We start from the raw sequence: 56,764 nt of genomic DNA on the forward strand, positions 1-56,764 counted from the left end.
GGCGCCGAGCGGCACCCGGGCGACGGCGAGTTGCCGGCCCGAGCCGGTGATGGTGGTTCCGCTCTGCGCCAGGTCGGTGCCGAGGACGTCCCAGCGCCCGCCCGCGATGTCGAGCCGGGCCCGGGTGGCCGAGCTGCCGACGTCGCGGAAGGTGCCGGTCAGCGTGGGCGCCGCCCCGTCGAAGCGCAGCCACACCACCGGGCTGCCCTGCGCGAGTGTGACGTCGACCCGGCCGCCACCGGCGATCTCGACCCGCAGGACGACATGGAACGCGCCGTAGCTGACGACACTCACGGCGCCGGTGGCCGCGCCGACGGTGAGGGCGGGCACGAACGGGGTGATCACCGCGTTCGCGGACGCGGTGAGTGACGCGCCGCTGATCTGCACACCGCCGGCGGCGGCCTGCACGGCCAGCGGGTGGGTCCAGATCGGTTGGGTACGGGGCCCGGTCAGTGCGGAACTCCACCACTGGTTGGTCGGCACCGCTTGGCCCGTGAGGTCGCCGGCCTGTGCGGGCGCCTTGGCCGGTGCGGAGCCGGCCGGCAGCTTCTCGGCGATGCTTCCGCTGCCGGTCACCACGGGAACGGTGAGCGGTGACGCGGCGGCGTCCTCCATGACCGTGCCGGAGTTCTGCGCCGGCGCGGCCGGGACCCGGTCCGCCGGCGCGGCGTCCGGCGCGGAGGTGCAGGCCGGCAGCGCGGTGAGCGCCGCGATCACGGTCACGGCCAGTACGCGGCGGTTCATGCGCTGTTCACAGCGGGGGTGCTGCCGGCGGCCGTGGTGGTGTCGACGACCACGGCGAACTGCAGCCCCGGCACCAGCGTCCGCACTGTCGCACGGGCCGCCGGGTCCGGCCGCAGCACGACGGTCAGTTCGTCCTCGGCGCTCGCCTGCTGGCCGGCGTCGACCTTCGGCTCGACCTTCTCCAGCGTCGTGGTTATCCGGCTGGACAGCCCGGGTCCCGTCACGTAGGCGGTCATCCCGAGCCGGAACTTGCGCAGCTCCTCGAGCGGCACGTCGACCGCGAAGGCGACCTTGGCCGGGTCGTACAGGGTGACGATCGGCTCACCGGCGCGGGCGATCTGCCCGGGAGCGACGTGGATCTTGGTGATGATGCCCGCGGCGGGTGCCTGCAGCTTCTGCACCCGGCGCGTGTCCCCGTCCCCCTCCGCGGTCAGGGTGATGGTGGCCAGGACCGCGCCGGCGGTGACGCTCGTCCGCTCGGCGGTCAGCATCTCGGTGACGACGGCGGCATCGGCCGAACCAACAGTGATCGGCTGCGCGGTGAGCACGGCGGTGCCGGCATCCACCATGTTCCGTTCGGCGAGGCGCTGCCGCACGATGTGGGTGCCGCCCGCGACGGCCGCGGCCAGCAGGATCAACACCACCAGGCTGGTACGCGCGACCCGCAGCACACTCCGTCCGCGGCGCTTCGGCGGCGGTTCTGCCGGTGCGGTGCGCTGGATGACCCTGGTCGAGTCGTTGTCGTAGGTTCGAGCATTGTCGATCGTGGCGCTCATGGTCGTACCCTCTCGGCGGTGTTGCCCGGGTCAGGCGGCAAATGGTGGCGGGCGCAAATGGTGCCGGGCGTGGATTGGTGGCGGCGCTGATCGTCGCGGGCGGAGCCCGACTCAAGCGGTGGCCGCGACGTGCTGCGGCAGGGTGGCGGATTGCCCGGCGGGCGGGCGCGGGCCCGCCGGCGACCCGGCCGGCGGCGTCGCGCCCTGCCGGATCCGGCCGCCGGTGACCGATTCGAGGATCATCCGGCCGAGAATCAGAACGATCATGGAGGCCCAGCCGACGGACAGCCAGGTCGGCGCCGGATCGGCCATCACGAGGACACCGACCACGATGGCGGTGACGTTCAGGACCAGCAGCGCGAACAGGGGCATGACAGCCCACAGCGACCGGGTGCCGTCCCCGCCGGCGTTGGTGACCTTCCACTTCGCCGGCCGGCCGAGCAGCACGCCGCCGAGGGCCCGCAGATGTACCGGCGTCGCACCGATGCTGGCCACGATCGCCGACAGCTTGAACCCGCCCGACTGCAGCCAGGTGACCAGCAGCACGGCCGCCTGGAACGGCAGGTAGTGGGTGGCCCAGGCGAAGCCGTCGGCGCGGATCGGGCTCAGTGCGAAGAGGAGGTAGAGCGCCGGGAAGAGCATGAAGGTCAGCATCGCCACGGACAGCAGGTAATGCGTACCGCAGAAGAGGTATTGCAGTCGCTGGTCGATGGTCAGGCCGATGCCCCGCTTGAACAGCCGCCCGCGCAGCAGCACCTCGAAACCGCCGCCCGCCCAGCGCAGCTGCTGCTTCAGATAGGACGGGACATCCTGCGGGGCCAGCCCGCGGGCCAGCACCTGCGGGACGTAGATGGATTTCCAGCCGCGCTTGTGCAACTCGATCGACGTCCAGATGTCCTCGGAGTTGCTGCCCGTCCAGATGCCGCCGATGCTGTCCAGCGCGGCCCGCCGGAACATCACGTTCGTACCGACGCAGAAGGCGGCGTTGAAATGGTTCTTTCCCGGGCAGACCAGCTCGTAGAAGATGCGCTGAGCCTCGCCGGAGCCGGTGGCGACCAGATTGACGTTGTTCGTGTAGAACTGCGGGGACTGGACGAACGCCACGTCCGGGTCGTGGAAGTGCGGCAGGATGCTGAGCAGGAAATTCGGCTCGGGAACATGGTCGGCGTCGAAGATGACCACGAACTCTCCGTCGGTCCGGGCCAGCCCGGCATTGACGTTGCCGGCCTTCGCGTGCGCGCCACCCGGGCGGCGCAGATAGCCGATGCCCACCTCGTCCGCGATCTCGCGCAGCTCGTCGCTGTCGCCGTCGTCGAGCAGGAACGTCCGGTGCGGGAGATCCATGTCGCGGGCGGCGATCATGGTGCGCCGGACCAGCGCCGGTTCCTCGCCGTACGCGGTGATGAAGACGTCGATGGACGACACGTCCGAGCCGGCTCGCAGCCGATTGCGCCAGACCGTGGCGTCCACGGGTTCGGGCCGGTCGTCGTGGGCCAGGATGGTCCACCACGTGCCGATCAGGTGCAGGGCGGTCAGGCCTTCGGCGGCCAGCATGGCGAACCAGAGCCAGCCCGGCCCGCGGTACGCCGGGTTGAGCAGGAACAGCTGATAGAACAGCGTGGCGGCGAGCGCCGCGATGATGGCGACGCGCGTCGAACGCTGCAGCGGCCGCCATGCCAGGCGCGCTGCCCGGACCGGCGGAACTGGCGGTGCCGTCATGGATGCCCCCGAAAGCCGTCGATATCCAGCACCGTGGATCGGGTGCCGTAGACCAGGGAACAGGAACATTCACCGACGCGCGACCCACTCGTCCCGAACGTTTGTATTCGGCGCGGGTTACGGATTCAAAAAATGCACGCCTTCATGATCTTGGCTCGCCGTCCGCACCGTCCTGAGCTGGCGATAAACATTGACCATGTTAATTCTGGGTGACCGGCCGGTCTCTTGGAATGCGCTATGTAAGGGAGGTCAGTGGGTGAGGTCACATGGCCGCGCCGGCGAAGTGACGCGCTTTATCCATGCGACCGAAACGTCGCTGAAACGGCGAACCCCAATTCGATCAACGGCGCCTCTACGGCTCGCTGAATCCGGTCGGCGTCACGGCGTTGCAGTGACGGCGTCGATCGTCGCAGGCGGCTTCGCGGGCACCGGGCGATCTCGTGCCCACGCGGGTCAGCCGCGCATGCCATTGAACAGCCCGCGATGAACAGCGAGACGTTGTCAGGTCCTGATAGTCGTTCTCGCAGCTCTGCGGAGATCGCCCTGCGGCTGATGCCCGGCATGAACCGGGCGGTCGGGATATTGGTAAACGTCGGAGAAAGTCGGATACGAACCCGGGTGGGCTCGTGCCTGTCGGTCTTCAACGAGGTTCGGAGTGCCCGGGGTGAGCAATCCGCTGGTCGCTGAGGTGCACAGCTCCACCACGTGGTCCTCCGGGTTGGGGTTGGTGGAGGACGCCCGGCAGGTCGGTGACGGGATACGGGACAACAGCTGGGTGGATGTCACACTCGGCGGGCTCGGCGGCAGCCTCGACGCCCTTGCGGTGGCGGTCGATCCGCTCGGCTCGCTGTTCGCCTGGGGAGTCGGCTGGCTGATGGAGCATGTCAGTCCGCTGAAGGACGCACTCGATCAGCTTGCGGGCGACCCGGACGAGATCGCTGCGCATGCCGCTACCTGGCGGAACGTCTCTGCCGCTGCCGCCGAGGCCCACCGGCAGTACGGGGCGGCGATCCGCGCGGATACCGCGGACTGGGTCGGGATGTCCGCCGACGCGTACCGTGCCCGGGCCGTCGAGCAACTCGCCGCGGCCGGGGGGATCGCGACGGCCACGAACGCGATCGCGTACGCGGTCGAGGGTGCCGGTCTGCTGGTCGGAATGGTCCGGGAAATCGTTCGCGACCTGATCGCCCAATTCGTGGCGACGCTGGCCGTGCGGTTGCCACAGTGGCTGGCGGCGGAAGGAATCACGCTCGGCCTGGCCACACCGATGGTGGCGGCACAGGTCGCGTCCCTGGTTGCCCGATGGGTCGACCGAATCCGGCACTTCATCCGGGCACTTCTCGACAGCCTGCGTCGCCTTGACGGAAAGCTCACCGAACTCGCCGGAGTCCTCGACCGCCTCACGCGACTGTTCGGACGGCCGAGTCGTACCGGCCCGGTTGCGGGGCCGGCCCCCGGTAGGGTCGAGGCCGGTCTGTTCCGGGAAGGCGACGGTATCGTTCGTAACGGCGCGAAAATCCTGATGAGCAGGGAGAACGTCATGGCGGTCGCGGAGAAGTTCGGGATCGACATGAGGGACGTCCGGTTCTCTTTGGACAAGATCCGGCGCGGGTCCGGCCCCGGCAAGGAGTTCTACGGTGTGACGCTGCCGGACGGCGAGATCAAACTGGCACGGGACGCGTTCCTGGACGAGCAACAGTTGGCTCGGACCCTGGCGCACGAGACGTTCCATCTCCATGAACTGCGCAGCGGAATGACGTATCCGTGGAACGAAGCTGACCGTGCCGCCTACGAGATTCGTGCGTACGCCTACGAGGAGCAGTGGTGGCAGACGAAGAAGCACTTGTTGGACCCGGAGTAGCGATGACGGATTCCAGTCGCAGGTGGGAAGCCTGGTTCGACGCCTTCACGAAGATCCGGGACGCGTGGCCGACTCGGGTGGATGTCCCGTGCCCGGACGGTGATCAGGGGAAGCTGTGCATCACGTACACGGGAAGTCGCGATTCAAGGGTCGGTTTCGCGACGATGTGGTGCGACGTGGGTCGTGACGGCATCTTTCTCCCCCGGGTCGGCATTCCTGAGGGAGCGGAGATGCTGTCCTTCGATGCTACGCCGGAGGAACGGGCTGCCGTCATCCCGGACATCAGCCTCATCCCGACCGACCCTCACGTTCCGGATGGGACTGACTGACGTCGCCGTTGGGCCTTCCGTACGCGATCCAGCGGTGATTCGCATGCGCACCGTTACGGGGCATTCGGTGACCAGCCCCAGCCGGGCTTCGAATCGGGGAATTGGTCCATGTAGCGGATGCAGGCCTCGCGGAACGGCAGGTCGGTGGGGGAGACCCGGGTTCCGGCGATCACCTCGGCGGGATCGGCCAGGTCGTGACGCCACACCGTCAGCTGGGTCTCGAAGAGGCCACCGCCGACGAGGGCGGCGCCCAGCGCAAGGCCGACCGAGAGAACCATGGCGACGCCGGTGCGCACCGGGTCGCAGCCCAAACTCGGATGGAACCAGGGATCGTCGTCGTCGGGGAGGGTGGCCGGGTCGACGGGGGCGGAAAGGTAGCGGTGCAGGATCAGGCGGACCCAGTCGCCGGTTTCGGGCAGGCCGACCTCCCAGGAGTTTTCGTTGTCGCCGTGCCGGTCCAGGCCGCCGAGGAGAGTCGACTCCTGTTCGGGGCGGAGGACCACGCGCCTTGCCGTGTGGACGTCCGTCACCACCTGGAGGTCGGGCATGATGGTGACGCCGAGCAAGGTGCGGATCGTGGTGCCGGCGGAGTCCATGATGGAGGACAATGCCGCTGCTCTGGGCATGTTTCCGGAGGAGTCGACGGACACCGCGCCACGGTACACTTTCCCGTCGGCTGGTCGGCTCCGTCCGGGAGTGCCTGGCGTCCGGTTGCGGCTCACTCGTAGTGGTACCTGCAGGGGGGCCGCCGTGCCGGTGCCGGCGGCCAGGGCGAAGATGAGGCCGATGTCGCTGGACCAGGTGCTGAAGATGTCGTGGTCCGCGGCGGGTACGCCGAGCAGCTCCCCCATCACCGCCAGGGGCAGCCGGTCGGCGAAAGCCGCCACGAAATCGGCCCCGTCGAGATCGTCGGCCAGCGCTTCGATGGTCGTTCGGATGAACGGTCGCAGCAGGTCGACGGTGCGCGGCGTGAACGAGCGGCCGACGAGCCCGCGTAGCCTCCGGTGGTCGGCGCCGTCCCGGTTCACGATCATCGGTACCCACCAGTCGTGGATGGGCCCGGACGTGATGCCGTTGCGGCGCAGGTAGTCGTCGCCGCCGTGGTCGAGGCGACGGTCGCGGAGCAGCTCCTGGGCCTGGGCGTGACGCAGCACGAGTGGGCCGAGCGGGCTGTCGGCGTACCAGTGCTCGTCCTGGGCGGCGGACACCTCCGGCGCGGAGAAGCCGAAGGCCGGATCGATGACGTCGATGAAAGGCATGTGTCCTCCGCCCAATGGAGTGCTGTCACCGAGTGTGCCCTGCCGGCTACCAAGAGCAGAATGCTCGTTCAGCCGCGCCCGCCGGACGGCACTGCCACCGGTGTGAACGCGGGCGCGAAGTCGCGGGCGAATCCGGCGATCCCGCGTGCCGGGCGACCGGTGATCGCCTGGACGTGGCCGGTCGTCCGCTCGAAGCCGCCGGCGCGGATCAGGCCGAAGACGCCGGCCAGGTGAGCGGCGAGCCAGTCCGGCAGATCTGCTGAGCGGCCCGGATCGGCTGGGCGGACCGGGTCGGTCCGAGGTCGTCCATCGGCGTACCGCGGTGTCGATGTATGCCGACAGGTCTTCCGGGCCCCAGTACTCCGCGATCTGAACCTCCCGGAGGATCGCGGTCAACCTCCTGGGCGCGGGTGGGACGGGTTCCGACATCGGTGCTGTGCCGGCGCTCAACGCCTGATCAGTGAAGTGAGGTCAACTTCAATGTCTTTGCCGGCGATCGTGACGACTACGCGAGGGCGGTCGCCGGCAGCAGCGAGATAGTTGGCGAGCGTCGACAGCAGCATGTCCGGACGACTCTCGATGCGGCTGATCTCCGACTGGGCAACACCCATGGCCCGGGCCAGTTCGACCTGTGTCAGATCGGCCGCCTTGCGTACCGCTGCGAGATTCTCGGCGTAGACACGGTCGGTTTCCGCCATTTCGGCGCGGATGGTGTCAACGCGCTCAGTTGCGCCGTGCCGCGCTCGCAGGCGAGCGATGCGCACCTGCGCGGCCTCGGTGCCGACAAAAGTGATGGACTCGGACTCGGACTCGGACTTGGCTGGTCGCCTATTCATCGTCGCCTCCATCGGTGAGTTTGAGGTAGGCCGCGATCACCTGGTCGGCGCGGCTGCCGACGCTGTTGTAGAACACATCGCCCATATGGGCCATGTCGTTGCCGAACAATACGATCAACGGCGGCTCATCGGGTGGGAGCCAGACGATCAGGCGGATGGCGATGCCGTCGCGAAAAGGGTGCGAGATCCGCCAGACCTGGTGTCTGCCGGATTGCCGGACGCGTCTCAGGGTCGGCGTGTCATTCACCGGTGGTTCTTTGAGATCCTGCAGGTACTCCAGCATCGCATTGACGAGGTCGAGTTGGTCGTGTGCTCGGCTGTGTCCTGCGGCTGCTCTGCGTTCGAGCTCGGTCAGCCACGTGTCGAACTCGCTGGACCAGTCGATCAGCACCCCTCGAATATAGCACCAACAGCATAGTTGGCCGTTCAGTCACCTGTGGTGCTCGGGATTCGTGGCTCTCTCAAGGGGCTGATCGCAGCGGTCGGCGCCGATGTCCGGGGTCTTGCCGTCGTCGCCTAGCCTTCACGATCGTGCAGCGCAGCGGAAGTGTCCTCGCGCGAGCGGCGGCCTACCTGTCGGTCTTCCTCGTGGCCGCCGTCGTCAACATCGTGGTCGCCACCACGTCGGTCCGGCCGGATCTGGTCGCTGTGGTCGGCGTGCTCATCTGGGCCGTACCGATCATCGTGCTCTATGTCGCCGCCCCGTGGTCGTACCTCAATGCCCGCGTGGTCTGGCTGCTGGGCGCCTGGTTCGCCAGCGCCTTCCTGATGGGGATGGTGGCCTGGGGATTCTGGGCCCTGGTCCTGCAGCAGCGGGGTGAGCAGGTCACCGCTGTCGTCGCCGAGGTGCACGGTGGCAGTGACAAGGGGACCACCACCTATTCGCTGACCCGTGACGGCGTGCCGATCCCGGGGCGGCTGATGACGTGGCCGGGCAACGACGCGGTGTTCACCGAGGAGGCGTGGGGGTCGCTCGGTGATCGGGTCACGGTGATCCACGACCCGGACGGGCTGGTGGATCCGCGGCTGCCGGGGGAGGTGGCGGAGGCTGTCGACACGGCGCCGCTGATGGTGGGGCTGATGATCGTGGGGGTGGCCGGTCTGTGCGTCAAGGCGGCGCGGGCCCGGGAACGTGAGTACGGCGCGGCAAGGCAGGGGAGATGACATGGGTCTTTTGTGCGATTACTTCCGGGCTCCCGGTGTGGTCGAGGTGCGCAGCCACATGGACGAGGACGACGCCTTCTCGCCGGTTCCCGAGGTGTTCGACGGGATCGAGCTGAAGGGCATCGATCCGACCATCGTCCTGGGCCGGCTGGTCGGTCTGGTGACGGGCCAGGAATGGGCCCCCGATCTGGTCCGGTACCGCCTGGTCTGGCCGGAGGGCGGGGAGCAGGATCTGGAGCACGAGGGGCCATGGGTCACGGTCCTCGACGACCGGGTCCGTGACCTGCTCGCGGGCGTCGCGGCGGAGCGGGTGCCGGACCTGGCCGGGCGGTGGGCCGCCACCGAGGAGTTCGGCCGGCCCGGTGACGCGGAGTTCCTGCGTGACGTGGTGTCCGATCTCGCGGCCCTGGCGGTGCGGGCGCGTCAGCACGGCGAGTCCCTCTACTGCTGGATGAGCCTGTAGCGCGAGTGCCGCACAAGCCACGATTTCGGCTATAGCGGGCTTATGCTGCAACGATGATCGCCAGGGTCTGGGGCGTCTGTCTGGCCGGCCTGCTTGCCGCCGGTGCGCTGGGATGTGGCGGCGGCCAGAGCCCGCCGGCCGACGACGACGGACCTGTCGTCGTGGGGTTCTCGCAGGTGGGGACGGAGAGCGCCTGGCAGGTGGCGAACACGGAATCGATCCGGGAGGCGGCCGCGGCGGCGGGCGTACGCCTGGAGGTGCGCGACGGCATGCAGAAGCAGGAGCAGCAGATCGCCGACATCCGTGCCTTCCTCGGCAGTGGCGTGGACGTCATCGTGCTGTCCCCGGTCGTCGAGTCCGGCTGGGACGCGGTGCTCCAGGACGCCAAGGACGCCGGCACGCCGGTGATCCTGGTGGACCGGACCGTGGACACCACCGACACGTCGCTGTACGTGACGGCCCTGGGCTCCGACTTCGTCGCCGAGGGGCGCACGGCGGGGGAGTGGCTGGTCGAGCAGTACCGCGAGGCCGACGGGCCGGTCCGGATCGTCGAGATCGAGGGCACCACCGGCGCGGCCTCGACCAACGGGCGGCTCAAAGGCTTCGCCGAGGCTGTCGCGGTGGACCCCGACCTGCAGGTGATCGCGTCCCGGGACGGCGGCTTCACCCGGGAGCAGGGTGCGCGGGTGATGGCCGGTTTCCTGAAGAAGTACGACGACATCGACGTGGTGTTCGCGCACAACGACGAGGAGGGTCTCGGTGCGGTCGACGCCATCGAGGCGGTACGCAAGCGGCCCGGCACCGACATAAAGATCATCACCGTCGACGCCACCCGGGCCGGTCTGACCGCTCTTGCCCAGGGGAAGCTCAACTACGTCGTGGAGTGCAACCCGCTCCTCGGTCCCCAGCTGATGGAGCTGGTCGAGCAGGTCGCGGCCGGGCAGACCCCGCCGCGGCGGGTGCTCACGACCGAGACCGCCTTCGACCAGGAGAGCGCCCGGGCCGCCCTGCCGGGCCGTAAGTACTGATCGAGCCCTTGCCGGGCGCACGTACTGAGCGGTCTCAGTCCGTCTCGGGCAGCAGGGTGGCCAGGTCACCGAACGTCCCGCGCTGCGTGCGCAGGACCGACGCGAGCGCCTTCCGGAAAGCCGGGATGTCGGCGTCCCCCGGCACCGCGCCCAGCTTCTTCGCGCGGGCGATGTGGTCGGCCGTGGCGGCGTTCCAGAGTCGCACCTGCTCGACCTGGGTGAGCCGGCCCGCCTCCAGGATCGCCTCCCGGTCCGCCGCCGGCAGGCCGGCCAGCCAGCTCCCGCTGCCGAGCAGCACGTCGACCGCCTGCTGATGCCCGGTCCAGGAGAGGTGCGGAGCGAACGAGACGTGCTGCTCGGTGACGTAGAAGACGACGCTGTTCTCGGCGCCGTCGATCAACTGCTGTTGCAGCGCGGACGTGATGTCGTTCGTCGCCAGCGGCACCGCGTCCGCCCCGAGCGCATTGATCATGTCGATCGACACGATGTTCTGGGGTGCCCGGATCCGCATGCCCTTGAGGTCGGCGGGCGTGTGCACCGGCCGCAGATGGTTGTAGAAGTGGCGGTCGCCCGCGTAGAAGTAGGCGATCACGACCAGGTCGTGCTCCTCCAGGATGGCGGCGCAGCGCCGGCCCAGCTCGCCGTTCAGCGACTCCAGGCACTGCTCGCGCCCGCTGAAGGCGTACGGCAGGTTCGCCACCCCGAGCCGCTTGTCGTAAGCGGTGAGGTTCGCCAGCAGGGTCTTGCAGAAGGCGACCCGGCCGGTGCGGACCATCTCGGTGACCCGGCTGTCGGCGCCCAGGGCACCGCCGGCGTTCACCTCCACCTGGTACCGGCCCATGGTGAGCTCGCCGACCTTGCGGGCGAAGTACTTCTCCGCGGCGACGATCGGGCTGCTCTCGTGCACCGGCTCGCCGAGCTGGACGGCGACCGGTGCCGCCGGTGCCGGCGAGTCTGTCGTCTCCCGGCCGCAGCCGGTGACCAGCCGCAGGCCGAGGACCCCGCCGGCGGCGCACGCCGACCTCATCAGGAATCGACGATCCACGTGATCACGGTAGCCGGGGCCGCGCACTCACATGGCGCTTATCGCCATAGTCGTCACCGGTGAACGATTCAGCCAGTCGGTCAGCTCGGCGGCCGGAAGCGGCCGGCTGATGTGGTAGCCCTGCGCCTCGTGGCAACCGAGCCCGGCGAGCATCCGCAGGGCCTCCTCGGTCTCGACGCCCTCCGCGACGACCCGCAGGTGCAGGTTCAGGGCCAGCTCCACCACCGCGCGCACGATGGTCTCGTCGCGGGCGTTGTCGCACATCTTCATCACGAAACTACGGTCGATCTTGAGTTCGTGCGGTGGCATGTCGCGTAGGTGGGCGATCGAGGAGTATCCGGTGCCGAAGTCGTCGATCGAGAGATGGACGCCGTACGCCCGGAGCTCCCGCAGCACCTCGCCGGCGCGCAGCAGGTCGCCGATCATGGCGCTCTCGGTGATCTCCAGGGTCAGCAGATCGGGGCGTACGCCGTGCCGGGTCAGCGCCTCGCCGACCGCCGCCGGGAACGCGTCGTCGCTGAGCGACCGGGCCGGGATGTTCACCGACACCGGCATCTCGTGACCGGCGCCGGCCCACCGGGCGGCCTGCGCGAGGGCCTGGTCGAGCACCTCGGCGGTGATCAGGTCGATGAGCCCGGTCTCCTCGGCCAGCGGGATGAAGGCATCCGGGCCGAGCAGCCCCCGGACGGGATGCTGCCAGCGGACCAGGGCTTCTACCCCACATGGCGTACGCGTACCCAAGTCGATCTTGGGTTGGTAGAAGACGACGAGTTCGCCGCGTTCGACGCCCTGCCGCAGCTCGCTCTGCAGGCCCAGCCGGCTCGCGTCACCGCCGTCCAGTCCCGGTGCGTAACCGGTGACGCCGCCGTTCCGGCGTTTCGCGGCGTACATGGCGACGTCCGCACGCTGCAACAACTCCGCCGGGTCGCGGCCGTCGGCGGGATAGCAGGAGACGCCGATGCTCGCGTCGATGTCGACCATGTACCCGCTCAGCGTGATCGGCCTGCGCAGCGCCTCCAGGACGCGGCGCCCGTCCGCCAGCGCCGCCGCCCGGTCCGCGGCCGACGGCAGGATGATCGCGAACTCGTCGCCGCCGAGCCGGATCACGGTGTCACCGGGCCCGCACGTGTCGGTCAGCCGCTGAGCCACCTCGCACAGCAACTCGTCGCCGGCGTGATGTCCCAGAGTGTCGTTGACCTCCTTGAACCTGTCGAGGTCGATGAGCAGGACGCCGAAGTGGGCCCCGGGGACAGCATCCCCGCGTACCGCTGCCTTCTCGCCGTCGCGGACCGCGGCGCCGAGCCGGTCGTGGAACATCGTCCGGTTGCCCAGCCCGGTCAGCGGGTCGTGGGTCGCCTCGTGCAGGCGCTGCTCGGCCTGCCGCTCCGCCCGCCGCTGATACCCGACGAGTACCACCGCACACACCGCGAAGAGCAGCAGGACCACCGGGATCATCAGACCCGCGACCGTCCGCAGCAGCACGGCACGCCGGTCCACGCCCTCCAGGTAGTCGGCCAGGGACTGCTGGCTGCGGTAGACGTTGTTGAGCACCTCGTCCCGCAGCGGCGCGAAAGCCAGCGCGGCCAGCTCCGCGTAGCCGTAGACGTTGGCGCCCTTCTCCGTCCCGTCCATGATCTCGACGACGATCCGGCTGTAGTTGGCGTACGCCCCGCGGATCGCGTCCAGCTCCACCTGGCTGACCGCCTGATGCTGCTGCAACCAGTCCAGGTCGGCGCGCGCGGAGTCGAGCGTGGCACTCAGCTGGACGGCCCGGTACTCCGTGCCGCCCGTCGCCAGGTACTCCCGCAGGGCCGCGTCCTGGGCGTTCACCCGCACCGAGATGTCGTTCAGCACCTTCGTGACAGCCTGGGTGCGGCGCACCTCCCGGGTGGCCTCCGCGGTGACCGTGGAAGCGAGCACGGCCGAGGTCGCCAAGGTGGTGATGCCCACGGCGGTGCCGGCGATGGCCGCCCGTGCCGTGGCGCGACTGGCCGTCAACCGGCGCCACCACGTCCGCGACTCCGCCCGGTCCGCTGATCCACGTCCCTTCACGGCGTCTTCTTCGGCGGCCCGGGCCCGGACCTGACACTTCCGGCGCCGGGCATACTTCGTCACCATGGCGCACGACGACCGGCACGGTCACCGTGCGGGAATCCGCCATGCGGCCACGGTGATGCGCTGTTGCTCCCGTGGGTGGCGGCGGCCAGGGCTCAGTAGTGGCCGCGGCTCTGGAAGAAGGACCAGGCGCCGCACGGGGTGTCGTACCGGCCCTTGATGTACCCGAGGCCCCATTTGATCTGGGTTGCCGGGTTGGTCCGCCAGTCCGAGCCCGCCGAGGCCATCTTGCTGCCGGGCAGGGCCTGCGGGATGCCGTAGGCGCCGGAGCTGCGGTTCTCCGCCTTGTAGTTCCAGCCGCTCTCCTTCTTCCACAGCTGGTTCAGGCAGGGGAACTCGGCGATGCCGAAACCGGCGTTGAGCATCAGGGTGCAGCCGATCGAGCGGCTGCCGCTGAACTCCTTGCAGGAACTCGGGATCGGGCCGGTGAACTCGACGGGGCCGGCGTTCGCCGCGGCCTCCGCCTTCTTCTTCGCTATCCGCTTCGTCTCCACGGTCCGCGCCTCGGTGGCGGCGCGTTTGGTCCGGGTGGCGGCCTTCTTGGCGGCGACGCCCTCGGCCTGGTGCCGCATGGCGCGGTCGGCGATGTGCTGGTTCTGCCGGCTCTTCAGCAGTTGCACGTCGCTGACCGCGAGCTGGGTCAGGGCGGCGGGTGCCGGGGTCTGGTGCTGCTGACCCAGGTGGATTCCGCCGACCAGGCCGGCGAGCAGCACTGCTACCGACGCAGTGCGGGTACCGACCGTGATCCAGGCTCGCTTCACCATGCATCCTTTCCGGAGTGTGGCCGGGTTCCGCGGCTGCGGAGAGGCGCCTGAGAGTACGACGCGGCAAAGCCCACCGCGGTGTGGCGATGGGCTGCTCTGTGGGAATGCTCATAGTGGTGGTTCGGCGGCCCCTTCCGCCAGCCCTGTTTGCGCTACCGGACCGCTACAACCGGTGGCGCGGGTTGGCAACGCGGGGCCGGGGTGCGATCGTTCATTTCGTGATCGACCCGTACCCATGGCTTGAAGATGTCGATGCGCCCGAGGCCCTGCGCTGGGTCGCGGAGCGGAACACGGAAACGCTCCAGGAGTGGGGCGACACCGAGTTCGCCCGGCTCAAGGATGCGGTACGGGAGGTCCTGGACAGCAAGGACCGGATCTCCTACCCGGGGTGGCGCGGCGACGGCTTCTACTACGATTTCTGGCGCGACGCCGACCACCCGCGGGGCCTGTGGCGGCGGACCCCTGCCGAACAGTTCCGCCAGGACGCGCCGAAATGGGACGTCCTGGTGGACGTGGACGCGCTGAACGCGGCCGAGGGCGAGAACTGGACGTGGAGTGACGTCACGGTCCTGCGCGACGGGTACGACAGGTGCCTGATCAGCCTTTCCCGGGGCGGCGCGGACGCGGTCGTGGTGCGGGAGTTCAGCCTGCGTGACCGGGCGTTCGTGGCGGACGGGTTCGTGCTGGACGAGGCGAAGACCGATGTCAGCTGGCAGGACGCCGACCACATCTTCGTGGCGACGGACTTCGGGGACGGCTCGCTCACGTCCTCGGGGTACGCCCGCGTGGTGAAACGGTGGCGGCGGGGCACGCCCCTGTCCGAGGCGGAACTGATCTTCGAGGGGGATGCCGACGACGTCCTGGTCAGCGCCCACCACGATCAGACGGCCGGGCACGAGCGGACCTTCGTCACCAGGATGATCGACTTCTATCGCAGCGAGCACTGTCTGCTGCCGCCCGGCCCGTCAGCGCAGACCCCGTCGTCGCCTGCCGGGGCACTCGTCCGGATCGACATCCCGGACGACGCGAACTGCGACGTGCACCGGGACTGGCTGCTGATCCGGCTGCGCTCGCCCTGGCTCGGGCACCCGGCCGGTGCGCTGCTCGCCACCGGGCTCGGCGACTTCCTGGCCGGGCGGCGAGACCTGACCGTGCTGTTCGAGCCCGACGAGCGGACGTCGTTGCAGGCCTGGGCGTGGACGCGGAACCACCTGCTGCTGGTCACGATGACCGACGTGCGGACCCGCGTCGAGATCCTGACCCCGGACACATCCCGGTGGCGCCGCGAACCGGTGCCGGGGACGGCGGACTTCGCCTCCTCGTGGATCGTCGACACGGACCCGGACAACGGTGACTCGTACCTCTTGGCCTCCGAAGGTTTTCTCCAACCGGCGACGCTGAGCCTCGGCACCGTCGGCGGCGGCCTCGATGTCCTCAAACAGGCGCCCGGGTTCTTCGACACCGCCGGGATGACGGTGCGGCAGCACTTCGCCGAGTCCGCCGACGGCACGCGGGTGCCGTACTTCGTGGTCGGCGGAACCCCCGGCGGCCCGGCACTGCTCTACGGGTACGGCGGGTTCGAGATCTCGCTGACACCCAGCTACAACGGGGTCACCGGGCGGGGCTGGCTGGCCCGGGGCGGCGCCTACGTCGTCGCGAACATCCGCGGCGGCGGCGAGTACGGGCCCGCTTGGCATCGGGCCGCCCTGCGGGAGAACCGGGTCAAGGCGTACGAGGACTTCGCGGCCGTGGCCAAGGACCTGGTCGCCCGCGGCATCACCACACCGCAGCGCCTCGGGATCAACGGGGGCAGCAACGGCGGCCTGCTGATGGGCGTGATGCTGACCCGCTATCCGGAACTGTTCGGCGCGGTGGTCGCCTCGGTGCCGCTGCTCGACATGCGGCGGTACACGAAGCTGCTGGCCGGACGGTCCTGGATGGCCGAGTACGGCGACCCGGACGACCCCGCCGACTGGGCGTACCTGCGGGAGTTCTCGCCGTACCAGAACGTCCACCCGGACCGGTCGTACCCGCCCGTCCTGTTGATCACCTCGACCCGCGACGACCGGGTGCATCCGGGGCACGCCCGCAAGATGGCCGCCCTGTTGCGGGCGCAGGGGCACGAGGTGGCGTACTACGAGAACGTCGAGGGCGGGCACGGCGCGGCCGCCGACAACGAGCAGGCGGCAACGATCCGGGCGCTGACCCTCGAGTTCCTGTGGCGGAAGCTCAAAGGAGCTGACACCGGCGGCTGACATCGGCGGTCCGTGCGGTCCCCGGAAAGCGGCATCCGGCGCGATCGGCCGCCGCCCGTCAGCGCGAAGATCATGCTGAGGCGATGCATCCTCAGGAGAACTCATGCCGCGGCTGAACTGGCTCGCCGACGAACTGCGCCGCGCCGGCTTGCGGGTCGTCGAGGTCGACGGCTGGGAACAGCGCGGCAACATCGATTTCCGTCCGGCCGGCGTCACCTGGCACGCCACCGCGGGCTCCCGGGCGGCGACGGCGCAGACCGAGGTCCGCGTCATCCTGCGCGGCTCCACCTCGGCGCCGCCTCCGATCGCCCAGCTGATGATCTTCCGGGACGGCGTGATCTACGTCTGTGCGGCCGGTCGTTGCAACCACAACAAGGTCGGCTGGGCCGGCCCCAACCGGGGACTGGGCAACACCAGGCTGCTCGGCATCGAGATGGCGAACGACAACCGCGGCGAACCGTGGCCCGCCGTCCAGCTGACCGCGGCCCGCCGCGCCACCGCCGCGATCATGCGCAAGCTCCGGGCCGACCCGGCGAAGCGGCTCGCCGGCCATTACGAACACCAGCCCTTCGGCCGCCGGCCATCCGGTGAGACCAGCACCAAGACCGACCCGGTCGGCATCAACATGCGACAGGAACGGGTCCGGGTGGCCGGCCTGATGAGAAAGGCCGGGCCGGCGCGCACCCTGGAGGTCATGAGCTCTCCGGTATGACGGTGTGGGTGATCAGCGGCCGGCCCCGGAGCGCCAGCAGCTCGTTCGCCAGGGACACGATGGACAGCGGGTGCGGCGTGCCACGCACCTCGAGACCTGCCGCCAGCAGGCCATCCGGCACCGCACCCGCATCCAGCAACAGCCGCCACTCCTGCGTGCCGAGCGACAGGAACTCCAGGCCGGGCAGTCCCGTGACCTCCAGCGGGTCCGCGAGGGTGCCCAGGTGGGCGGACAGCGTGCGCAGACGCGGCAGGCCGGCCACCGGGGCGAGGCTGAACGGCCCCGTCTGCGACACCCCGATGTCGAGCACCTCGAGCCGCGGATCGACGGCCGCTTCGACGCTGCGCAACATGCGAGCGTTGACCCGCGCCACCAGCGGCATCTCGTCGACGAACCCGTCGCCGTCGCCGTCGCCGTCGTCCCGCCGGCCCAGCACCAGGTCGGTGAGCGAATCGGCGACGAGCGAGGCGCCCACGTTCTCCTCGTGCGAGATGAAGATGACCTGCCCGACATGGCCTCCCGGCCCCGGGGTCAGGTCGACGGCGAACCAGTCACCGCCACCGCTGTCACCGAACACGATCCAGCCCGGTGATCCGACCAGCCCCTGCACGGCGGCGTCCGGCGGGGTACTCACCGCCTCGTCCGCCGCGAAGTCCCACTCGCAGGGCCGGCTCGCCGCGTCCGCCACGAACACCGCGCGCAACGGGTACAGCTCGCAGCCGATCGCCTCGTCCGGCGCCGTCTCCCCGGCCACCCGGTAGACGGCTCTGAGTTCCTCCGGCAACGGGACACCCAGCCGTACCTCCGCCGCGGCGATCTCGCTCTCACTCGCGCCCGCCGCACCCGGCAGCCGCTCCCGCAGCGTGCGTTCCAGTAGCGCCACATCGGCCGACGCCGCCGGCACCGCATCGGCCACCGGCGTGGGCAGGCGGCGCCACGGCTCCGGCACGGCGCCGTCGACCAGGACAAGCGAGCGAGGGTACGGCCCGCGGCCGCCGTCCACCGCCGCACTGTGCTCGATCAGATGGAACCCGGCCCCGTCCAGCACGAACGCGACGTCATCGCGCCCGTCCGCCACGAGCCCTTCCTGCACCCGCTGGACGGCGTCGAACTCCGCTCGCCAGTCGTCCTCCTGGAACGCCTGCCCCGGTGGCGGATCCGCCCGGGGCACCGGAACACTCCACGACCCACGGCCGACGTGTCCCGCCACATGCCCACCGGCGCCGAGAACACCCGCATTGCCGGCGCGCATCAGGCGCAGCAGCGGCCCCACGTGCTGATCTCACGGATCGAGCCCACCGATTCCCCATCCGTCACACGCCGGGTGAGACCTCGCACCGGTCGACAATGGAGCGAGTATCGCGGAGCCCTACGACATTTTCCTATGGCCGAGGTGCGGGCATGCTCGGAGCGATCATGCGGCCTTTCGCCGCCCGGGCGGACACGCGGCCCCGTATGCCGGAGCTTGCGGTAGTCGCTGCGTGGCGGGTCAGTGAAAGTGTGCGTGCGCTGTCTTCGGTGGTTCGCCGGACCGGGCATGAGCGCGCAGGATCGAAGCCGCCACCTGCGCCAGCAGCCTTCGGTCGACATCGTCGGCGGAGCCTGTCGTCGCACCGCTCACCGCGTCGATGAGCAGGTCGCCCAGCACGTTGCCGCTCGGATCTGCCGGGCGGAAGCGTCGCGTCTCAGGATCGAACGTCACGAATCCGGACGGGCCGTTCCCATGATCGGCCTCCCAGCGGTACAGCACACCGCCGGGCACGGGACGTTCCGCCCAGATGCCGATGGATGCGGCCACTACGCCTCCCGGCGGATCGATCGGGCTCATGGCTTGTACCGATAGCCGAGGCCGTCGGTAGCTGCCGCCTCAGGATCCCACGTGAAGCCGGCATTGAGGGTGGCGGCGTGCGCTCTGCGATAACTCGGGTCGCCGGTGCGAGCCATGTACTCGGCCTCGAAGCGCTCGTGCTTCAACAGGTCGATGTCGGCGGGATGCGGCTCCCCTGCGGCCAATCGGTGCCATGCCTCGGCGATGCGTGGATTGGCGTCGAACCTGCCCATCTCACCGTCCGAGTACGAGTCGAGGAGGTGCTCCTCCCGGAAGAGATGACTCTTGATGCGTACGACGTCATCCGCCGTGAAGCCGTGTCCGGCGGCTGTGCGGGCGATAGCGGGGAGTTCCTCGTCGGCAGCCCGGATTGCGTCGTACGCCTCGTCCGCCCACCGCACCTCGTAGTCCATGTTGTTGCGTGGCGGCCGGACCTCGCCGCCGGTCTGGCGGCTCCGTCCATGCGAGGGAGTGCCGGCGGGCTGGGTGCGGGCGAGGCGCTGAGCGGATCGTTCCAACCGGCGGAAGGTGTCGAACAGCCCGCTGAGCCTGGCTCCCAGCCGGCGCAGACTGTTCAGCAGCGCCCGGACGAAGCCCTGGATCCGATGGGCCCAGTTGAGTACCAGTGCGGTCACCTGGCTGATCACCAGAGGACTCGCCACACCCAGCGTCAGCCCTTCGACGGCCAGCCACTGCGGCAACCGGGCGGCCAGGGTGCCGACGAACTCGGCGAGCAGGTCGCGGACGATCTCGCGCACCGAAGCCACCAGCAGGCCGGCCCCTTCGACGGCGTACGAGACACCGCGGGCCGCCTCCGCGACGCCCGCCAGCATCTCCAGGTGCTGGTCGGCGTGCCGGCGATAGGCATCACCGGACGCACCGTGCCAGCCGGACACGTCGGTGCCGAGGCGGATCGCGTAGTCGTGACCGGTCCGCTCTGTGGTCGCGGCAATCCCGGACCAGGTGGCGGCGTGCGCGGCGACCTCGTCGGCGTTCCCCGTCAGTTGGTCCAGGGCATCCTTCAGTGGCCTGACATGCTCCAGCAGCCACGACACGCCCCAGGCCACCAGTCCACCGAGCGGGTCGATGGCGAGGGACAGCATGTCGAGTGTCGTGCCGGCTCCGGTGAGGGCCGGGTCGACCCAGCTGTTGTCGCGGATGCCGCTGACAATGCCGGCGACCGCCGTGGGCGGCATGTCAGGAGGTTTGGGTGAGTATGTCGTTGGTGATCTTCTGTACCTCGCCGCGGTCCTTCGGTGGTGCTGTCGCGGCCACCCCCACCTGCCACGTCAAGGTGTCCGCCGGGCCGAAGAAGTGGTCCAGTTCCAGTTCGTAGCGGTTGCTCTCGACGCCGTCCCGGACGTTCGTTGTGTTGTCCACTCTGCTGGGCTCGGCGCTGAACCAGTCGGCGGTCATCCGGGTGGTTCGGGCGGTGTCGCAGGGGGCCGGGCAGGAGCGCAGCAGGACGCCTGCGCGTTTGCCGGGGTTGGTCTTGTCGGCGCAGATGTGGGCTTCGGCGTCGGGGATGTCGACGCGGGCGGGGAGGCAACCCCAGCCGGCCGGGGTGCGGAAGGCGAACGGCCATCGGGGGAAGCGCACGGTGGCGGTCTTCTCGGTGGCGGCGAAGCCGCTGCCCAGGACGGTGCGGGCGGGGGCGTCGGCGCGCAGGGCGGGTTCCTCCCCGGTACGGGCCGGCGGGGTGGGGCGGGCCGGCAGGGTGGGCAGAGCCGGCAGGGTGGGCAGGGTGGGTATGGCGCGGCCGGTGGGGGTTGTCCAGTTCGGTAGGGCCGTGCGGGGTTCGGCGGAGGCGGCGACTATCGCGTTGCCGACGGCGCAGAAGGCGAGCAGCAGCAGGACCGCCAGCATGATGACGGTGACGGCCAGGCCGGGGTGTTTCTGCGGTGGGGCGCCGAGGGCGCCGCGCAGGTAGGCGACCAGCGGGGCCCGGTATTCCACGGGCAGGGTCTGGCCGGGCGCCACGGTGACGTCCAGGTCGGCTTTGCCGATCCGGCGGGGGAAGACGTACGGCACGTGGACGTGCACGTGGTGCCGGCCGGGCGCCACCGGCAGCACGACGGGGCGTTTCCAGCCGGCCGGCACGATGTGGCCGTCGACCGCCAGCACCGGGGTGCAGAAGCCGAGGAGGAAAGCGAGCGGCGAATACCGCAGCGTGACCGCGACAGCGGCCGGAGCCGGGACGGTAAAAGCGGAAGCGGCAGCAAAAGCAGGAGGGGGAACGGGAACGCGGGCGGAAGCGAAAACGGAAGTAGGTGCGGGGGGAAAGGCGGACGGCGGTGCTGACGTGGCAGGCGTATACGGCTGCCAATGCTGCTCGTACATTGCGGCCTCTCTCCGGCGAAGGTGGCATCCCTGCCTGGAGAAACCGCACTACCGGCCGCTCAGTTCGACCGTCACCGACATTGAACTTCATCGGCGCCGCGGTGGTATTTCAAGGGCCCGCCGGGTCGTGGCCGACCCGGCGGGAGGATGGTTCAGGCGGCGGAGGCCGCGAGGGGGAGGTTGCGCCGGGTGGCGTCCGCGGTGACGTCGTCCGGCTGTTCCTGGGCGGCCAGTTCGGCGACGACCGCCGCCTCGTACCGGGCGATCTCGCGCTCGGTCTGTTCCGGGGTCCAGCCGAGCGGGCCGGCGATGAGCAGGGCGGCGGTCCGGGCCGCGGCGACGCCGCGGTCGGCGGTTTCGATGGAGATGCGGGTACGGCGGACCAGGACGTCCTCCAGGTGCCGGGCGCCTTCGTGAGTGACCGCGTACACGATCTCCGCGGCCAGGTGGTCGGGTGCGCCGGTGAGCGGTTCGCCGAGTGCCGGGTCCGCCTCGATCATGGTGAGCAGCTCGTCGGCCAGGGTGCCGTAGCGGCGCAGCAGGTGTTCGATGCGGGACACGTGCACGCCGGCGCGGCGGGCCAGTTGGGCACGGCGGTTCCAGGCGGCCCGGTACCCGTCGGCACCGAGCAGCGGGACCTGGTCGGTGCAGGAGGCCGGTACCCGGGTGTCGAGGTCGCGGGCCGCGGCGTCCACCGCGTCCTTGGCCATCACCCGGTACGTCGTGTACTTGCCGCCGGCGACCACGACCAGCCCCGGCACCGGGTTGCCGACGGCGTGCTCCCGGGAGAGTTTCGCGGTGGTCGACGCCTCGGCCGACAGCAGCGGGCGCAGACCGGCGTAGACGCCCTGCACGTCGTCGCGGGTCAGCGGGGTCGCCAGCACCTTGTTGACCTCGGCGAGCACGTAGTCGACGTCGTGACCGGACGCGGCCGGCTCCGCCTTGTCCAGGTCCCACGGTGTGTCGGTGGTTCCGATGATCCAGTGCCGGTCCCACGGGATGACGAACAGGACGCTTGTCGCCGTACGCAGGATCATGCCGGTGCGGGCGGAGATCCGGTCGCGCGGCACCACCAGGTGGATGCCCTTGCTTGCGGCGATCTTGAACTGTCCCCGCTCGCCGGCGAGCATCGCCTGGCTGTCGCCGGTCCACACGCCTGTGGCGTTGATGACCGTGCGGGCGCGGATGTCGAACTCGGCGCCGGACTCGACGTCCCGGGCCCGGACACCGACGACCCGGCGGCCCTCGCGGAGGAAGCCGATCATCTCGGTCCGCGGGGCCACGTGCGCGCCGTGCGCGGCGGCGGTCCGGACCAGGAACATGGTGTGCCGCGCGTCGTCGACCTGAGCGTCGTAGTAGCGGATCGCGCCGATGAGCGATTCCGGGCGCAGCGAGGGGAACGCCTTGAGCGCCTCCATCCGGGACAGGTGCCGGTGCCGGGGGAGGCCGGTGTTGCCGCCGGACAGGGCCAGGGTGTCGTAGAGGGCCACGCCGGCGCCCAGGTAGAGCCGCTCCCAGGCCCGGTGCTGGAGCGGGAGCAGGAACGGCACCGGCCGGACCAGGTGCGGCGCGAGTTTCTGGATCAGCAGGCCGCGTTCTCGCAGGGCCTCACGGACCAGGGAGAAGTCGAGCATCTCCAGGTAGCGCAGGCCGCCGTGGATCAGCTTGCTGGACCGGCTGGAGGTGCCGCTGGCGAAATCCCGGGCCTCGATCAGGCCGACGGAGAGCCCGCGGGTCGCGGCGTCCAGGGCGGCCCCGGCGCCGACCACGCCGGCGCCGACGACCAGCACGTCGATCTCGTCGCCGGTGGACAGGGCGGCCAGCGCCGCGGCACGAGCCTTCGGCGACATCACTCCGGTGTTCATAGCAATTTCCTCTTTCGGCGAGACGATGGCCGTGAGTTCGGCGAGGCGGTCAGCCGGCGCTGACCCAGTCGAGCGTGCGGTCGATGGCCGCCTTCCAGCGGGTGATTCCTTCTTCGCGCCGGTCCGCCGACCACGTCGGCTGCCAGCGCCGGTCCTCGTGCCAGTTGGCGCGCAGGTCGTCCACCGAGTGCCAGAACCCGACGGCGAGCCCGGCCGCGTACGCGGCGCCGAGGGCGGTCGTCTCGGCCACGGCGGGCCGGCTCACCGGCACACCGAGGATGTCGGCCTGCAGTTGCATGCAGAGCGCGTTCCCGGTGACGCCGCCGTCGACCTGGAGGCAGTCGAGCGTGGTGCCGGAGTCCTGCGCCATCGCCTCGACCACGTCGCGGGTCTGGTAGCAGATGGCCTCCAGCGCGGCCCGGGTGATGTGCGCGGCGGTGTGGTAGCGGGACAGGCCGACGATCGCCGCCCGGGCGTCCGGCCGCCAGTAGGGGGCGAACAGCCCGGAGAAGGCCGGTACGAAGCAGACGCCCTCGCTGTCCTCGACCGCGCCCGCCAGCGCCTCGCTCTCCGCCGCCGAGTCGAGCACGCCGAGCTGGTCGCGCAGCCACTGGATGGCGGCGCCGGCCACCGCGATCGAGCCTTCCAGGGCGAAGACCGGCGGGTCGTCGCCGAACCGGTACCCGACCGTGGTGATCAGCCCGTGGCTGGACCGGACCGGGGTGCTGCCGGTGTTCATCAACAGGAAGCCGCCGGTGCCGTAGGTGCACTTGGCCTCGCCCGGTGCGAAACAGGTCTGCCCGAACAGGGCCGCCTGCTGGTCGCCGATGGCGGCGGCGATCGGCACGCCGTCCAGGGCGACCGACGCGGTGCCGTAGACCTCCGCCGAGGACCGGATCTCCGGCAGCATCGCGCGCGGGATGCCGAACATCTCCAGCAGGGCCGGGTCCCAGTCCAGGGTGGACAGGTTCATCAGCATCGTCCGGCTGGCGTTCGTCACGTCGGTGACGTGCAGCCCGCCGGTCAGGTTCCAGATCAGCCAGCTGTCCATGGTCCCGAACAGCACCTCGCCGCGTTCGGCCCGCTCCCGCAGCCCGTCCACGTTCGCCAGCAGCCACTGCACCTTCGTGGCGGAGAAGTAGGTGGCCGGCGGCAGTCCGGTCCGTTCCCTGATCAGGTCGGCGTCCAGCCCCGACAGCAGGGACTCGGTGCGGGTGTCCTGCCAGACGATGACGTGGTGGCACGGTTTGCCGGTCGCCCGGTCCCAGACGAGCACGCTCTCGCGCTGGTTCGTGATGCCGACCGCGGCCAGGTCGCCGGGGCCGAGGCCGGCGTCGGACAGCGCCACGTCGACCGTCTTGAGGGTGTTCTCCCAGATCTCGGTGGCGTCGTGCTCGACCCAGCCGGCCGCCGGCAGGATCTGCCGGTGTTCCAGCTGGTGCCGGGCGATCTCTGTGCCGGCCCGGTCGAAAATCATGAAACGAGTGCTGGTGGTGCCTTGATCGATCGCGCCGACGAAGTGCGCCACAGTACCTCCCGATTGCGCCTGGCGAACCCCGACGCTAGGGAGCGAACAGGACCGCCACAACGCCGGTCGTGCGACAATGTCGCACGTGCCGGGCCTGATCCAATCCATCGAGCGGTCCTCCGCGGTGCTGCGGCTGCTCGCCGCCGACCGGCTGCGCGTCGGCGAGGTCGCCGAGGCGCTCGACCTGCCCAAATCGACCGCGCACAGCATCCTGCGCACGCTCGAGCACGTCGGCTTCGTCGAGCAGGATCCGCGCACCACGCGGTACCGGCTGGGCCGCGGCGTGCTCGACCTCGGCGCGACCGGCCTCGACGTCAACGAGCTGCGCGGCCGGGCGCTCACCTGGGCGGACGCGCTCGCCGCGCGCAGCGGGGAGGAGGTGCGCATCGGGGTGCTGCGGGACGGGCAGGTCCTCGTCGTGCACCACGTGTTCCGGCCCGACGACTCGGCGCAGTCGATGGACACCGGCCTGGTGCTGCCGACATATGCCACGGCCCTCGGCAAGACCCTGCTGGCGTACCACCCGACGATCGCCTCCTCGGTGGGGCGGGCGGGCTTCGACACGTACACCCGCAGGACCGTGACCACCCGCCAGGAGCTGGCCCGGCAGCTGGGTGAGATCCGCAGCCGGGGGTGGGGTCTCGCGGTCGAGGAATGGCAGGCCGGGCGGGCCGCGATCGCGGCGCCGTTGCGCACCAGCGGTGGGCTGGTGGTCGGCGCGATAGGCATTTCCGGACCGGTGGAGACGCTGTGCGACACCCGGCGGCAGGCCCGGCCGGTGCTGGTCGAGCACGTGCGCGCGAGCGCCCGCGCCATCTCGCGGGATCTGGCGGGGACATGAGCGAGAAGTACGTCCTCGCGATCGATCAGGGCACCACGTCGACGCGATGCATCCTGTTCGACAGGCGCGCGACGGTGGTGTCGGTGGTGCGCGGCGAGCACCCGCAGTCCTATCCCCGGCCCGGCTGGGTGGAGCACGACGCGGCCCGGATCTGGCGGGACGTGCAGCGGCTGATCACCCAGGCGCTGCGGGAGGCGGGGATCGGGCCGGAGCAGGTGGCCGCGCTCGGCATCGCCAACCAGCGGGAGACCGTGGTGCTGTGGGACCGCGTCACCGGTGCGCCGGTGGCGCCGGCGATCTCCTGGCAGGACACCCGCACCGAGTCCCTGCTGACCGGGCTGGACAGCGACCTGATCAGGGAGCGGACCGGGCTGACGCCGGCCACCTACTTCTCCGCTACCAAAATCCAGTGGCTGCTGGCGGACCGTGGCCTGCGGGAGCGGGCCGAACGCGGCGAGGTGCTGTTCGGGACCATGGACAGCTGGCTGATCTGGAACCTGACCGGCGGGCGGCATCTGACGGACGTGACAAACGCCAGCCGGACGATGCTGATGAACCTGTCCACGCTGGACTGGGACCCGGCGCTGCTGGAGATGTTCGGCATCCCGCGCGCGATGCTGCCGGAGATCCGGCCGTCCGCCGCGATCCACGGGACCGCCGGCGCGGTGCTGCCCGGCGTGCCGATCGCCGCCGCCATCGGTGACCAGCAGGCGGCCCTGTTCGGGCAGACCTGTTTCGCACCCGGCGAGGCGAAGTGCACCTATGGCACCGGTGGTTTCCTGTTGATGAACACCGGCAGCACCCCGGTCCGGTCCAGCCACGGGCTGATCACCACGGTCGGGTACCGGATCGGATCAGAACCGGTCACGTACGCCCTCGAAGGCTCGATTGCCACCGCCGGCTCGCTGGTGCAGTGGATGCGTGACGGGCTCGGCCTGATCAGCACCGCCTCGGAGATCGAGACCCTGGCCGGCACGGTCCGGGACAACGGCGGCTGCTACATCGTGCCGGCGTTCTCCGGACTGTTCGCGCCGCACTGGCGCAGCGAGGCCCGGGGCGTCATCGTGGGCCTGACCTCGTACATCACCAAGGGGCACCTGGCCCGTGCGGTGCTCGAGGCGACCGCCTGGCAGACCCGCGACGTGGTCGACGCGATGAACGCCGACTCCGGTCTGGCGCTGACCGCGCTCAGCGTCGACGGCGGCATGACGGCGGACAACCTGCTGATGCAGTACGTGGCCGACGTGCTCGGCGTCCCGGTGGACCGGCCGATGGTCGCCGAGACGGTGTCGCTGGGTGCGGCGTACGCGGCCGGCCTGGCCGTCGGCTACTGGTCCGACCTGCGGGACCTGCGCGGCAACCGGCACCGGGCCGGGCGCTGGGTGCCGGCCATGGACGAGCAACGGCGCGCCGCCGAGTCGGTGAACTGGCGGCGCGCCGTCGAGTGCGCGGTCTTCTTCAGCCGGCCGGGGTCACGGCCAGGTGTATGAGCTCTTCGGCTGCTTCGGTTCGCGCGGCTGCCGTACCGGATGGGCCCGGAACTGCTCGGTGTGCAGCCCGAACGACCGGTCCAGCTTCGGCATCCAGTAGGCGTCGTCGTGCCGACCGGCACCGAGCTGGTAGTCGTGCCGGACACCCTTGGCGGCCAGGGCCGTGCTCATCTGCTGCGCGGCCGCGCCGAACCGGTACTCGTCGGAGTCGCCGCCGTCGAAGTAGAACCGGTGCCGGTTGAGGTCGGCCGCGGACATCCCGGCGACAAGGGTCAGCGGCCGCAGCCCGGCGTTCGCCGCCCGCTCCTCGGTCGTCCCGACCAGCGGCGCGAAGCTCAGCGCACCCATGTGGCTGGCGATCGAGCTGAACAGGTCGGGGTTGGTCAGGCCGAGCGTGAACGCGCCCTGCCCGCCCATCGACACCCCGCTGATCCCGCGGTGCTCCCGGTCGGCGACGGTCCGGTAGTTCCGGTCCACCATCGGGACGATCTCCTTGAGGATCATCGAGCGGAAGTTGCCGGCGGAGGTGTCGACATACCAGCCGCTGTCCCCGTCCGGGAACACGACGATGGTCTCCTCCAGGTTCTTCTCCACGATGAGCTTGTCGAGGACGGCGTCGATGTCCCGCGCCTCCCACTCGATGTTGCTGCCGTTGAAGCCGTTCAGCATGTAGACCACCGGGTACCGCTTCGCGCTGGTCCGGGTGTAGCTCTTCGGCAGGTAGACGTTGAACTGCGCGCGCCGGTTCATCGCCGCGGAGTCGTAGTCGTCCCGGAAGAACCGGGCGTGGTCGCCGAGTTCCACCGGCTTGCGCGGGTCGATGTAGAGCAGTTCGCGCGCCGGCGGCAAACCGGTCCAGCTGCGGATCGTGTCGACCACGAGCCGGCCCTGCCGATCGACGAACACCTCGGCCTGCGCGTCGGTGAGCGTCACGCGGCCCTTCTTGAGCAGCGCGCGGAGCTCCGCGACCCGGCGATCCGCGGTGTCACCCTGGTGGAAGAACCCGGGCGCCAGCGTCGCGGCATAGCCGCGGACATCACCGGAGGCCACCGCGCGATGCTGCCGGCTGAGCACGGCACAGGCCTGAGCCAATTGCGTACGGGTGGCCGCGGTCCCGGTCACCCCGGCGAGAGTACGCAGCCGCGCCTTCGAGTAGAGCCCCACCGGGCCCTGGTAGAAGCCGCCGCCGCCGGTGCCGTCGTAGACCCGCACCGCCAGGACGTTGGTGCCGCCCCAGCGCAGCAGCCCGTCGGCCGGGTAGTACTCCCGCGGGACCTCCCAGGTGGAGTCGAACGTGGGCGGGAACCCGCCGGTGCGCCCGATCTCCTGTCCGTTGAGGAACGCCTGGTCGGCGTCGTCGATCTTGCCGAGCGCCGCGATGATCGTCGAGTCGGTGACGCCGGCCGGGCGTGCCGGCAGCGTGAACGTCTTGCGGTACCAGGCGAAGCCGTCGTACGACGACAGGTCGCTGTGGTTGCCCCAGTTGTCCGGGACCGACCAGTCGCGCCAGCCGGTGTCGGTGAAGGCCGGGTCCGACCAGGACGGGTCGTCGCCGGTGGTGAACTTCCAGCCGTCGCCGGCCAGGTCCACGCCGAAGTCGACGGAGCCGGTGGTGGCGCACGAGGTGTCGCCGGGTTTCGGGTTGTGGCTCGGCTTGGAGCCCGCCGAGGCGGATGTGGGAACGTTCACACACGCCAGCGAAAGGACGAGAGTGCCCAGCAGGGCGCCCGCCGAACGGAAACGATGAGCGGTCAGTGACATCGAGCCTCTCCTAGAGGACGTGTTCACAAATTCACACACGAAACGTGGTGTTCGCACACTCGCAACATTCACGGTGGATGTCAATGGGTAACTCTCCGTGCTGGTCAGGGCCGGACGGCCACGCCAGGGCGGGTGTCGGAACGTGTGCCCGACTTCCCCTCCCGGACGGCTCTCGGGAGGGGAGTCCATTGACGCGGGACTTAGTCCTTATCGTTCGGGATCGCGGTCGGCCGCCGGTTTCGGAACGGCCCGGGCGATCACTTCCTCGGTCGTCAGCGGGCTGCGTGGATGGTGGGTGAGGGAGAGGGGCGTACGAATCTTCCGGGGTGCCCCGCCCTCGGCCGCGAAATAGAACTCGCCGGCGGTGAGCCGGGAGATGTCCGGTACGTCGCCGCCCTTGGCCTTGGCCATCTCGCGGGCCGCCTCGATCTGGATCGGACTGTTCATCAGGCCGTAGAACTGCGTCGCCGCGTTGCCCGGGATCCGGTTGTGCAGGCCCTTCGGCGCCTGCGTCGCGAAGATCAGCCCCAGCCCGTACTTCCGGGCCTGCGCGGCCAGCGCCAGCGTGCTCTGGGTGCACGCGGTCATCGTCCCGGACGGCGCGAACGTCTGCGCCTCATCCATGATCAATAGACCGAGCAGCGGCCGGTCGCCGGCCGGGTTCTTTTTGATCCAGGCGAAAAGCGCCATCTGCAATTGGTTGACAAAACTCTGCCGGACATCGTCCGAGGGCAATCCGATCAGACTGATCACCGAAACCCGGGCGCGCTTTCCCGGCGCCGGGGTGAGCAGCAGCCCGGGATCCATCGGCGTGCCATCCCCGCCGAACAGCGGATCGTTCACCATCGCCGCGGTGAGCGTCTGCGCCAGCCCGAGACCGATCTTGTCGGCGTCGTCCAGGTCGATGATGCCGTCCGGCAGGTCCGCCAGCGTGTCGATGAGTCCCTGCAGACGGGACCCGCCGCGCCGGCCGTAGTGCTCGATCGTCTTGCGCAGCACCGCCAGACCGAGGTGGGCCTTGTTGGCCCGGCCGGTGACCATCGCCCGGGGCGCCAGCGAGGCGACCGCCGCTTCCACCGCCTCGGCGAACTCGTCCGGGTCGTCGCGCACGCTCCGGAAATCCGGCAGCGGCTGAAAACTGAGCGGCCGGCCGGCGGCCCGGCGGGGCGTCCAGATCACGACGTCGGTGTGCGCCAGGTAGTCGGCGGCCTTCGCGGCGTCACCGGCCCGCCAGGCCGGCGGCGGCTCCGGCCAGCCCTCACCGAGGCGGGCCAGGTCGTTGTTCGGGTCCAGCACGATCGCGGAGACACCCTGCAGGGCGCACTCCTCCACGATCCGCCGGATCAGGACGGTCTTGCCCGAACCCGACCCGGCGAAGATGGTGGCGTGCTTGCGCAGGGCCTCGACCGGCAGCCGGACCGGTGCGCCGTTGCCGTGATCGTGACCGACGGTGAAGCCCGGCTCGCCCGCATCGGCCCCCGGCGCGTCAATGGTGGCCGCTGCGGTGACACCGGCGGGCTGCGACCCCGCCGCCGCGACATCGGCGGGCTGCGGCTTCACTGTGGTGACACCGGCGGGCTGCGGCTCCGCTGTGGTGACACCTGCGGGCTGCGGCACCGCTGTGGTGAGGCCGGCAGGCTGCGGCTTCGCCCCGGCACCCGGCGGCGCGGCAGCGGCTTGCGGCTCGGATGCTGCGGCTTGCGGCTTCGGCACCGCGGCTTGCGGGTGTGGCCCGATGGCCGGCGGATGCGGCGTGGTGGCCGGCGGGTGTGGCGCGGTGGCCGGCGGGTTCGGCGTGACGGCTCGCGGCTGAGGCTCGGGACCGGCCTGCTCGGCCGGTTGCGCGGGTGCGGTCCAGGTGGCGGCGTCGGCCAAGGCCCGCTGGAGGAAGGCGATGCCCGCCGTCGGGCGGCGCTCGGCCAGCCAGCCCTGCAGGTCGACCGAGCCCTCGTCGAGCATGATCTGCAGGGCGGACAGGGCGCGCAGATCGTCCTCGGTCAGGGCGAGGGTCCGTCCGCCCGCCTGTTCGAAAGCGGTCACCGCGGCCCGGGTCTTGGCCCCGCCCGACCAGGGCGTGTTGCGGAGCAGGAACAGTTTGCGCTTCGGCACACCCGGGTCCAGGGCGGCCGCGACGCAGGCCTTGCGCAGCCGGGCGAGCGCCGCGACGGCGTGGTGGTCGTCGCTGACCGCGCGGAAGCACCAGTGGACCTGGTCCTCGATGCGCTCGTCCAGGGTGAGCCGGATCCGGGCGTGCAGCGGCGGGTCGGTGCTCGGCGGCGGGTCGACGGTGAACGACGTGCCCTGGCCGCCGCGCTCCAGGATCCAGGCGGTGAGCCCGGCCGCGAGCAGGGGCGGGACCCGGGAATCCTCCGTGGTCCGGTTCAGCACGGCACTGACCCCGGCGTTCTTCGTGAGTTCGGCGAACCGGGCATCCAGCGCGTCCAGCCCGGAGGAGGACGGCGAGGGTACGGGGGTGGTGGTGCGCCCCGGCGGCGGCTCGACCGGCTCGCCGAGACGGTCGAGCTCACGGATCTCGCCGGCGGTGACACACGCCCGGACGTGGCGGTCGATCTCGATGAGCAGCTGCCGGGGCGTGTAGTCACCCGCCTGGGCGAACGCTTCCGGCCGCACCGGCCACGACGGGTAGGGCGGCTGGAAACCGACCTCCGCGTACCGCAGGGTGAACCGTTTCTCGATGATCGCTCGGCCCAGATCGTCGTCATGGATCGGCGTGAGCTGCGGCGCCAGCCGGAACCGGTCACCGACCGTGTCGGCCGCGGCGTTCCGGATGATCGTCCACGAGGTCGGCAGGCAGGCGACGACGGTGAGGGTGCGCCGGGTGAACTGCCGCAGCGACATCAGGCCCTCGGCGAGCTGGGCGAGCATCAGCGCCTGCACCGGATCGGTGGCCATGGCGGGTGCGAGCGCGGGGTCGGCCTGCGCCGCGGACTGTGCGATGAGCGTGTCGATCTGGTCGATGGCGATCACCGAGGGGCCGGTCAGCGCCAGCAGCCAGGACAGGTCCTGGACGATCAGCTGCGGATGACGCGGCGCCCGCCGCATGCCCCAGACGTTCCGCTCACCGGGGACGCTCTCCTCCCCGGAGACGAAGTAGTTCTCCGCCAGGTCACGGTGGGCGACGTCGTCCGAGGCGCTCAGCGCCAGCGCGCGGGCCGTCTCCTGGCTGGCCCGGGCGACGTGCCTGTCGAACGCGCCGAGCCCTTCGATGAAGGCGTCCAGGGCGGCGCGGGTCAGCTCGGTCTCGCCCATCACCGCGCGCCGGGCGGTCCGCGGCGCGCCGACCATCGCGGAAAGCCGTTTGAGCAGCAGACGCAGCTGGGTCTCGCCGCCGCCGGGCACCGGCCGGGAGAGGCCGTCCAGGATCGCGGTCAGCACGCTGTCCCAGAAGCCGGCCGCGTCCAGGAGGCTGACCAGGAAGAAGTACCCCTCCTGATCCTGCACCTGCTGCCGGGTCCAGCCGAGCAGGTGCGTCTTGCCCGACCCCCGCTGCCCCTGGACGACAAGCCCGATCGGACTGGCGCCGCTGCTCGCCCGCGCGTCCGCGACGCCGTCCAGCACGTCACGGACCGCGGCGGCGTGCAGACCGTCCACATGGAACGGCAGCGGCCGCCACACGTCGTCCGGGACGGGTGCCCAGTTGAATCGCAGCGCCGCCAGCGCGGCGCGTTCCTCCTCGGTCATCACACGCCGATCGCCAGCAGGTGCTTGTCCTGTCCGCCGATGTGCAGGGCCGCCCGGGCGTCCGCGTCGGTGAGCGTCTTCTGGTTCGACTCCGGCACGATGTTGACCCCCGGCTCGCGGCTCAGCCGGCGCAGCGCCTCGTCCACGGTGTCCCGGGGCAGGTCGGCGAGGAACGGCCGGAGCCGGGCCAGCCCGACCCAGGCACCCGGCTCGGCGGCGAGCGCGTCGTAGGTGCTCACCAGCCGGTCCCGCAACTCCCGGTCCGGGTCCTCCGGCGCGGCGGCGGTGCCGCGGACGTCGGTGCGGGCGAACAGCTCGGCCAGCGAGGCGCAGCCGCTCCGGGCCATCACCCGGTCGCGGAGGGCGGTCTGCAGCGCGGTCAGCGCCGCACCCAGGGCGGCGGCGCCCCGCGCGTGGAATTCCAGGTCCTTCTGCACCCGGACCCAGCCCTGGTCCTCCAACTGCAGGGCGAAGGTGCGCCCGCTCTTGCGGCTGGACAGGTACCGCAGACGGGCGAGCTTGTCCCGGGTGGGTTTGCGGACGTCCAGGCCGTACCGGTCGCGCAGCTCGGTGTTGAGGACCTCCCGGGCTTCCGCCATCAGCACCACGAGGAGCGCGCTTTCCGAGGCGAGGAGGTTATCGTCGGCCATGGGATCTTCCTTCCGCTGCTTCACGCCGGCGTCCCCGGAGGAAGGCGCCGATCTGGTGGACCACCGCGCCGACGTCGTGGCTGACGCGCGCATTGGTGAAACGCAGGACGGCGTAACCGTCGAGTTGTAGCTGTACGTCGCGCTGCCGGTCCTCCTCGAACCGGCGCGGGTGGCAGTGCTCCGGGCCGTCGAGCTCGACGACGCAGCGCTCCGCGGGCCAGACCAGGTCGAGCCGGATCGGCGCGGTGAGGGCATGCGACTGGTACGTCTGGTTCCACGCCCGGCCGGCGGCCCAGCACTCGGCGGACAGGGCGGCCTCCAGGGCCCGTTCCACCGTGCTGGCCGGATGCGGCAGGCCGACGACGCCCGCCACCGACCCGGCCGACGCCACGGTCGAGCCGGCCGCGGTCGAGCCGGCCGCGTCCGGGCCGGCGGTGGGGAGCGGGGGAGTGGCGGGTGGCAGCCGGCGCATCGGGAGGTGGTCGAGCCGCTCCGCGCCGGGCCCGACGATCCAGACCGCCGGCCCGCCGTTGCGCACCAGCCACTCCGCGCCGGCGGCAAGGATCTCCTGGTCACCGGCGGATTCCAGCAGCAGCACCAGGCGACGCCGGCCGAACGCCTCCGCGACGATCCGGGCCAGCGCCGCCGTCCGGGTGCGCAGCGGGACGACCGCGCCGGCCGGGCGCAGGCCGGTGAGGGCGAGGACGGCCAGCTCGGTCAGGAACGCGACCGGGTACCTGTCGCGGCGGGCCAGCTCGGCCGCGGCCGACCGGACCGCCGCCAGCCCGAGACGTCCGGGCGGTCGACGGCCGCGGCGTCCGGCAGCCAGGCCGGCAGCAGCTCGACGGCGACCCGTTCCAGTTCGGCCACGGCACTGCCGACCACGTCGCGGGGCGCGGCCGGCGCGGTGGCCGGGCGGCTCACCACCACGGCGAGGTCGGGGTGGTCGCCGGCGATCAGGAGAGCGAGCGCGCCGGCCTCGGCGCCGGGCAGCGCGACGACACGGTCCGTCGGCACCGGCCAGCTGCTGGGCGGCGCTCATCGTGGATCGGGGGCCGGCAGGGCGGCGGTGGTCAGCGTCATCAACCCTTCCGCAGCCGGCGCCGGACTTCCGCGGACAGCCTACGAACCTGTTCCGGTGATCGCCATAGCGTCGTCGTGCACCGTGCTCGCGCCGTTCGGCGGAGTGTCGCACGCCTGTCACACCCGGAAACGGCCGGGCGCTGGTCAGCCCGGGGCTGTGCCAAAAGCCGCTGACGTCCGTGCATGATCACAAAAGCTGTCATATCGTTCGTAGACGATGCTTCGACGCTGGCACATCTTCGTCCTGGTGATCCTCGCCGTCGTCGCCCTCGCCTGTGACGGCGCGGGCGAGGCCTCTCCCGAGCCGTCCGGCCCGAAACCCAGCAGCCGCCCGGCAACGGCCCTGCCGTCCTCGATGGCCGCCCTCGGTGATTCGATCACCGCCGGGTTCGGCAGTTGCCTGGCATTCGTGGCGTGCAGCCGGAATTCCTGGTCGACCGGCACCGGCCGTGCGGTGGAGAGTCACTACCGGCGGATCCTCGACGGCAACCCGAAGATCAAGGGCCGGGCGGACAACTTCGCCGAGCCGGGCGCCGAGGCGGACGCGCTGGCCGGGCAGGCGGACCGGGCCGTCGATGCGAAAGCGCAGTACGTGACGATCCTGATCGGTGCGAACGACGCCTGCGCCGGCCGGGTGGCGGACATGACGGCGGTGCGCACCTTCCGCCAGGAGGTCGATCGGGGCCTGAGCCGGCTGAAGAAGGGCCTGCCGAAGACGCGGGTGCTGATGGTGAGCATCCCCGACCTCTACCGGTTGTGGCAGGTCGGGCGCGCGGACGAGCGGGCGGTGCGGGTCTGGGCCGAGGGCCGGATCTGCCCGTCGATGCTCGCCGATCCGACCTCGACGGCGCGGGCGGACGAGCAGCGGCGCCGGGCGGTCCGGGACCGCATCGACGCGTACAACGAGCAGCTGCGCAAATCCTGCAAGGCGTACGGGAAACGGTGCCGCTGGGACGGCGGCCGGGCACACCAGGTGCGGTTCACGCTCGACCTGGTCAACGAGGTCGACTACTTCCACCCGAACGTCGAGGGCCAGAACGAACTGGCCGATGTGGTGTATCCCCGACGATTCACCTGGTGACCGCCGTCACACTCCGCCGATGTGGCACATCGCCGCATGCCGTCCGGACCAGGACATTTGCGAAAACTCGGTGACCGCTCACCTGTCCGTGCGTTTTGCCGGCGCGTTTCAGCGGTAACCATGGAGCCTCAAGCACGGGGGATTCAAGCGAACAAAAGCTGATATCAACGACAGTGCTGAGAGGACCCCGATGGCTGACTGGGTTCTGGTGCCCTGCCTGGTGCGGTTGCGTGCCGAACTGAACGGCATCGCCCCCGGCCGCGACAAGAAATCAGATGGAACCATTGGAGACCGGGCACATCGGGCAAGTGTCTCCGACCACAACGACGACGAGACCGGCCGGGTGCCGATCCGGGACGCCGACTCCAAGCACGAGGTGCACGCGTTCGACGCGGACGCCGATCTGCGTACCCCGAACCTGACCATGGAGATGGTGGTGCGGCACCTCCTGCGCCGGTGCCGCAGCGGGGCCGAGAAACGGCTGCGCTACATCATCTACAACCGCCGGATCTGGGAGGCGTCGAACGGCTGGCGACAGCGCGCCTACACCGGTTCCAGCCCGCACACCGAACACGCGCACTTCTCCGCCTCGTACGAGACCGCACGTGAGGTCGACACCTCATCCTGGCGACTGGAGGACATCCCCGTGGCACTGACCGACGCCGACAAGAAGTGGCTCTCCGCCCAGATCGACGCGGCGGCGACCCGAGCCGCTGAGCGGGTGTGGAAGACCCGGCTGAACATCGCGGTGCAGTCCGGCGCGAAGCCGAGCCTGCAGGAAGCGGGTTCGATCCTGCGCTACACGTCAAGTGAGCACCACCGGATCGAGGACGAGCTGCAGTCCCTGCGCACCGAGGTGCAGAAGGTGCTGGCCGAGGAGAATCAGGGCTGAGAAGCGGTACGCGGGGCGGGCGTCACCACCCGCCCCGCGTCAGACCGTGTGCGCCTGCCGGGCCGTCGCTTCGGAGCCCGCGGCGCCGTCGCCGGTCGAGGTGACCCGGCGCCGTTGTTCGCCGCTCTGGGCCCGGAGGAGCAGGGCGCGAGCGTACGGGGATAAGCGCTCATCCAGGCACACCGGAGGTGCCAACATCGAGTAACGTGAATCACATGGTGGAGCTCTACTCCCGACGGTCGTTCGTCGCCGGTGCGCTGACCGCCGGCACCCTCTCCACCGCTGCCGGCTATCTGTTCACCCGCCGCGAGCCGGTCAAACTTGTGCTGACCACCGGCGCCGACGCGACCGGCGCGCGCCAGCTGCTGATCAACATGTGGAACCGCCTGCACCCGGACATCACCATCGAGGTGGTGGAGGTGAACAGCTCCACCCAGGATCAGTACGCGAAGTTCGTCGAGACCCGGGCCGACATCTACAACCTCGATGTCATCCACATCCCGCGGTTCGCCGAGGCCGGCCGGATCACGCCGCTCGTGCCCCGCAACGACGCCACCCTGCTCGACCCGGTGCAGCGGGTCTGCGCCGTGGAGAACTCCCCGGACGAGTACTGGGCGATCCCGTTCAACACCGACGTCGGCATGCTGTTCCGCCGGATCACCGACAAGCGCGCGACCGACCTCGCGCCGAGCATGGACGAGGTGCTGGCCCAGGGCAGTCTGACCGCGCAGCTCAGGACCGACGGGATCGCCACCGACGAGGCGTTCGTCGTCAACGTGCTGGAGCAGGCGCTCGCCCAGGACGAGGCGATCCTGGACGCCGGCGGCACGGTCTCGTTCAACCTCGGGCAGTGGAAGACCGCTCTCGCGCCGCTCGCCGACGCGCTGCGCCGCCGCCGGGTGCTGCCGGAGTCCAGCGAGGAGACGACCATCCGCACCTACAACGTGCGCGACGCGCGCTACATGCGGAACTGGCCGGTCTGGTTCCCGCAGGTGGACCGGGCCGAGCGGGGCAGCAAGGCGGGCACCATGGAGATCCGTCTCGGCGGGTTGCCGGTCGGCATCCTCGGCGGGCAGAGCCTGGCGGTGGCCAGCGACTCCGCGCACCGCGACGAGGCCGAGCAGGTGATCCAGTTCCTGACCGACGAGCCGGCCCAGAAACTGCTGGCGTCCTTCGGGTTCGCGCCGCCCGGCCTGGACGCCTACATCGACGCCGGTGTGCAGGCGGTCGCGCCGCACGTCACCACGATCCGGACCGCGGTGGAGGCGTCCCGCCCGCGCCCCATGCATCCCGGCTACGCCGACTTCGCCCGCGCCTTCAAGGACCACACGTTCGCCTACCTGTACCGCGACGAGGAACTCACCCAGCGCTTCGTCGACGATCTGCGGGAGGCGTTGAGATGATCGATATCGGACTGCAGGCGTGGCAGATTCCGATCTTCGCAACCGCCGTGATCCTCCTGGCGGAAGGCGGCGTCTACCTCTTCCTGAAAGCCCGCGGCAAGGATCCGGCCACCAGCGCCGCAAGCCTGTCCAACAAGCGGCTCCGCACTGCCGGCCTCGGCCTGCTCTCCCTGCTCGCCCTGATCATGGCGGTGGCGGCGCTGGGCCCGGCACTCGCCGACCAGCTGGCCGGCGTCACCGGCGCGGCTCTCGCCGCGGTCGGCGTCTGGCTGGCGTGGCGCTCCTACCAGGAGACGGTGAAACTGGCCGCCGAGATCCGCAACAACCGCCCGGGCGACGCCAGAGCCCAGGATTCGAGGCCCGAGAGGACCGAAGGGAGCGCGGCGGGAAGCTCCGGGGCCGCCGGGGCGCGTGATTCCGCGGCGCGGGAGCCCGAGTGACCGATCAGCCGAACCGGCCGACGAGGCGCTTCTGCCAGGGCGTCTCGACCGCCCGCGGATGGTAGTGGCGCCGCACCCACGCGACCGCCTCGCCCGCCGGCACACCGTCCAGCACGGCCAGGCACGCCAGCGCGGTCCCGGTCCGGCCACGCCCGCCGCCGCAGGCCACCTCGACGCGCTCACCCGCGCTGCGGCGCAGGGCTTCCAGCAGAACCGTGCGGGTGTACGCCTGATCGGCCGGCAACCAGAAATCCGGCCAGCGCACCCAGCGGTGGGTCCAGCCGACCTCGGGCGGCGCCGAGCCGAGCAGGTAGACACCGAACTGCGGCGGGTGCCCGGAGGGCATCGGGTACCGCAGGCCGCGCCCCCGGACGAGCCGCCCCGACGGCAGCCGCAGCACGCCCGCGCCGGTCGGCTCCCAGCCGGCGGCAGTGGGCTCCGGGCCCGGATCGGCCGGCTCTGGGCTGGGATCGGGCAGCTTCGGGCTGGGATCGGCCGGCACGGGTGCGTCCGGTGTGGTGCTCCGGTCCGGCGCTCCGCTCGACATGGCCCCGATGGTAGCCACGCCGGCGGGAGTTAGGGTGCCCCCGGTGAGCTCGCTCGTCCAGACCTTCCTCCCGGCCCGGCTCGGCATCAGCTTCCGGTGGCTGCTCGCCTCGTCCTGGGCGACTAACCTCGGTGACGGCATCGCCGCGGCCGCCGGCCCGCTGCTTGTCGCCTCGCTCACCGCCGACCCGTTCCTGATCTCGATGGCCGCGCTGCTGGGCTGGGCGCCGCCGCTGATCTGCGGCCTCTACGCCGGGGTGCTCTCCGACCGCCACGACCGGCGCCGGATCGTGCTTGTCGCCAACGCCGCCCGGCTGCTGGTGCTGGCCGCGCTCGTCGTGCTGCTCGCCACCGGCCACCTCGACGTCCAGGGCGCACTGATCGGTCTCGGACTGCTCGCCACCGCCGAGGTGTTCGCCGACAACACCACGTCGACGATGACGCCGATGCTGGTGCACCGGGACGACCTGGCGGTCGCGAACGCCCGTCTGCAGACCGGCTTCATCACGCTCAACCAGCTCGCCGGTCCGCCGTTGGGCGCGGCGTTCTTCGCCGCCGGCCGGGTCTGGCCGCTGGTCGCCGAGGTGGTCCTGCTCTGCGCCGGCATCCTGCTGGTGGCGAAGGTCCGGCTGCCACCGCACGGCCGTGCGGCCCGGGTCGCCGGCCGGCCCGGCGTGGACGTCCGGCCGGTCGGGGAAGGCGCCGACGCAAGTCCGCTCGGGGAGGGCGCCGGGTCCGCAGCGCTGGACGCCGGGTCCGCGGTGGTGGACGCCGGTTCCGGTGGTGTCCGGCGGGAGATCGCCGAAGGTATCCACTGGGTGGTGCGGCACGCCGCGGTGCGTACCCTCTGCCTGACGATCTTGATCTTCAACCTGACGTTCGGGGCCGCCTGGTCGGTGCTGGTGCTCTACGCGAGCGAGCGGCTCGGGCTGGGGGCGATCGGATTCGGACTGATCACCACGTTCTCGGCCGCCGGCGGCATCCTCGGCACCAGCCTCTACGGGTGGCTGACCGCCCGGATCAGCCTGGGCAACCTGATGCGGATCGGCCTGATCATCGAGACGCTCACGCATCTGGCGCTGGCCGCGACGACCTTGCCGTGGGTGGCGCTGCCGGTCTTCTTCGTCTTCGGGGCGCACGCGTTCGTCTGGGGCACGACCTCCAAGGTGGTCCGTCAGCGTGCCGTGCCGCAGCACCTGCAGGGCCGGGTGGACAGCGTGAACACGATCTGCGTCTACGGCGGCCTGGTGATCGGCTCGGCGGCCGGCGGCGTGCTCGCCACCCACTACGGCGTGGCGGCGCCGTTCTGGGCGGCCTTCATCGGCTCCACCGTCTTCGTGATCCTGCTCTGGCCGCAGATGACCAGGATCGCCCACCAGGACCACTGACCGTTATAGTCGGCGCATGTTCTGCTTCAGCGTGCGACGCCGGCGTCCCTCGGGCCGCCGCTGAAGCTCTGCGTTTCCACCGGCGGGTCGTCACCCGCCGGCATCGGATCGTGGCTGGTCGACCCGTCTCATCCTCGATGGGGTCGACGTGAATCTCGAAAAGCTCCTGCACGACCGGCTCGCGCCCGCTCTCGAAGCGGCCGCCGGCACCCCCGTGGACCCGGCCGTCCGCGTGTCACCGCACGCCGATTTCCAGTCCGGCGCACCGCTCGCCCTGGCCCGCACGCTGGGCCGGCCGCCCCGTGAGATCGCGGCCGAGGTGGCCGGCCGGGTGCAGCTCGGCGGCCTCGCGGAGATCACCGTCTCCGGGCCCGGCTTTCTCAACCTGACCGTCAGCGACGACCTGATCGCGGTGTCGCTGGACGCGCTGGGCGGCGACGACCGGCTCGGCATCCCGCCGGTGGCGCGACCGGAACGGATCGTCGTGGACTACTCCGGTCCGAACGTCGCCAAGGAGATGCACGTCGGGCACCTGCGCTCCACGGTCATCGGCGACGCGCTGGCCCGGACGCTCGAATGGCAGGGGCACGAGGTACTGCGCGTCAACCACCTCGGTGACTGGGGCACGCCGTTCGGCATGCTCATCGAGCAGCTGATCGCCGAGGGCGCCGGCGCGGAGCACTCGCTCGGTGACCTGACCGCGTTCTACCGCCGGGCGCGGGCCGCCTTCGACGCCGACGAGGAGTTCCGCACCCGGGCCCGGCTGCGGGTGGTGGCGCTGCAGGCCGGCGACGCGGCGACCCAGGCGCTGTGGCGGCGGCTGGTGCAGCGCTCGGAGCAGGCGTTCCTGGCGGTCTACGACCGGCTCGGCGTCACGCTGGGACCGGCCGACTTCGCGGGGGAGAGCAGCTATGCCGACGATCTTCCCGGCGTGGTGGCCGACCTGGACGCGCAGGGCTTGCTGGTGGAGAGCGACGGCGCGCTCTGCGCGTTCCCGGCCGGCTTCACGGGCCGGGACGGCAGCCCGATCCCGCTGATCGTGCGCAAGGGCGACGGCGGATTCGGGTACGCGGCCACCGACCTCGCCGCCCTGCGCCACCGGGTCCGCGACCTCCGGGCCACCGAGTTGCTCTACGTCGTCGGGGCGCCGCAGCGGATCCATTTCCGGATGGTCTTCGCGGTGGCCCGGGCGGCCGGCTGGCTGCCGGAGACGGTCCGTGCCGAGCACATCGGGTTCGGTTCGGTGCTCGGCGCCGACGGCCGGATGCTGAAGAGCCGGTCGGGGGAGACGATCCGCCTCGCCGACCTGCTCGACGAGGCGGTGTCCCGGGCCTCCGCGCCGGAGATCGGGCTGGCCGCGATCAAGTACGCCGACCTCTCCGGCGACCGGCGCGGCGACTACGTCTTCGACGTGGACCGGATGCTGGCGGCCACCGGGAACACCGGGCCTTACCTTCAGTACGCGTACGCCCGGATCCGCTCGCTGCGTGCCCGGGCCGCCACCGCGCCCGGACCGATCCGGATCGTCCACCCGGCCGAGCGCGCGCTCGGTCTCGCCCTGCTCGGCCTGGGACCGGCCGTGCGCGGCGCGGCGGCGTCGCGCGAGCCGCACCGGATCGCGTCCTACCTGCACGAGCTCGCCGCGACGTTCTCCGCCTTCTACGAGCGGTGCCCGGTGCTGCGGGCGGCGGACGACGAGACCCGGGCGAGCCGGCTTTCCTTGGCCGATCGGACCGCGCGGACGCTCCACCTCGGCATGTGTCTGCTGGGTATCCCGACGCCCGACGAGATTTGATCCACGCGTGACGTCCCATCGATCGACCAGTGACCCTATTCAGCGTTAAGGTCCGTCTTCTGGACGCCTTCGTGGCGTCACCGCACCGATGTGAGGTTCCCGATGACCCTTCTCCCCGGCGTCTCCCGCCGCAGCGTGCTGGCCGCCGGCGCGGCGGCCGCCGCCGCGCCGCTCGTCGTCTCCGAAGCGGCGCAGGCCGGCGGTCACCAGCGCCCGGCGGCGGCCTACCGGCTCACCGTCCTGGGCACCTCGGACACGCACGGCAACGTCTACAACTGGGACTATTACTCCGACGCCGAGTACGACGACAGCGCGCACAACGACGTCGGCGTGGCGAAACTGGCCGCCCTGGTGAATCGGCTGCGCGCCGAGGCGACCGGCCCGGTCCTGGTCCTCGACGCCGGTGACACGATCCAGGGCACGCCGCTGGCCACCTATTACGCCAAGCAGGAGCCGATCACCTCGACCGGTGAGAAGCACCCGATGGCTCGCGCCATGAACGTCCTGCACTACGACGCCGTCACGCTCGGCAACCACGAGTTCAACTACGGCCTGCCGCTGCTGAACCTCTGGATCCGCCAGCTCGGCTTCCCGGCCCTGGCGGCGAACGCGGTGAGTGTGCGGACCGGCAGGCCGGCGTTCACCCCGTACATCATCAAGAAGGTCTCGCTCGGCCGGCACGCGCCGACGCTGCGCGTCGGCATCCTGGGTCTCACCAACCCGGGGTCGGCGATCTGGGACCGGGCCACCGTCGAGGGCAAGATCAAATTCACCGACATGGTCGCGGCGGCGGCCACCTGGGTGCCGATCATGCGGGCCCGCGGCGCCGACGTCGTGCTGATCTCCGCGCACGGCGGCGACAGCGGTACGTCCAGTTACGGCGACGAACTGCCCAACGAGAACCCGACCGCGCTGATCGCCGAGCAGGTCCCGGGAATCGACGCGATCCTTTTCGGACACGCCCACCGCGAGGTGCCCGAACGGTTCGTGACCAACCTGAAGACCGGCAAGCAGGTACTGCTCTCCGAGCCGTCGAAGTGGGGCCAGCGGCTCACCCGGATGGACTTCGACCTGGTCCGCGAGCGGGGCGCCTGGAAGATCACCTCGAAGTCGGCCACCACGCTGAACACCAACACCGTCGAGGCCGATCCGAAGGTGCTGGCCGCGGTGCGCAAGCAGCACGAGAAGACGGTCGCCTACGTCAACCAGGTGGTCGCCACGTCGACCGCGACGCTGTCCGCCGCGACCTCCCGGTACTCCGACACCCCGATCCTCGACTACATCAACAAGGTGCAGACCGACACCGTCACGGCGGCGCTCGCCGGCACGTCGTACGCCGGGCTGCCGGTGCTCTCCATCGCGGCGCCGTTCAGCCGGACCGCGGTGTTCCCGCAGGGCGACGTCAAGATCAAGGACGTGGCCGGGCTCTACATCTACGACAACACCCTGGAAGCGGTCGTGATGACCGGCGCGGAGGTGAAGGCCTACCTGGAGTACTCGGCGAAGTATTTCGTCACGCTGGCACCCGACGCGCCGGTCGACCCGGCGACGATCAGCGACCCCGCGGTGCCGGACTACAACTACGACGTGTTCTCCGGCGTGGACTACGACATCGACATCAGCCGGCCGGTCGGCAGCCGGATCACCCGCTTCCAGATCGCCGGCGCCGACGTGGCGGCCGACGCCCAGTTCGTGGTGGCGGTGAACAACTACCGGCGCTCCGGCGGCGGCAGCTTCCCGGGCATCGTGAAGACGCAGGTGTACAACGCGCAGCAGGAGATCCGCCAGCTCCTGATCGACTGGGCACAGGCCCGGGGCACGATCGACCCGGCCGAGTTCTTCGTCAAGAACTGGCAGCTCGTCCGCGCGGGCGTGCCGATCACCTTCTGAGCCGGCTCCGTGATGCGAGGCGGTGCCGTCCGGCACCGCCTCGGGTCAGTCGCTCAGCTCCCAGTTGGTGTTGCGGTCGGCCTGCACGAACACCGACGTCTTCTTGCCGTCGACAAGGGTGAACGTGCAGACGTAGGTGCGCAGCCCGTCGCCGTTCCGCTCACCCTGCGGGGCGCACTGCGGGTTCGTGACGGTCGCGCCGGCGGACTTCGCGATCCGGCCGTCGGTCAGCACCGTGCTCTCCAGGGCCGCGGTCAGCTTCTTCTCCGCGAAGTGCTGGTAGACCGGCAGCGCGACGGTGTAGAGCAGGGCCGACCAGAACGCGGCCCCGGCCACCAGGGTGACGCCGAACGCCACCCAGTACGGCGAGCGTTCCCGGCCGTACCGGCGGGCGCGGCCGGAACGGCGCATCGCCGCGACGACGCCGAGCACGCTGAGGAAGAAGGTCCAGGCCACCACCGGCCGCCACGACGGTGCCACCGGCCGGGCCGAGCCGTGCACCTCTTCCGGGAACCGCACCAGAAGCTGGCCGTGCCGGTTCTCGGGAGAACCGTACGGTGGGACCACGCCGCCGAACGGCTGTGTCGCCGGATCCGGTGGCGGCGCCGGCTGGGGCGGCGCCGGAGCGGCCGCCCACGGCGGAGCTTCTGTCATGTCAGGGGCCCTTCCGGTAGCGGCACGGTTGCCATCGTGCCGCCGAGTCCATCGGCCCCGGACCCGGTGAGTTGAGGTTTATCCCCCGGTGGTGCCGCCGCCGCCCGTGCCCGTGGTCGCCGTGGTCGTGACCGGCGGCTCCTCGGGCTCCTCCGGCTCCTCGGGCTCCTCCGGCTCCTGCGGCGGCGTGGTGGTCGTCTGGACCGGGGGCGTGGTCGTGGTTTGGGTCGGCGGCGTGGTGGTCGGCTCCGTGGTGGGCGGGGTGGTGCTCGGTGCGTTGTCGGTCGGCGCCGCCGACGACGGGGGCGCCGAGCTGACCGCCGCCGAGCTGCGCGGGGTCCGCACCGGGCGCCGGCTGGTGGGCGCCGTCGAGGGCTCGGCCTCCTCGCTCACCGGCGGCGGCGCGACCTCCTCGACGGGCTGCTCGTTCTGCTGCTGGGTGGGCGCGGTCGTGGCCCCCTTCTCGTCGCCCTGGGTGAGCGCGAAGGCCACCCCGAGCCCACCGGCCACGACGAAGAGCGCCAGGATCGCGACCATCAGCCCGCGCTGGGCGAGGGGCTGCGACGACCGGTTCCGCACCGCGACCGGCTGCTGCGGGACGGACGGCGGCCGGACCGCCTGCTGCTGCTGGGTGAAGCCGCGCTGCCGGGGCACGGCCTGGGTCGGCGCCGCCGGGCTGTGCGGGGCGACCATCGCGGTGCCGGTCAGCCGTTTCCAGTCGGTGGGGCCGGCGGCCGCGAACGCCGCCTCGGCGAACTCGGCAGCGCTCTGGAACCGGTCGGCCGGCTGTTTCGCCATCGCCCGGGCGATCAGCTGCCGCACCTCGAGGGGCACGGTGTCGGGCAGCGGCGGCGGCTCGTCCTCCAGGTGGCGCAGCGCGACCTGGAGCGCGTTCTCGCCGTCGAACGGCGGCTGCCCGGCGATGCAGTGGTAGGCCACGGCACCGAGCGCGTAGATGTCGGTGGCCGGCGTCAGGTTGCCCTTGGCGACCTGCTCGGGTGCCATGTAGAGAGCGGTGCCGACGATCGCGTTGAGGCCGGTGACGCTCGTCATCGCGTTGGACCGGGCCACCCCGAAGTCGATCAGGATGACCGCGCCGGTCGGCTTCACGATCAGGTTGCCGGGCTTGATGTCGCGGTGCACGATGCCGGCCTGGTGCGCCGCGTGCAGCGCGTCGGCGGCCTGGGCCACGATCGACAGGGTCTCGGTGACCGGGATCGGGCCCTCTTTGACCCGGTTCGACAGCGGCTCGCCCTCGACGAACGCCATCACCAGGTAGGCGACCTTCTCCGGGCCGTCGTAGTCGCCGTCGCTGGCGTAGTCGTAGACCTCGACGACGCCGGGGTGCCGGAACGTGGCCATCATCCGGGCCTCGCCGTAGAACCGGGTGGCGAACTCCGGATCCTCCAGCATCGCGGTGCGCAGCACCTTCACGGCGACAGTGCGACCGAGCACGACGTCGGTGCCGCGCCAGACGTCACCCATCCCGCCGGTCGCGACGCGATCGTCCAACCGGTACCGGTTGTCCAGGAGATGTCCGGCACTGAGCACCAGCGGGGCCTTATCTGATCGGGCGGCCCAGTCAGGGTGCCGCGGAGGAAGCCGAGCGTCGCTCAACTGTACAGATCTCCGCCCATCCGTGGGAGGTCGGCGAAACCGACCTCCCACCTGCCACGAAGACCTCGATGAGCCGTTTCGCCCCTGCTACCCGGGTGCTGGCCCGCTGTGCGGGAGCTGTGCTCAGCGCTCGTCGTAAGTAGGTGTGACGACGATCGCGGTTTCCGCGAGCTCCAGCTCCTCGTTCTCGGCCTGCCGCTCCTGGGCGGCCCGGGCGGTGCTCGCGGCGGCCCAGCCGACCGCCACACCGATCAGCGCCACCGCGGCGATCAGGCCCCACGGGCGTGCCGGCCGGTGCCCGGCCAGAGCGTTCGCCGCGGCGTTCGCCCGGCTCCACGCCTCGTCTGTGACAGAGCTCACGCGCTCGCCGGCCTGCCCGGCCAGGGCCGAACTCCGGCTCCCGGCGCGTTCGGCCAGCTTGCGGCCGCTCCGCCCGGCCCGGCCGGCAAGGTCACCGGCCGTGTCCGCGCCCTCACCCGCAGCGGCGGCCATGGCCGAGGTCAGATATTCCCAAGCCTGGTTGGCGGTGCGTTCCGCCCGGCTCTTCCTGTTCCACGACATCGTCGTTACCTCCTGCGATGGCCCCTGAGAGCGACCTTGCCCCAGGGTAGTGGTCGGCAAACGTCCGGTGTGGACGTCATCACGGTTCTAAAACGATTTGCTCCGCCGCTGTACTGTTGACCTCGTTCACACGGGCCACTCAGGCGACTGACAGGTTCGGGGCCTAACCTCTTGGTCAGTTTCACCGAATCTTCCGGGGGTAGTCCTGCCGCTCTGCTCAGCAGTGGTGGCTGACCCACGAACAAGAGGAACAACGCCCGGACCTGCCGGGCGGGTGGAGGGAAGAGGCGTGACGCTGTCGATAACGACGTCGACGCTGGCCGACGGTGCCGTTGAGGTCTCGCCCCGTGGCGAGATCGATGTCGAGAACGCATACGAGATCCGCGAGGCGGTCGGCGCGCAACTGGCCGACTCGAGTCCCGGCCGGATCGAACTCAACATGCAGCACGTGACCTTCATCGACTCCGTGGGGATCAGCGCCCTCGTGGCCGCGTTCCAGCTCGCCGGGGTCAGTGGTGTCAAACTCGTCGTGACCCGGCCCAGCCGGTTCGCCCACCGGCAGCTGTGGGTCACCGGCCTGCTCGGCCTGTTCGGCAACCCACAGCCGCACGAGGACGCGGTCACCCCTGTCGGCAGGTGACCACCGCGGTCCCCCCGCCGGCGGGTGATGGCCGCCGCGGTGTCTCCGGGCCTGCCACCGCGCAGGCCCTAGAAGCCGGGGCTCTGCACCCGGACCGCGTCGACGTTGATCCGGATCCCGGTGTCCTCGTGCGGTGCCCGGATCGGCGTGACCACGGCGAAGTTGTCGGCCAGGGCGGCCAGGTCCGTTCCGGCCTCCAGTTCCTCCTCGGCGGCCTGCACCGCCGTCCGCACATAACCTTCGCCCGCCTCGGCGATGCTCATCTGCACCTGGCCGAACCTGGCCAGGGCGGCCTGCCGCAGCCCGCGGATCCCGTCGACGTGCAGGTCCGGCACGTTCAAGTTGAAGATCGTCCCGGGTGGGGTGTGCAGCAGCGAGGGCAGCAGCCGCACCGCCAGGTCGGCCGCACTGCCCCAGTGGTGCTGCTCGTCGTCGATCTCGTCCAGCGCCGCGATGGCCGCCCCGCCGCTGGCCGCGGTCGCCGCCGCCGGGGTGAGGACGTCCAGGGAAACGGCGAGGCCCCGCAGGCCGGCGTGTGAGGCGGTGAGCGTGGCGCCGACGGTGCCGGAGTGCACCACGGCCGCGCCCGCGTTGGCGCCCCGGTTGATCCCGGAGACCACCAGTTCGGGTGGCGGGCCGAACGCCTCCCGCAGCGCCAGCAGCACGATGTAGGCCGGTGAGGCGGCCACCCCGAACGCCGGGATGTGCTTGGCGCCGGCGAGATCTCGCGGCTCCGACACGATCTTGTTCTCCTGGACCACCGCGGTCATCGCGGCGCTGCTGCCGCTCGACTCGCTCAGCGGCGCGGCCACCACCACGTCGTAGCCCTCGTGGGCGAAGGCGCGGGCCAGCCAGCGGATGCCCGGCGCCTCGATACCGTCGTCGTTCGTTATCAGAATTCTCATCGGTGCCTGGTTGCCCGGGTTCGAGCTCATGATGCCTTCTTCATCGGTGTCAGTTCGACTCGTTCGGTGAGTACCCGGACCGCGTCGACGTGCCCGGTGCCCAGACCGTGCCGGGTGACGTTGAGTGCGCCCGCCGCCGCGCCGGTACGCACGGCCTCCTCCATCGGGCCGCCGTGCGCCAGTGTCGCCGCGACACCGGCCGTCATCGAGTCGCCGGCGCCGCGGTGCTCGGCCGGGGTCAGCCGGGGAAGCGCCACGTTGAAGACCTCGCCGTCGATCAGGGCGAGGGCGCCCTCGCCGGCGCGGGACACCAGAACCGTCTCGGCACCCTCGTCGTGCAGTTTCAGCAGCGCCTTGATCAGGGACGGGGTCGACCCGTCCGGTGCGGTGCCGTCCGCGATCAGCTCCTCATGGCTGATCTTCAGCACCGAGATGCCGGCACCCAGCACCGCGGCCAGATGCTTGCCGCACAGGTCGGCGATCACCGCACAGCCGTTGGCCCGGAGATCGGCGGCGAGCCGGCCGTACACCTCGGGTTTGATCACCGAGGGGTGCGCCGGGCCGCTGAGGATCGCGATGCCGGCGCGCAGCCCTTCGGCGAGCGTGAGGTTGTAGAGCTCGTCCAGCTCGTGCCGGGACAGTGGGCTGCCCGGCCGCTCGGCGATCTCCTGGCGGCTGCCGCCCCGGCGATCATGCACATACCACCCGCTGCCGTGCTCGCGCATGACCAGGCGCAGGGTTACGCCGGGCAGCTCGTCCAGCAGCGGACTCAACACCCGGCCGACCTCACCGCCGGCGGCCGCGCAGAGCGTCACGTGGGCGCCCAGCGACGTGATCATCCGGGTCTGCCAGATGCCCTGACCACCCGGATGGACGTGCAGTTCGGGCTCGTCGTGGTGTTGTTCGATGGTCACCGTCAGCTGGGGCGCCGGCGCGAAGACCATGACCCGGCCGTCACTCATGATTCGCATTGTCATCTTTTTGCGCATCCGGCGTGGCAGATCGCAAAAAGAACAGATGCCCCGCTGGTTACTCGAAGCCCCGGGAGGTCAGATCTCGCACGTCCTGGGTCGAGTCCGGGCGACTGCGGAGGAACTCGTCGAGACGCACCCGCCACTTACCGGCCTCCAGGTCGGTGGCGGTGCGGTCGCCCCCGGTCCGGATCCCCTCGGCGACCAGGTATTCGTGGGTGGCGAGCAGGGCTTCGTAGAGCTCCGGGCCGAGCCGGTGCAGGACCTCGGCGGCGAACTCCCGGTGATGTGGCCCGGCAGCCGCTCCGACGAAGGATCGGGCGGCGTCCCAGACGACGCGGGGCTGGTGGACGACGGCTGACATGCATCGATCTTCGCGCGTCGATGTGATGATCGCCATAGGTTGCGGCGCGAAATCGGCGCTGACTCGCCGGTGGCGGCGTGACATCGCCGGTGGCGGCGCGGAATCACCAGCCGGTCGGGGTGCAGTGCCGGCTGCCGCCGGCCGGCTCGACCTGGAGGGTGGCGTGGTCGATCGCGAAGTCGGCGTGCAACGCCTCGCGAGCCACCGACAGCACCGCGCCCAGCTCGGCCGCCGGGTCCAGCCGCAGATGTGCGGAGGCGACGTCCATCCCCGAGGTGAGGGTCCACACGTGCAGGTCGTGCACGTCGCAGACTCCGGGCACGGCGGCGAGCCGCTCCCGGACCGCGGAGATGTCCAGATGCGCCGGGGCGGCCTGCACCAGGATCCGGACCGCGGAGCGGCCGAGCGCGAACGTGCGGGGCAGGATCAGCAGGGCCACCAGGACGGCGACGATCGGGTCCGCGTACGCCCAGCCGGTCAGCCAGATCACCAGGGCGGCGATGATGACACCGACCGAGCCGAGCAGGTCGCCGAGCACTTCGAGGTAGGCGCCGCGGACCCCGATGTTCTCCTCGGCGCCCGGGCGCAGCAGGGCGAACGCGATCAGGTTGGCGATCAGGCCGCCCGCGGCGACCAGCAGCATCCAGCCGGCCGGCACCTCCGGCGGGTGGGTGAACCGGCGGACCGCCTGCACCAGCACGTACCCGGCGACGACGGTGAGCAGCACGGCGTTGGCCAGCGCGGCCAGCACTTCGAGGCGGTAGAGCCCGAAGGTGCGGCGCGAGTCACCGCCGGCCCGCCCGGCCGCGGTGATCGCGGCGAGCGTCATGGCGATGCCCAGCACGTCGGTGAACATGTGCCCGGCGTCGGAGAGCAGGGCGAGTGATCCGGTGAGCCCGGCCGCCACCGCTTCGACAAGCATGAACGCGGTGAGCAGGCCGGCCGCCCACCAGAGCGCCCGGCGATGCCGGGCCCCGCCGTGCAGGGCCCGTGTGCCGTGGTCGTGGCCGGCTCCCATGTCGTCTACCTTCCGTCGTCCGGCGGGCCGTCGCCAATGTATGCTCACATCGCTATATATGCAATCGGTTGTGTGTTCCGCTCACACGCGTTGGAATCATCGGAGTCCCGTTACGCATCGGAAAGGAAGTTTTGTGCTTCGCCGTACCCTTGCGAACGTCCTCCTCGGCACCGCTCTCGCGGTGACCGTAACCGCCTCGCCCGCCGAGGCGGCCCATGCCAAGCCAATGCCTGCCACAATCACCCTGCCGAGCGGCTTCCAGCCCGAGGGCATCGCCATCGGCACGAAACCGTTCGCCTACTTCGGCTCCCGGGTCGACGGCGACATCTACCGGGTCGACCTGCGGACCGGCAAGGGCGCCACCTTCAGCGAGGGACCGGGCACCGCGTCGCTCGGCATGAAGGTCGACGGCAGCCGGCTCTTCGTGGCCGGCGGCGCCGGCGGCAACGCCCGGGTCCTCGACCTGCGCACCGGTGAGGTCCTGCGCTCCTACCAGCTCCAGCCCGCCGGCACCACGGCGTTCATCAACGACGTGATCGTCACCGACGACGCGGCCTGGTTCACCGACTCCCGCAACGCCGTTCTGTTCAAGCTGCCGTTCGGCCGGCACGGCCGGCTGCCCGCACAGGCCGTCGCGGTTCCGCTCACCGGCGACTTCGTCCTCGGCGAGGGCAACAACGCCAACGGCATCACCACCACGCCGGACGGCCGTGCCCTGATCGTGGTGCAGTCCAACACCGGTTCGCTGTTCCGGGTCTCGTTCTCCGGCGTGGCGCAGCGGATCGACCTCGGTGCGGGCGAGAGCCTCGTCAACGGCGACGGGCTCTGGCTGCGCGGCCGCACCCTCTACGCCGTGCAGAACCGGCTCAACGTGATCGCCAAGGTCGAGCTGAACCGCAAGGGCACCACCGGGACCGTGGTGTCCCGGACCGGTGACCCGCGCTTCGACGTGCCGACCACGATCGCCGAGTACGGCAAGCGGTTCTACCTGCCGAACGCCCGGTTCACCACGCCGGCGGAACCGACGACCACGTACAACGCGGTCGCCGTCCGCATCCCGTAGGTCAGAGCCAGCCGGGGTTCGTGCCCACCGTGGTCAGCCGTTGCGTCGCCCGCGACAGCGCCACGTACAGGGTGCGGACCCCGGACTGGTCGACGGCGATCTGAGCCGGCTCGACCAGGACCACGGCGTCGTACTCCATGCCCTTGGCCTCCAGCGCGGTCACCACCTGGACCCGCTCCGGCAGCCCGGCCACCCAGCCGGCCACCTCGTCCCGGCGGGGCACCGCCATGATCACGCCGATCGTCCCGTCCACCTCGGTGAGCTGCTTCTCGGTCAGCTCCCGCACCGTCTCCGGCAGCGCGGACGCGGAGGTCACCACGTCGGCCGGGTCGACGCCGGTGCTGCGCACCGCGGAGGGCAGCGGCAGATCCGGCATGATCTTGCGGATCACCGAGGCGGCCACCGCGAAGATCTCCGACGAGTTCCGGTAGTTGGTGGTCAGCGCGTAACTGTTGCGCTTGCGCGAGCCCAGCGCCCGGTCACGGGCCCGGTCCAGCTCGCCCGGATCACCCGACCAGGCGGTCTGCGCCGGGTCACCGACGACGGTCCAGGACGCGTAGGAGCCGCGGCGCCCGATCATCCGCCACTGCATCGGCGACACGTCCTGCGACTCGTCCACCACGATGTGCGCGTAGTCGCGGTAGTCCTCCTCGCGCTGCACCTGCTGGGCGCGTGCGGCCGCCTGGCGATCGGCGAAGGTGCTGACCTCCTGGACGCCGTCCCGGACGTGGAACGGGTTCTTGCTCTTCTTGGCCGGCTTGCGCGGGCGGCCCATCAGCTCGTCCAGCTCGTCCAGCAGCGCCACGTCGGCGATCGTCGGGCCCTCGGTGTCCAGCGCGTCGAACGAGCCCTGCAGGGTGGCGATCTCGTCGCGTGAGAGGACCCCGTTCGCGTACGCCCGGAGCCGTCCCGGATCGGCCATCCAGCGCAGCACCCGCATCGGGGTGAACCGCGGCCACCAGGCCCGCAGGAAGTCCCGGAAGTCGGTGCGGTCGGCCAGCTCCGCCTCGAACTCCCGCTTCTCCGGCAGACCACGCACCTGGTGCTCGCGGGCCTGCGCCCAGAGCGCGTCGAAGATCCGGTCGAAGCCGTGCCCGCGGACCTCGTTGCGGCGGGCGCCACGCGGCAGCGCCTGCCGCCGGATCTTGTCGAGGGCGGCGGCGTCCAGCCGCAGCAGCGTGCCGCGGTAGAGCAGGCGCAGCTCCGCCGGGGCGCCCGGCACCGCGTCGTGCGAGGCACGCTCCAGCACCCGGCGCATCCGCAGCGAGCCCTTGATCGCGGCGACCTCGCCGGAGTCGACCCGGGTGGCGTCGTAACCGGGCACCAGCGTGCCCAGCGAGCGCAGCGTCGCCGTCTCCTCGCCCAGGGAGGGCAGGACGGTCGCGATGTACTCCACGAAGACGCCGGACGGGCCGACCACCAGGATGCCACCGCCGGCGAACCGGCTGCGGTCCGAGTAGAGCAGGTAGGCCGCGCGGTGCAGAGCCACGGCGGTCTTGCCGGTGCCCGGCCCGCCGGTGACGATCGTCACGCCGGAGGCGGGGGAACGGATCGCCTCGTCCTGCTCGCGCTGGATGGTGGCGACGATGTCGCGCATGCCCCGCCCGGTCGCCTTCGCCAGGCTCGCCAGCAGGGCGCCGTCGCCGACCACCCGCATGTCGTCGGGTGCGGCGTCCGGGTCCAGCAGGTCGTCCTCGATGCCGGTCACCCGCTCGCCGGTCGACTGGATCATGCGCCGGCGGACCACCCCGAGCGGCTCGGCGGCGGTGGCCCGGTAGAACGCTGCGGCGGCCGGCGCGCGCCAGTCGACGACGAGGGGTTTCGAGTCGCCGTCCCGGATGCCCATCCGGCCGACGTAGTGGGTGGGGCCGGCCAGCAGGTCGAGGCGGCCGAAGACCAGCCCCTCGTACTCGGTGTCCAGGGCATGCCGGCGGCGGGCCGCGTGGAAGACCATCGCGTCCCGCTCGACCAGGGCGCCGAAGGTGCCCACGCCGGCCAGGCGGTAGCCCTCCTTCTCGGCCCGGGAGGCGTCCCGGCGCAGTTCGCCGAGACGGGCGTAAACCCGGTCCACATGCTCCTGCTCGACCGCGATCTCCTGCTGCAGGACGGTGGCGTCGCTCAAGTCGGCTTTCTCCCTCTCATGCCCGCCGCACCGCTCGCGCGGACGGGGGCAAAGTTCTGCGCACCACCAGCGCTTGCGCGAAGGGGGCAATCGAACTTACTCCTGCCCGGCCGATCGCGTCGAACGGCACCCCTCCGCCGGGCGCTGGAATCTCTCAGGATCGCCCGGGATCCGGCTTCGGTGCGGCGTTTCGCGCGATTCGCGCTTTCCCTGCGGACCGCGTGCCCGGTGCGGCCAGCTCTTCCGGCGCGGACCGCGCTGCCGGGCGCGGGCCGCTTCTTCTGGCGCGGACCGCGTTGTGGGGCGCGGGCCGCTTCTGGCGCGGACCGCGTTGTGGGGCGCGGGCCGCTTCTGGCGCGGACCGCGTTGTGGGGCGCGGGCCGCTTCTGGCGCGGACCGCGTTGTGGGGCGCGGGCCGCTTCTTCTGGCGCGGACCGCGTTGTCGGTGCGGGCCGCCCGCCGGGCCAACGACTAAGCGGCGCGGCGGCAGCGGGTGGTGTCCGCCCCGGTCGTGCGGCGCTCCCGCTTCGCCGCCGCTGTGGCGGCCTTGCCGGCCTTGGCCGCGGTGGCCGCCTTGGCCGCGCGCGCCGCCCGCCGGACGATCGTCACGAGCGCCGTGGACACCTCCTCCGGCCGCTCCAGCGGCAGCATGTGGCCGGCACCGGGCAGTACCTCCAGGGTGGCCCCGGGCAGGGCGCCGGCGATGGACTCGGCGCAGGCCGTCGGGGTCAGCCGGTCCCGGTCGCCGACCAGCACCGCCGCCGGCACGTCGGTGAGGGTGGCGAGCGTGTCCAGCCGCTGCTGGGCGCCGACCGACGCGCGGAAGCCGCCGATCGAGCGCAGCGAGGCGCGGCCGAGTGCTCCGAGGGTCACCCGCAGGGCGGACTCGGCGCACTCGTCGCCGAAGAGGAGCCACTGGACGGCCGGGCGCAGCGCGGGCAGCACGACCCGGTGCGGGCACCAGGCGCCGGAGCGGGCCAGCAGGCCGGCGCCGAACGTCTCGCCGGCCCGCAGCAGCCCGGCCACCCGCTGGGGGAGGCCGTAGTGGGTGTGGGTGTGCCCCTCGGCGGTGGTGGAGACGAGCAGCAGGCCGGCCACGCGGGCGGCGAACTCGGCCGGGTGGCGGTGGGCGTACTCCATGATCGTCATGCCGCCCATCGAGTGCCCGGCGAGGACCACCGGCCCGGACGGCGCGAACCGGCGCAGCACCTCGGCCAGGTCGTCGCCGAGCTGGTCCAGGGTGGCCGAGCCGAGCCGGGTGGACCCGGAGCGCCCGTGTCCACGGGTGTCGTACGCGATCACCCGCGGCGCCTTGCGCCCCATCGCACTCAGGGCCGCCACCTGGTCGTTCCAGGTCTGCTGGTCCTGGCACCAGCCGTGCAGCAGCACCACTGTCACCGGTGCGTCGGCCGGTCCGGAAACGGTCACGTGGAGCCGGACGCCGTCGGCCAGCCTGATCTCCGAACTGTCGGTCATGGGTACCTCCGTGAGGGTCACGGTCCCCGCAGTACCCGCGGGTAATAAGCATCACTCGCGATCACGTGTATTACCAGCATGTTTCGTCAAGATCTGGGGGCCGGGGCGACACGGACCGTGAGTTACCTCGCAATCACTTTGACCTCGCCGGCGAACAGCGAAAATCGTGTGCATGACGGCTACCCGAGACACCCCGGACGAGGCGTTGGACAAGCTGGTGACGGGCAACAAGCGCTTCGTGCACGGCACCCCTCGGTACGGCCATGACGTGACACAGGCGGCGACCACGGCGGGCGGGCAGGAACCGCACTCGCTGGTGCTCGGCTGCATCGACTCCCGGGTGCCCCTGGAGGCCATCTTCGACCAGTCGTTCGGCGCGATCTGCGTGGCCCGTTCCGGCGCGCACGTGCTGGACCGCTCCCTGATCGGCTCGGTCGGCTTCGCGGTGGCCGAACTCGGCGTCTCGCTGGTGCTCGTCGTCGGGCACAAGCGCTGCGGTGCGGTGCACGCCACGGTCAAGGCGCTGCGGGCCGGCGTCGTCTCCGAGGGCGAGGTGGGTTACCTGGTGGACCAGCTGGCCCCGGCGGTGCGGGAGTTCGGCCTGGACGACCCGGACGCGGGGGAGAAGGCGGTGCGCTCGCACGTGATCCGCACCGTGGACCGGCTGCACAAGGTGGACAGCCTGGCGGGTCCGATCGAGGCCGGCCGGCTGCGCGTGGTCGGGGCGATCTACGACCTGGACAGCGGCGCGGTGGAATTCCTCACCTGACAACCGCGAGCCACTGTCGTGATCTTCAGGTGATGCGAAAAGGCGCCTCCCGGGCGAAACCGGGAGGCGCCTTCTCGTCAGTACGGTGCAGGCACTCAGCCCTCGAAAACACCCGCGTCGGCGAGGCGCTTCTCGGTGGTGTCCCAGCCGTGCTCCGGGCTGGTGCTGTGCAGGGCGTTCAGCTCGGCGCGGATCTTGGCGCCGTGACCGGCGGCGGCCAGCACCCGGATCTCCTCGACGAAAGCGTCGGAGTCGGTCTTCATGTGCGTGGTCTTGCCGTTGGTCAGATTGCGCACGTACGCGAAGCGGCCGTTGGCGAGCGGGATGAGGTACTTGTACTCACCGAGCACGCTGAGGGCGCCGGAGGTGCTCTGGCCGGCGCGGACTGATGCGCGGGCGGTCTTCGAGGTGTTGCTCGCCACGGCGGCACTCCTTGGAGGAAAACTTGAGAAGCAGAAAAGGCCGTAGCAACCCTACACGACGTCGCTCGGACCGTGCCGTCGGAGCAGGTAAAGGCGTTGCACTGGGTATGCCACGACGGCGGGTCCCATAGTCGATGTTGCGGATTCTCTGGCGCACCATCCGTACCACCCGGCATCATGGGACACGATCAACCGCGGTCGAGGTCGTAGGGGAAGACGCACCTCGGTCTCCGGGAGGTCACCGTGCCAACGTGTGGCGTCGTATACGTCCACTCGACTCCACTCGCCGTGTGCCAGCATGTCGAGTGGGCGATCGCGCGCGTCTTGACCGCGCCGGTCAACCTGCAATGGACCGTGCAACCGGTCGATCCGAGCATGCGCCGAGCCGAGTGCAGCTGGACCGGCCGTGCCGGAACTGGCGCCGAGCTGGCTGCTGCCCTCCGGCAGTGGCCCATGATCCGTTTCGAGGTCACCGAGGAGCCCAGCGCGGGCATCGACGGCGAGCGGTTCATGCACGTCCCCGGGCGTGGCCTCTTCCATGGGGTCATGGGTGCTTCGGGTGACATCCAGATCGGCGAGGACCGGCTGC

At 70.9% G+C, this 56,764-nt stretch carries 51 protein-coding genes (2 of these 51 cut by a window edge); 20 read left to right on the forward strand and 31 right to left on the reverse strand.

Going from position 1 to position 56,764, the window contains the following annotated elements:
- The 3 genes from LPA41_RS20360 to LPA41_RS20370 all read right to left on the reverse strand — a co-directional run.
- Nucleotides 1-744, reverse strand: the 5' portion of a protein-coding gene (locus LPA41_RS20360) for a glycosyl hydrolase (protein ID WP_229072232.1). It extends 1,395 nt beyond the left edge of the window; 744 of the gene's 2,139 nt are visible here — the first part of the coding sequence; it begins with the start codon at nt 742-744; its stop codon lies beyond the left edge, outside the window.
- A complete protein-coding gene (locus LPA41_RS20365; protein WP_229072233.1) occupies nt 741-1,520 on the reverse strand; it encodes an HlyD family secretion protein in 780 nt (259 codons plus the stop codon). The genes LPA41_RS20360 and LPA41_RS20365 overlap by 4 nt, the downstream gene beginning before the upstream one ends.
- Nucleotides 1,521-1,631: 111 nt before the next feature.
- Nucleotides 1,632-3,239 (reverse strand): glycosyltransferase family 2 protein, encoded by a 1,608-nt coding sequence (locus LPA41_RS20370; RefSeq protein ID WP_229072234.1) that lies wholly within the window; start codon nt 3,237-3,239, stop codon nt 1,632-1,634.
- A gap of 664 nt (nt 3,240-3,903) precedes the next feature.
- Here LPA41_RS20370 and LPA41_RS20375 point away from each other — a divergent pair.
- Nucleotides 3,904-5,100 (forward strand): hypothetical protein, encoded by a 1,197-nt coding sequence (locus LPA41_RS20375; protein ID WP_229072235.1) that lies wholly within the window; start codon nt 3,904-3,906, stop codon nt 5,098-5,100.
- Between the two features lie 2 nt (nt 5,101-5,102).
- The gene (locus LPA41_RS20380; RefSeq protein WP_229072236.1) at nt 5,103-5,429 is read left to right on the forward strand and encodes a hypothetical protein; all 327 of its coding nucleotides are present in this window, start codon (nt 5,103-5,105) and stop codon (nt 5,427-5,429) included.
- A 53-nt stretch (nt 5,430-5,482) separates the two neighbouring features.
- Here LPA41_RS20380 and LPA41_RS20385 read toward each other — a convergent pair whose 3' ends face one another.
- The 3 genes from LPA41_RS20385 to LPA41_RS20395 all read right to left on the reverse strand — a co-directional run bounded on the left by LPA41_RS20385 (nt 5,483) and on the right by LPA41_RS20395 (nt 7,915).
- Entirely contained in the window at nt 5,483-6,688 is a 1,206-nt protein-coding gene (locus LPA41_RS20385) for a hypothetical protein (protein ID WP_229072237.1), read from the reverse strand.
- Between the two features lie 446 nt (nt 6,689-7,134).
- The gene (locus LPA41_RS20390) at nt 7,135-7,536 is read right to left on the reverse strand and encodes a helix-turn-helix domain-containing protein (RefSeq protein ID WP_229072238.1); all 402 of its coding nucleotides are present in this window, start codon (nt 7,534-7,536) and stop codon (nt 7,135-7,137) included.
- The gene (locus tag LPA41_RS20395; protein WP_229072239.1) at nt 7,517-7,915 is read right to left on the reverse strand and encodes a hypothetical protein; all 399 of its coding nucleotides are present in this window, start codon (nt 7,913-7,915) and stop codon (nt 7,517-7,519) included. The genes LPA41_RS20390 and LPA41_RS20395 overlap by 20 nt, the downstream gene beginning before the upstream one ends.
- Nucleotides 7,916-8,055: 140 nt before the next feature.
- Between LPA41_RS20395 and LPA41_RS20400 the strand changes: the two genes are divergently transcribed.
- The 3 genes from LPA41_RS20400 to LPA41_RS20410 are packed head-to-tail and all read left to right on the forward strand — an operon-like array spanning nt 8,056 to nt 10,179.
- Nucleotides 8,056-8,688: a hypothetical protein gene (locus LPA41_RS20400; protein WP_229072240.1), complete on the forward strand. Its 633-nt coding sequence runs from the start codon at nt 8,056-8,058 to the stop codon at nt 8,686-8,688.
- 1 nt (nt 8,689) lies between these two features.
- On the forward strand, nt 8,690-9,151 hold the full coding sequence (locus LPA41_RS20405) for a hypothetical protein (protein WP_229072241.1): 462 nt from the start codon (nt 8,690-8,692) through the stop codon (nt 9,149-9,151).
- Nucleotides 9,152-9,204: 53 nt separating this feature from the next.
- Nucleotides 9,205-10,179 (forward strand): ABC transporter substrate-binding protein, encoded by a 975-nt coding sequence (locus LPA41_RS20410; RefSeq protein WP_229072242.1) that lies wholly within the window; start codon nt 9,205-9,207, stop codon nt 10,177-10,179.
- Between the two features lie 34 nt (nt 10,180-10,213).
- On the opposite strand, the gene dctP is transcribed toward LPA41_RS20410, so the two are convergent.
- The 3 genes from dctP to LPA41_RS20425 form a co-directional block, all read right to left on the reverse strand.
- A complete protein-coding gene (dctP, locus tag LPA41_RS20415; protein ID WP_229072243.1) occupies nt 10,214-11,224 on the reverse strand; it encodes a TRAP transporter substrate-binding protein DctP in 1,011 nt (336 codons plus the stop codon).
- A gap of 27 nt (nt 11,225-11,251) precedes the next feature.
- The gene (locus tag LPA41_RS20420; protein WP_229072244.1) at nt 11,252-13,276 is read right to left on the reverse strand and encodes a bifunctional diguanylate cyclase/phosphodiesterase; all 2,025 of its coding nucleotides are present in this window, start codon (nt 13,274-13,276) and stop codon (nt 11,252-11,254) included.
- A 158-nt stretch (nt 13,277-13,434) separates the two neighbouring features.
- Nucleotides 13,435-14,100, reverse strand: a complete 666-nt coding sequence (locus tag LPA41_RS20425) for a lytic transglycosylase domain-containing protein (protein WP_229072245.1) — start codon at nt 14,098-14,100, stop codon at nt 13,435-13,437.
- Between the two features lie 221 nt (nt 14,101-14,321).
- On the opposite strand from LPA41_RS20425, the gene LPA41_RS20430 reads away from it, so the two are divergent.
- Both LPA41_RS20430 and LPA41_RS20435 read left to right on the forward strand, forming a co-directional pair.
- Nucleotides 14,322-16,358 carry a prolyl oligopeptidase family protein gene (locus LPA41_RS20430; RefSeq protein WP_229072246.1) on the forward strand — a complete coding sequence of 679 codons (2,037 nt, stop codon included), beginning with the start codon at nt 14,322-14,324 and terminating at the stop codon, nt 16,356-16,358.
- A 103-nt stretch (nt 16,359-16,461) separates the two neighbouring features.
- Entirely contained in the window at nt 16,462-17,070 is a 609-nt protein-coding gene (locus LPA41_RS20435; protein WP_229072247.1) for an N-acetylmuramoyl-L-alanine amidase, read from the forward strand.
- On the opposite strand, the gene LPA41_RS20440 is transcribed toward LPA41_RS20435, so the two are convergent.
- The 6 genes from LPA41_RS20440 to glpK (LPA41_RS20465) form a co-directional block, all read right to left on the reverse strand.
- Entirely contained in the window at nt 17,051-18,343 is a 1,293-nt protein-coding gene (locus LPA41_RS20440; protein ID WP_229072248.1) for an SMI1/KNR4 family protein, read from the reverse strand. The two genes, LPA41_RS20435 and LPA41_RS20440, sit on opposite strands and share 20 nt — an antisense overlap.
- A 216-nt stretch (nt 18,344-18,559) precedes the next feature.
- The gene (locus LPA41_RS20445; protein WP_229072249.1) at nt 18,560-18,898 is read right to left on the reverse strand and encodes a hypothetical protein; all 339 of its coding nucleotides are present in this window, start codon (nt 18,896-18,898) and stop codon (nt 18,560-18,562) included.
- Entirely contained in the window at nt 18,895-20,094 is a 1,200-nt protein-coding gene (locus tag LPA41_RS20450) for a WXG100 family type VII secretion target (protein ID WP_229072250.1), read from the reverse strand. The genes LPA41_RS20445 and LPA41_RS20450 overlap by 4 nt, the downstream gene beginning before the upstream one ends.
- Nucleotide 20,095: 1 nt before the next feature.
- Nucleotides 20,096-21,022 (reverse strand): hypothetical protein, encoded by a 927-nt coding sequence (locus LPA41_RS20455; protein WP_229072251.1) that lies wholly within the window; start codon nt 21,020-21,022, stop codon nt 20,096-20,098.
- Nucleotides 21,023-21,390: 368 nt separating this feature from the next.
- Nucleotides 21,391-23,103: a glycerol-3-phosphate dehydrogenase/oxidase gene (locus tag LPA41_RS20460; protein ID WP_229072252.1), complete on the reverse strand. Its 1,713-nt coding sequence runs from the start codon at nt 23,101-23,103 to the stop codon at nt 21,391-21,393.
- Nucleotides 23,104-23,152: 49 nt separating this feature from the next.
- Nucleotides 23,153-24,631, reverse strand: a complete 1,479-nt coding sequence (glpK, locus tag LPA41_RS20465; protein WP_229072253.1) for a glycerol kinase GlpK — start codon at nt 24,629-24,631, stop codon at nt 23,153-23,155.
- 85 nt (nt 24,632-24,716) lie between these two features.
- Here glpK (LPA41_RS20465) and LPA41_RS20470 point away from each other — a divergent pair, with 85 nt between their 5' ends.
- Nucleotides 24,717-25,472 carry an IclR family transcriptional regulator gene (locus LPA41_RS20470; RefSeq protein WP_229072254.1) on the forward strand — a complete coding sequence of 252 codons (756 nt, stop codon included), beginning with the start codon at nt 24,717-24,719 and terminating at the stop codon, nt 25,470-25,472.
- Nucleotides 25,469-26,962, forward strand: coding sequence for a glycerol kinase GlpK (glpK, locus tag LPA41_RS20475; protein WP_229072255.1), 1,494 nt, complete (start codon nt 25,469-25,471; stop codon nt 26,960-26,962). The genes LPA41_RS20470 and glpK (LPA41_RS20475) overlap by 4 nt, the downstream gene beginning before the upstream one ends.
- On the opposite strand, the gene LPA41_RS20480 is transcribed toward glpK (LPA41_RS20475), so the two are convergent.
- The 5 genes from LPA41_RS20480 to LPA41_RS20500 all read right to left on the reverse strand — a co-directional run bounded on the left by LPA41_RS20480 (nt 26,945) and on the right by LPA41_RS20500 (nt 34,092).
- Complete coding sequence (locus LPA41_RS20480) at nt 26,945-28,651, reverse strand: esterase family protein (RefSeq protein WP_229072256.1); 1,707 nt, start codon at nt 28,649-28,651, stop codon at nt 26,945-26,947. The genes glpK (LPA41_RS20475) and LPA41_RS20480 overlap by 18 nt on opposite strands.
- 279 nt (nt 28,652-28,930) lie before the next feature.
- Nucleotides 28,931-32,425, reverse strand: coding sequence for an ATP-binding protein (locus LPA41_RS20485; protein WP_229072257.1), 3,495 nt, complete (start codon nt 32,423-32,425; stop codon nt 28,931-28,933).
- Entirely contained in the window at nt 32,425-33,075 is a 651-nt protein-coding gene (locus tag LPA41_RS20490) for a hypothetical protein (RefSeq protein WP_229072258.1), read from the reverse strand. Before LPA41_RS20490 ends, LPA41_RS20485 begins: the two co-directional genes overlap by 1 nt.
- A complete protein-coding gene (locus LPA41_RS20495) occupies nt 33,062-33,673 on the reverse strand; it encodes an endonuclease domain-containing protein (protein WP_229072259.1) in 612 nt (203 codons plus the stop codon). Before LPA41_RS20495 ends, LPA41_RS20490 begins: the two co-directional genes overlap by 14 nt.
- A 119-nt stretch (nt 33,674-33,792) precedes the next feature.
- Nucleotides 33,793-34,092, reverse strand: a complete 300-nt coding sequence (locus LPA41_RS20500; RefSeq protein WP_229072260.1) for a hypothetical protein — start codon at nt 34,090-34,092, stop codon at nt 33,793-33,795.
- A 283-nt stretch (nt 34,093-34,375) separates the two neighbouring features.
- Between LPA41_RS20500 and LPA41_RS20505 the strand changes: the two genes are divergently transcribed.
- The 4 genes from LPA41_RS20505 to LPA41_RS20520 all read left to right on the forward strand — a co-directional run bounded on the left by LPA41_RS20505 (nt 34,376) and on the right by LPA41_RS20520 (nt 37,974).
- Complete coding sequence (locus tag LPA41_RS20505) at nt 34,376-35,239, forward strand: GDSL-type esterase/lipase family protein (protein ID WP_229072261.1); 864 nt, start codon at nt 34,376-34,378, stop codon at nt 35,237-35,239.
- A 190-nt stretch (nt 35,240-35,429) separates the two neighbouring features.
- A complete protein-coding gene (locus LPA41_RS20510) occupies nt 35,430-36,131 on the forward strand; it encodes a hypothetical protein (RefSeq protein ID WP_229072262.1) in 702 nt (233 codons plus the stop codon).
- 215 nt (nt 36,132-36,346) lie between these two features.
- Nucleotides 36,347-37,534, forward strand: coding sequence for an extracellular solute-binding protein (locus LPA41_RS20515; RefSeq protein WP_229072263.1), 1,188 nt, complete (start codon nt 36,347-36,349; stop codon nt 37,532-37,534).
- Nucleotides 37,531-37,974 (forward strand): hypothetical protein, encoded by a 444-nt coding sequence (locus LPA41_RS20520; RefSeq protein WP_229072264.1) that lies wholly within the window; start codon nt 37,531-37,533, stop codon nt 37,972-37,974. The genes LPA41_RS20515 and LPA41_RS20520 overlap by 4 nt, the downstream gene beginning before the upstream one ends.
- 4 nt (nt 37,975-37,978) lie before the next feature.
- On the opposite strand, the gene LPA41_RS20525 is transcribed toward LPA41_RS20520, so the two are convergent.
- Entirely contained in the window at nt 37,979-38,320 is a 342-nt protein-coding gene (locus LPA41_RS20525; protein WP_229072346.1) for a protein phosphatase, read from the reverse strand.
- Nucleotides 38,321-38,564: 244 nt separating this feature from the next.
- On the opposite strand from LPA41_RS20525, the gene LPA41_RS20530 reads away from it, so the two are divergent.
- The 3 genes from LPA41_RS20530 to LPA41_RS20540 all read left to right on the forward strand — a co-directional run bounded on the left by LPA41_RS20530 (nt 38,565) and on the right by LPA41_RS20540 (nt 43,593).
- Nucleotides 38,565-39,908 carry an MFS transporter gene (locus tag LPA41_RS20530; protein ID WP_229072265.1) on the forward strand — a complete coding sequence of 448 codons (1,344 nt, stop codon included), beginning with the start codon at nt 38,565-38,567 and terminating at the stop codon, nt 39,906-39,908.
- Between the two features lie 148 nt (nt 39,909-40,056).
- Nucleotides 40,057-41,703, forward strand: coding sequence for an arginine--tRNA ligase (gene argS, locus LPA41_RS20535; protein WP_229072266.1), 1,647 nt, complete (start codon nt 40,057-40,059; stop codon nt 41,701-41,703).
- Between the two features lie 102 nt (nt 41,704-41,805).
- Nucleotides 41,806-43,593, forward strand: a complete 1,788-nt coding sequence (locus LPA41_RS20540) for a bifunctional UDP-sugar hydrolase/5'-nucleotidase (protein WP_229072267.1) — start codon at nt 41,806-41,808, stop codon at nt 43,591-43,593.
- A gap of 45 nt (nt 43,594-43,638) precedes the next feature.
- On the opposite strand, the gene LPA41_RS20545 is transcribed toward LPA41_RS20540, so the two are convergent.
- The 3 genes from LPA41_RS20545 to LPA41_RS20555 all read right to left on the reverse strand — a co-directional run bounded on the left by LPA41_RS20545 (nt 43,639) and on the right by LPA41_RS20555 (nt 46,425).
- Nucleotides 43,639-44,247 carry a hypothetical protein gene (locus tag LPA41_RS20545; protein ID WP_229072268.1) on the reverse strand — a complete coding sequence of 203 codons (609 nt, stop codon included), beginning with the start codon at nt 44,245-44,247 and terminating at the stop codon, nt 43,639-43,641.
- Between the two features lie 78 nt (nt 44,248-44,325).
- On the reverse strand, nt 44,326-45,798 hold the full coding sequence (locus LPA41_RS20550; RefSeq protein ID WP_229072269.1) for a serine/threonine-protein kinase: 1,473 nt from the start codon (nt 45,796-45,798) through the stop codon (nt 44,326-44,328).
- 189 nt (nt 45,799-45,987) lie between these two features.
- Nucleotides 45,988-46,425, reverse strand: coding sequence for a hypothetical protein (locus LPA41_RS20555; RefSeq protein WP_229072270.1), 438 nt, complete (start codon nt 46,423-46,425; stop codon nt 45,988-45,990).
- A gap of 289 nt (nt 46,426-46,714) precedes the next feature.
- On the opposite strand from LPA41_RS20555, the gene LPA41_RS20560 reads away from it, so the two are divergent.
- Nucleotides 46,715-47,065: an STAS domain-containing protein gene (locus LPA41_RS20560; RefSeq protein ID WP_229072271.1), complete on the forward strand. Its 351-nt coding sequence runs from the start codon at nt 46,715-46,717 to the stop codon at nt 47,063-47,065.
- A gap of 68 nt (nt 47,066-47,133) precedes the next feature.
- Here LPA41_RS20560 and surE read toward each other — a convergent pair whose 3' ends face one another.
- The 4 genes from surE to LPA41_RS20580 form a co-directional block, all read right to left on the reverse strand.
- Nucleotides 47,134-48,000: a 5'/3'-nucleotidase SurE gene (gene surE / locus LPA41_RS20565; protein ID WP_229072272.1), complete on the reverse strand. Its 867-nt coding sequence runs from the start codon at nt 47,998-48,000 to the stop codon at nt 47,134-47,136.
- Nucleotides 47,997-48,941: a 1-phosphofructokinase family hexose kinase gene (locus LPA41_RS20570; protein WP_229072273.1), complete on the reverse strand. Its 945-nt coding sequence runs from the start codon at nt 48,939-48,941 to the stop codon at nt 47,997-47,999. The genes surE and LPA41_RS20570 overlap by 4 nt, the downstream gene beginning before the upstream one ends.
- A gap of 58 nt (nt 48,942-48,999) precedes the next feature.
- A complete protein-coding gene (locus LPA41_RS20575) occupies nt 49,000-49,305 on the reverse strand; it encodes a hypothetical protein (RefSeq protein WP_229072274.1) in 306 nt (101 codons plus the stop codon).
- A 103-nt stretch (nt 49,306-49,408) separates the two neighbouring features.
- A complete protein-coding gene (locus LPA41_RS20580; RefSeq protein ID WP_229072275.1) occupies nt 49,409-50,323 on the reverse strand; it encodes a cation diffusion facilitator family transporter in 915 nt (304 codons plus the stop codon).
- Nucleotides 50,324-50,549: 226 nt separating this feature from the next.
- On the opposite strand from LPA41_RS20580, the gene LPA41_RS20585 reads away from it, so the two are divergent.
- A complete protein-coding gene (locus tag LPA41_RS20585) occupies nt 50,550-51,386 on the forward strand; it encodes an SMP-30/gluconolactonase/LRE family protein (protein WP_229072276.1) in 837 nt (278 codons plus the stop codon).
- 1 nt (nt 51,387) lies between these two features.
- Here LPA41_RS20585 and LPA41_RS20590 read toward each other — a convergent pair whose 3' ends face one another.
- Nucleotides 51,388-53,508 (reverse strand): AAA family ATPase, encoded by a 2,121-nt coding sequence (locus LPA41_RS20590; RefSeq protein WP_229072277.1) that lies wholly within the window; start codon nt 53,506-53,508, stop codon nt 51,388-51,390.
- 471 nt (nt 53,509-53,979) lie between these two features.
- Complete coding sequence (locus tag LPA41_RS20595; protein WP_229072278.1) at nt 53,980-54,984, reverse strand: alpha/beta fold hydrolase; 1,005 nt, start codon at nt 54,982-54,984, stop codon at nt 53,980-53,982.
- Between the two features lie 172 nt (nt 54,985-55,156).
- Here LPA41_RS20595 and LPA41_RS20600 point away from each other — a divergent pair, with 172 nt between their 5' ends.
- Nucleotides 55,157-55,753: a carbonic anhydrase gene (locus LPA41_RS20600; RefSeq protein WP_229072279.1), complete on the forward strand. Its 597-nt coding sequence runs from the start codon at nt 55,157-55,159 to the stop codon at nt 55,751-55,753.
- 95 nt (nt 55,754-55,848) lie between these two features.
- On the opposite strand, the gene LPA41_RS20605 is transcribed toward LPA41_RS20600, so the two are convergent.
- Nucleotides 55,849-56,175, reverse strand: coding sequence for a hypothetical protein (locus LPA41_RS20605; RefSeq protein WP_229072280.1), 327 nt, complete (start codon nt 56,173-56,175; stop codon nt 55,849-55,851).
- A 243-nt stretch (nt 56,176-56,418) separates the two neighbouring features.
- On the opposite strand from LPA41_RS20605, the gene LPA41_RS20610 reads away from it, so the two are divergent.
- Nucleotides 56,419-56,764, forward strand: the 5' portion of a protein-coding gene (locus tag LPA41_RS20610) for a DUF3145 domain-containing protein (protein WP_229072281.1). 146 nt of this gene lie beyond the right edge of the window; the window shows 346 of its 492 coding nt (coding positions 1-346); it begins with the start codon at nt 56,419-56,421; its stop codon lies off the right edge, out of view.

Source organism: Actinoplanes sp. DH11 (genome assembly GCF_020873875.1).
Classification (GTDB): Bacteria; Actinomycetota; Actinomycetes; order Mycobacteriales; family Micromonosporaceae; genus Actinoplanes.

What these genes read in the sequence shown, in the direction of transcription:
- LPA41_RS20365 (WP_229072233.1), bottom strand. Translation starts at nt 1,520, where the DNA reads ATGAGCGCCACGATCGACAATGCTCGAACCTACGACAACGACTCGACC.
- LPA41_RS20370 (WP_229072234.1), bottom strand. Translation starts at nt 3,239, where the DNA reads ATGACGGCACCGCCAGTTCCGCCGGTCCGGGCAGCGCGCCTGGCATGG.
- LPA41_RS20380 (WP_229072236.1), top strand. Translation starts at nt 5,103, where the DNA reads ATGACGGATTCCAGTCGCAGGTGGGAAGCCTGGTTCGACGCCTTCACG.
- LPA41_RS20385 (WP_229072237.1), bottom strand. Translation starts at nt 6,688, where the DNA reads ATGCCTTTCATCGACGTCATCGATCCGGCCTTCGGCTTCTCCGCGCCG.
- LPA41_RS20390 (WP_229072238.1), bottom strand. Translation starts at nt 7,536, where the DNA reads ATGGAGGCGACGATGAATAGGCGACCAGCCAAGTCCGAGTCCGAGTCC.
- LPA41_RS20405 (WP_229072241.1), top strand. Translation starts at nt 8,690, where the DNA reads ATGGGTCTTTTGTGCGATTACTTCCGGGCTCCCGGTGTGGTCGAGGTG.
- LPA41_RS20410 (WP_229072242.1), top strand. Translation starts at nt 9,205, where the DNA reads ATGATCGCCAGGGTCTGGGGCGTCTGTCTGGCCGGCCTGCTTGCCGCC.
- LPA41_RS20435 (WP_229072247.1), top strand. Translation starts at nt 16,462, where the DNA reads ATGCCGCGGCTGAACTGGCTCGCCGACGAACTGCGCCGCGCCGGCTTG.
- LPA41_RS20445 (WP_229072249.1), bottom strand. Translation starts at nt 18,898, where the DNA reads ATGAGCCCGATCGATCCGCCGGGAGGCGTAGTGGCCGCATCCATCGGC.
- LPA41_RS20450 (WP_229072250.1), bottom strand. Translation starts at nt 20,094, where the DNA reads ATGCCGCCCACGGCGGTCGCCGGCATTGTCAGCGGCATCCGCGACAAC.
- LPA41_RS20460 (WP_229072252.1), bottom strand. Translation starts at nt 23,103, where the DNA reads ATGAACACCGGAGTGATGTCGCCGAAGGCTCGTGCCGCGGCGCTGGCC.
- glpK (WP_229072255.1), top strand. Translation starts at nt 25,469, where the DNA reads ATGAGCGAGAAGTACGTCCTCGCGATCGATCAGGGCACCACGTCGACG.
- LPA41_RS20485 (WP_229072257.1), bottom strand. Translation starts at nt 32,425, where the DNA reads ATGACCGAGGAGGAACGCGCCGCGCTGGCGGCGCTGCGATTCAACTGG.
- LPA41_RS20490 (WP_229072258.1), bottom strand. Translation starts at nt 33,075, where the DNA reads ATGGCCGACGATAACCTCCTCGCCTCGGAAAGCGCGCTCCTCGTGGTG.
- LPA41_RS20505 (WP_229072261.1), top strand. Translation starts at nt 34,376, where the DNA reads ATGCTTCGACGCTGGCACATCTTCGTCCTGGTGATCCTCGCCGTCGTC.
- LPA41_RS20510 (WP_229072262.1), top strand. Translation starts at nt 35,430, where the DNA reads ATGGCTGACTGGGTTCTGGTGCCCTGCCTGGTGCGGTTGCGTGCCGAA.
- LPA41_RS20515 (WP_229072263.1), top strand. Translation starts at nt 36,347, where the DNA reads ATGGTGGAGCTCTACTCCCGACGGTCGTTCGTCGCCGGTGCGCTGACC.
- LPA41_RS20520 (WP_229072264.1), top strand. Translation starts at nt 37,531, where the DNA reads ATGATCGATATCGGACTGCAGGCGTGGCAGATTCCGATCTTCGCAACC.
- LPA41_RS20525 (WP_229072346.1), bottom strand. Translation starts at nt 38,320, where the DNA reads ATGCCCTCCGGGCACCCGCCGCAGTTCGGTGTCTACCTGCTCGGCTCG.
- LPA41_RS20540 (WP_229072267.1), top strand. Translation starts at nt 41,806, where the DNA reads ATGACCCTTCTCCCCGGCGTCTCCCGCCGCAGCGTGCTGGCCGCCGGC.
- LPA41_RS20545 (WP_229072268.1), bottom strand. Translation starts at nt 44,247, where the DNA reads ATGACAGAAGCTCCGCCGTGGGCGGCCGCTCCGGCGCCGCCCCAGCCG.
- LPA41_RS20555 (WP_229072270.1), bottom strand. Translation starts at nt 46,425, where the DNA reads ATGTCGTGGAACAGGAAGAGCCGGGCGGAACGCACCGCCAACCAGGCT.
- surE (WP_229072272.1), bottom strand. Translation starts at nt 48,000, where the DNA reads ATGAGCTCGAACCCGGGCAACCAGGCACCGATGAGAATTCTGATAACG.
- LPA41_RS20570 (WP_229072273.1), bottom strand. Translation starts at nt 48,941, where the DNA reads ATGCGAATCATGAGTGACGGCCGGGTCATGGTCTTCGCGCCGGCGCCC.
- LPA41_RS20575 (WP_229072274.1), bottom strand. Translation starts at nt 49,305, where the DNA reads ATGTCAGCCGTCGTCCACCAGCCCCGCGTCGTCTGGGACGCCGCCCGA.
- LPA41_RS20580 (WP_229072275.1), bottom strand. Translation starts at nt 50,323, where the DNA reads ATGGGAGCCGGCCACGACCACGGCACACGGGCCCTGCACGGCGGGGCC.
- LPA41_RS20585 (WP_229072276.1), top strand. Translation starts at nt 50,550, where the DNA reads ATGCCTGCCACAATCACCCTGCCGAGCGGCTTCCAGCCCGAGGGCATC.
- LPA41_RS20595 (WP_229072278.1), bottom strand. Translation starts at nt 54,984, where the DNA reads ATGACCGACAGTTCGGAGATCAGGCTGGCCGACGGCGTCCGGCTCCAC.
- LPA41_RS20600 (WP_229072279.1), top strand. Translation starts at nt 55,157, where the DNA reads ATGACGGCTACCCGAGACACCCCGGACGAGGCGTTGGACAAGCTGGTG.